The sequence below is a fragment of the Citromicrobium bathyomarinum genome, assembly GCA_001306305.2.
GTDB lineage: Bacteria > Pseudomonadota > Alphaproteobacteria > Sphingomonadales > Sphingomonadaceae > Alteriqipengyuania > Alteriqipengyuania bathyomarina.
Window position 1 is genome coordinate 786,646 of sequence record CP155577.1, and the last position, 55,914, is coordinate 842,559.

Annotated in this window: 54 protein-coding genes (2 of these 54 cut by a window edge); 19 read left to right on the forward strand and 35 right to left on the reverse strand. The window is 65.7% G+C overall.

The features are described 5' to 3' along the window. Positions 1-1,169, forward strand: the 3' portion of a protein-coding gene (locus VO57_004030) for a dicarboxylate/amino acid:cation symporter (protein ID XBL70520.1). 112 nt of this gene lie to the left of the window's left edge; 1,169 of the gene's 1,281 nt are visible here — the last part of the coding sequence; its start codon lies off the left edge, out of view; it ends in the stop codon at positions 1,167-1,169. A 6-nt stretch (positions 1,170-1,175) separates the two neighbouring features. Here the strand turns inward: VO57_004030 and VO57_004035 are convergent, their stop codons facing one another. The 3 genes from VO57_004035 to dapB are packed head-to-tail and all read right to left on the reverse strand — an operon-like array spanning position 1,176 to position 3,028. After that, positions 1,176-1,604: a hypothetical protein gene (locus VO57_004035; GenBank protein ID XBL70521.1), complete on the reverse strand. Its 429-nt coding sequence runs from the start codon at positions 1,602-1,604 to the stop codon at positions 1,176-1,178. Between the two features lie 35 nt (positions 1,605-1,639). Then, positions 1,640-2,293, reverse strand: coding sequence for an endonuclease III (nth, locus tag VO57_004040; GenBank protein XBL70522.1), 654 nt, complete (start codon positions 2,291-2,293; stop codon positions 1,640-1,642). A 6-nt stretch (positions 2,294-2,299) separates the two neighbouring features. Beyond that, entirely contained in the window at positions 2,300-3,028 is a 729-nt protein-coding gene (gene dapB / locus VO57_004045; GenBank protein ID XBL70523.1) for a 4-hydroxy-tetrahydrodipicolinate reductase, read from the reverse strand. A 33-nt stretch (positions 3,029-3,061) separates the two neighbouring features. Between dapB and VO57_004050 the strand changes: the two genes are divergently transcribed. Further along, positions 3,062-3,775 (forward strand): NAD-dependent deacylase, encoded by a 714-nt coding sequence (locus VO57_004050; protein XBL70524.1) that lies wholly within the window; start codon positions 3,062-3,064, stop codon positions 3,773-3,775. Here the strand turns inward: VO57_004050 and VO57_004055 are convergent. The 5 genes from VO57_004055 to mutM all read right to left on the reverse strand — a co-directional run bounded on the left by VO57_004055 (position 3,764) and on the right by mutM (position 8,191). After that, positions 3,764-4,537, reverse strand: coding sequence for a HesA/MoeB/ThiF family protein (locus VO57_004055; GenBank protein ID XBL70525.1), 774 nt, complete (start codon positions 4,535-4,537; stop codon positions 3,764-3,766). The two genes, VO57_004050 and VO57_004055, sit on opposite strands and share 12 nt — an antisense overlap. After that, entirely contained in the window at positions 4,534-4,959 is a 426-nt protein-coding gene (locus tag VO57_004060) for a DUF983 domain-containing protein (protein XBL70526.1), read from the reverse strand. The genes VO57_004055 and VO57_004060 overlap by 4 nt, the downstream gene beginning before the upstream one ends. A gap of 123 nt (positions 4,960-5,082) precedes the next feature. Continuing rightward, positions 5,083-6,537: a chromosomal replication initiator protein DnaA gene (dnaA, locus tag VO57_004065; GenBank protein XBL70527.1), complete on the reverse strand. Its 1,455-nt coding sequence runs from the start codon at positions 6,535-6,537 to the stop codon at positions 5,083-5,085. A gap of 442 nt (positions 6,538-6,979) precedes the next feature. Continuing rightward, positions 6,980-7,240: a 30S ribosomal protein S20 gene (gene rpsT / locus VO57_004070; protein ID XBL70528.1), complete on the reverse strand. Its 261-nt coding sequence runs from the start codon at positions 7,238-7,240 to the stop codon at positions 6,980-6,982. Between the two features lie 135 nt (positions 7,241-7,375). Next, positions 7,376-8,191, reverse strand: coding sequence for a bifunctional DNA-formamidopyrimidine glycosylase/DNA-(apurinic or apyrimidinic site) lyase (gene mutM, locus VO57_004075; protein ID XBL70529.1), 816 nt, complete (start codon positions 8,189-8,191; stop codon positions 7,376-7,378). A gap of 191 nt (positions 8,192-8,382) precedes the next feature. Here mutM and VO57_004080 point away from each other — a divergent pair, with 191 nt between their 5' ends. The 4 genes from VO57_004080 to dut are packed head-to-tail and all read left to right on the forward strand — an operon-like array spanning position 8,383 to position 12,526. Beyond that, positions 8,383-9,114: a class I SAM-dependent methyltransferase gene (locus VO57_004080; protein ID XBL70530.1), complete on the forward strand. Its 732-nt coding sequence runs from the start codon at positions 8,383-8,385 to the stop codon at positions 9,112-9,114. A gap of 4 nt (positions 9,115-9,118) precedes the next feature. After that, positions 9,119-10,678: a 2-polyprenylphenol 6-hydroxylase gene (ubiB, locus tag VO57_004085; GenBank protein ID XBL70531.1), complete on the forward strand. Its 1,560-nt coding sequence runs from the start codon at positions 9,119-9,121 to the stop codon at positions 10,676-10,678. After that, positions 10,678-12,075, forward strand: a complete 1,398-nt coding sequence (locus VO57_004090) for a bifunctional phosphopantothenoylcysteine decarboxylase/phosphopantothenate synthase (protein XBL70532.1) — start codon at positions 10,678-10,680, stop codon at positions 12,073-12,075. The genes ubiB and VO57_004090 overlap by 1 nt, the downstream gene beginning before the upstream one ends. After that, positions 12,068-12,526: a dUTP diphosphatase gene (gene dut, locus VO57_004095; GenBank protein ID XBL71391.1), complete on the forward strand. Its 459-nt coding sequence runs from the start codon at positions 12,068-12,070 to the stop codon at positions 12,524-12,526. Before VO57_004090 ends, dut begins: the two co-directional genes overlap by 8 nt. 57 nt (positions 12,527-12,583) lie before the next feature. On the opposite strand, the gene VO57_004100 is transcribed toward dut, so the two are convergent. The 4 genes from VO57_004100 to secB all read right to left on the reverse strand — a co-directional run bounded on the left by VO57_004100 (position 12,584) and on the right by secB (position 16,743). Further along, positions 12,584-13,231, reverse strand: a complete 648-nt coding sequence (locus tag VO57_004100) for a DUF4136 domain-containing protein (protein XBL70533.1) — start codon at positions 13,229-13,231, stop codon at positions 12,584-12,586. Between the two features lie 143 nt (positions 13,232-13,374). Continuing rightward, on the reverse strand, positions 13,375-14,391 hold the full coding sequence (gene trpS / locus VO57_004105; protein XBL70534.1) for a tryptophan--tRNA ligase: 1,017 nt from the start codon (positions 14,389-14,391) through the stop codon (positions 13,375-13,377). A gap of 181 nt (positions 14,392-14,572) precedes the next feature. Then, a complete protein-coding gene (gene murJ, locus VO57_004110) occupies positions 14,573-16,177 on the reverse strand; it encodes a murein biosynthesis integral membrane protein MurJ (protein ID XBL70535.1) in 1,605 nt (534 codons plus the stop codon). Between the two features lie 38 nt (positions 16,178-16,215). Further along, positions 16,216-16,743: a protein-export chaperone SecB gene (gene secB, locus VO57_004115; protein XBL70536.1), complete on the reverse strand. Its 528-nt coding sequence runs from the start codon at positions 16,741-16,743 to the stop codon at positions 16,216-16,218. Between the two features lie 257 nt (positions 16,744-17,000). On the opposite strand from secB, the gene VO57_004120 reads away from it, so the two are divergent. From VO57_004120 to VO57_004135, 4 genes are all read left to right on the forward strand, one after another. Next, the gene (locus tag VO57_004120) at positions 17,001-17,663 is read left to right on the forward strand and encodes a Tim44/TimA family putative adaptor protein (protein ID XBL70537.1); all 663 of its coding nucleotides are present in this window, start codon (positions 17,001-17,003) and stop codon (positions 17,661-17,663) included. A gap of 75 nt (positions 17,664-17,738) precedes the next feature. Continuing rightward, a complete protein-coding gene (locus VO57_004125; protein ID XBL70538.1) occupies positions 17,739-18,926 on the forward strand; it encodes a murein transglycosylase A in 1,188 nt (395 codons plus the stop codon). Continuing rightward, the gene (locus VO57_004130) at positions 18,923-19,480 is read left to right on the forward strand and encodes a Smr/MutS family protein (GenBank protein ID XBL70539.1); all 558 of its coding nucleotides are present in this window, start codon (positions 18,923-18,925) and stop codon (positions 19,478-19,480) included. Before VO57_004125 ends, VO57_004130 begins: the two co-directional genes overlap by 4 nt. Further along, on the forward strand, positions 19,480-20,070 hold the full coding sequence (locus VO57_004135; GenBank protein XBL70540.1) for a ferric reductase-like transmembrane domain-containing protein: 591 nt from the start codon (positions 19,480-19,482) through the stop codon (positions 20,068-20,070). Before VO57_004130 ends, VO57_004135 begins: the two co-directional genes overlap by 1 nt. On the opposite strand, the gene VO57_004140 is transcribed toward VO57_004135, so the two are convergent. The 7 genes from VO57_004140 to VO57_004170 all read right to left on the reverse strand — a co-directional run bounded on the left by VO57_004140 (position 20,060) and on the right by VO57_004170 (position 28,722). Further along, positions 20,060-20,578 (reverse strand): hypothetical protein, encoded by a 519-nt coding sequence (locus VO57_004140; protein ID XBL70541.1) that lies wholly within the window; start codon positions 20,576-20,578, stop codon positions 20,060-20,062. The genes VO57_004135 and VO57_004140 overlap by 11 nt on opposite strands. A 98-nt stretch (positions 20,579-20,676) precedes the next feature. Next, entirely contained in the window at positions 20,677-22,209 is a 1,533-nt protein-coding gene (locus VO57_004145) for a catalase (GenBank protein XBL70542.1), read from the reverse strand. 186 nt (positions 22,210-22,395) lie between these two features. Beyond that, complete coding sequence (gene katG / locus VO57_004150) at positions 22,396-24,612, reverse strand: catalase/peroxidase HPI (protein XBL70543.1); 2,217 nt, start codon at positions 24,610-24,612, stop codon at positions 22,396-22,398. A 194-nt stretch (positions 24,613-24,806) separates the two neighbouring features. Further along, entirely contained in the window at positions 24,807-25,475 is a 669-nt protein-coding gene (locus tag VO57_004155) for a hypothetical protein (GenBank protein ID XBL70544.1), read from the reverse strand. A gap of 107 nt (positions 25,476-25,582) precedes the next feature. Then, positions 25,583-27,172, reverse strand: a complete 1,590-nt coding sequence (gene ahpF, locus VO57_004160) for an alkyl hydroperoxide reductase subunit F (GenBank protein XBL70545.1) — start codon at positions 27,170-27,172, stop codon at positions 25,583-25,585. A gap of 193 nt (positions 27,173-27,365) precedes the next feature. Continuing rightward, positions 27,366-27,932, reverse strand: a complete 567-nt coding sequence (gene ahpC, locus VO57_004165) for an alkyl hydroperoxide reductase subunit C (GenBank protein ID XBL70546.1) — start codon at positions 27,930-27,932, stop codon at positions 27,366-27,368. Positions 27,933-28,116: 184 nt separating this feature from the next. Then, positions 28,117-28,722: a TetR/AcrR family transcriptional regulator gene (locus VO57_004170; GenBank protein ID XBL70547.1), complete on the reverse strand. Its 606-nt coding sequence runs from the start codon at positions 28,720-28,722 to the stop codon at positions 28,117-28,119. A 171-nt stretch (positions 28,723-28,893) separates the two neighbouring features. Between VO57_004170 and VO57_004175 the strand changes: the two genes are divergently transcribed. Then, complete coding sequence (locus tag VO57_004175) at positions 28,894-30,294, forward strand: amidohydrolase family protein (GenBank protein ID XBL70548.1); 1,401 nt, start codon at positions 28,894-28,896, stop codon at positions 30,292-30,294. A gap of 22 nt (positions 30,295-30,316) precedes the next feature. On the opposite strand, the gene VO57_004180 is transcribed toward VO57_004175, so the two are convergent. Further along, entirely contained in the window at positions 30,317-30,841 is a 525-nt protein-coding gene (locus VO57_004180; protein ID XBL70549.1) for a GNAT family N-acetyltransferase, read from the reverse strand. Positions 30,842-30,851: 10 nt separating this feature from the next. Further along, on the reverse strand, positions 30,852-31,955 hold the full coding sequence (gene aroC, locus VO57_004185) for a chorismate synthase (GenBank protein ID XBL70550.1): 1,104 nt from the start codon (positions 31,953-31,955) through the stop codon (positions 30,852-30,854). 490 nt (positions 31,956-32,445) lie between these two features. Here aroC and ruvA point away from each other — a divergent pair, with 490 nt between their 5' ends. Both ruvA and VO57_004195 read left to right on the forward strand, forming a co-directional pair. Further along, a complete protein-coding gene (ruvA, locus tag VO57_004190) occupies positions 32,446-33,045 on the forward strand; it encodes a Holliday junction branch migration protein RuvA (protein ID XBL70551.1) in 600 nt (199 codons plus the stop codon). 11 nt (positions 33,046-33,056) lie between these two features. Continuing rightward, complete coding sequence (locus VO57_004195; GenBank protein ID XBL70552.1) at positions 33,057-33,593, forward strand: DsrE family protein; 537 nt, start codon at positions 33,057-33,059, stop codon at positions 33,591-33,593. A 34-nt stretch (positions 33,594-33,627) separates the two neighbouring features. On the opposite strand, the gene VO57_004200 is transcribed toward VO57_004195, so the two are convergent. Beyond that, positions 33,628-33,963, reverse strand: a complete 336-nt coding sequence (locus tag VO57_004200) for a GIY-YIG nuclease family protein (protein XBL70553.1) — start codon at positions 33,961-33,963, stop codon at positions 33,628-33,630. Positions 33,964-34,025: 62 nt separating this feature from the next. Between VO57_004200 and ruvB the strand changes: the two genes are divergently transcribed. Together ruvB and VO57_004210 are read left to right on the forward strand one after the other, a co-directional pair. Next, complete coding sequence (ruvB, locus tag VO57_004205; GenBank protein ID XBL70554.1) at positions 34,026-35,054, forward strand: Holliday junction branch migration DNA helicase RuvB; 1,029 nt, start codon at positions 34,026-34,028, stop codon at positions 35,052-35,054. Between the two features lie 228 nt (positions 35,055-35,282). After that, a complete protein-coding gene (locus VO57_004210; GenBank protein ID XBL70555.1) occupies positions 35,283-36,596 on the forward strand; it encodes a hypothetical protein in 1,314 nt (437 codons plus the stop codon). Between the two features lie 170 nt (positions 36,597-36,766). Here VO57_004210 and acnA read toward each other — a convergent pair whose 3' ends face one another. Both acnA and VO57_004220 read right to left on the reverse strand, forming a co-directional pair. Then, a complete protein-coding gene (gene acnA / locus VO57_004215; protein ID XBL70556.1) occupies positions 36,767-39,442 on the reverse strand; it encodes an aconitate hydratase AcnA in 2,676 nt (891 codons plus the stop codon). Positions 39,443-39,590: 148 nt separating this feature from the next. Beyond that, positions 39,591-40,499, reverse strand: coding sequence for a DMT family transporter (locus VO57_004220; protein XBL70557.1), 909 nt, complete (start codon positions 40,497-40,499; stop codon positions 39,591-39,593). Between the two features lie 179 nt (positions 40,500-40,678). Between VO57_004220 and VO57_004225 the strand changes: the two genes are divergently transcribed. Next, on the forward strand, positions 40,679-42,085 hold the full coding sequence (locus tag VO57_004225) for a L,D-transpeptidase family protein (protein ID XBL70558.1): 1,407 nt from the start codon (positions 40,679-40,681) through the stop codon (positions 42,083-42,085). Between the two features lie 60 nt (positions 42,086-42,145). On the opposite strand, the gene VO57_004230 is transcribed toward VO57_004225, so the two are convergent. Beyond that, positions 42,146-42,886, reverse strand: a complete 741-nt coding sequence (locus VO57_004230) for a murein L,D-transpeptidase catalytic domain-containing protein (GenBank protein XBL70559.1) — start codon at positions 42,884-42,886, stop codon at positions 42,146-42,148. Positions 42,887-42,962: 76 nt separating this feature from the next. On the opposite strand from VO57_004230, the gene VO57_004235 reads away from it, so the two are divergent. Continuing rightward, on the forward strand, positions 42,963-43,445 hold the full coding sequence (locus VO57_004235) for a hypothetical protein (protein XBL70560.1): 483 nt from the start codon (positions 42,963-42,965) through the stop codon (positions 43,443-43,445). Between the two features lie 56 nt (positions 43,446-43,501). On the opposite strand, the gene VO57_004240 is transcribed toward VO57_004235, so the two are convergent. The 4 genes from VO57_004240 to VO57_004255 form a co-directional block, all read right to left on the reverse strand. Next, on the reverse strand, positions 43,502-43,696 hold the full coding sequence (locus VO57_004240; GenBank protein XBL70561.1) for a hypothetical protein: 195 nt from the start codon (positions 43,694-43,696) through the stop codon (positions 43,502-43,504). Between the two features lie 242 nt (positions 43,697-43,938). Continuing rightward, positions 43,939-44,853: a histone deacetylase gene (locus tag VO57_004245; protein ID XBL70562.1), complete on the reverse strand. Its 915-nt coding sequence runs from the start codon at positions 44,851-44,853 to the stop codon at positions 43,939-43,941. A 1-nt stretch (position 44,854) separates the two neighbouring features. Further along, positions 44,855-46,003, reverse strand: a complete 1,149-nt coding sequence (gene ispG, locus VO57_004250; GenBank protein ID XBL70563.1) for a flavodoxin-dependent (E)-4-hydroxy-3-methylbut-2-enyl-diphosphate synthase — start codon at positions 46,001-46,003, stop codon at positions 44,855-44,857. A gap of 65 nt (positions 46,004-46,068) precedes the next feature. After that, positions 46,069-47,379 carry a porin gene (locus VO57_004255; GenBank protein XBL70564.1) on the reverse strand — a complete coding sequence of 437 codons (1,311 nt, stop codon included), beginning with the start codon at positions 47,377-47,379 and terminating at the stop codon, positions 46,069-46,071. 143 nt (positions 47,380-47,522) lie between these two features. On the opposite strand from VO57_004255, the gene VO57_004260 reads away from it, so the two are divergent. After that, on the forward strand, positions 47,523-48,536 hold the full coding sequence (locus tag VO57_004260; protein XBL70565.1) for a zinc transporter ZntB: 1,014 nt from the start codon (positions 47,523-47,525) through the stop codon (positions 48,534-48,536). Positions 48,537-48,552: 16 nt separating this feature from the next. On the opposite strand, the gene VO57_004265 is transcribed toward VO57_004260, so the two are convergent. Further along, positions 48,553-50,334 carry a DUF885 domain-containing protein gene (locus VO57_004265; GenBank protein XBL70566.1) on the reverse strand — a complete coding sequence of 594 codons (1,782 nt, stop codon included), beginning with the start codon at positions 50,332-50,334 and terminating at the stop codon, positions 48,553-48,555. A gap of 111 nt (positions 50,335-50,445) precedes the next feature. Further along, entirely contained in the window at positions 50,446-50,958 is a 513-nt protein-coding gene (locus VO57_004270; GenBank protein ID XBL70567.1) for an N-acetyltransferase, read from the reverse strand. A gap of 91 nt (positions 50,959-51,049) precedes the next feature. Between VO57_004270 and VO57_004275 the strand changes: the two genes are divergently transcribed. Beyond that, positions 51,050-52,147: an isoaspartyl peptidase/L-asparaginase gene (locus VO57_004275; GenBank protein XBL70568.1), complete on the forward strand. Its 1,098-nt coding sequence runs from the start codon at positions 51,050-51,052 to the stop codon at positions 52,145-52,147. A 254-nt stretch (positions 52,148-52,401) separates the two neighbouring features. On the opposite strand, the gene VO57_004280 is transcribed toward VO57_004275, so the two are convergent. The 4 genes from VO57_004280 to VO57_004295 all read right to left on the reverse strand — a co-directional run. Beyond that, positions 52,402-53,295: a fatty acid desaturase family protein gene (locus VO57_004280; GenBank protein XBL70569.1), complete on the reverse strand. Its 894-nt coding sequence runs from the start codon at positions 53,293-53,295 to the stop codon at positions 52,402-52,404. A gap of 76 nt (positions 53,296-53,371) precedes the next feature. Beyond that, a complete protein-coding gene (locus VO57_004285) occupies positions 53,372-54,301 on the reverse strand; it encodes an RDD family protein (protein ID XBL70570.1) in 930 nt (309 codons plus the stop codon). Beyond that, positions 54,298-55,362 carry a stage II sporulation protein M gene (locus VO57_004290; GenBank protein XBL70571.1) on the reverse strand — a complete coding sequence of 355 codons (1,065 nt, stop codon included), beginning with the start codon at positions 55,360-55,362 and terminating at the stop codon, positions 54,298-54,300. Before VO57_004290 ends, VO57_004285 begins: the two co-directional genes overlap by 4 nt. Then, positions 55,359-55,914, reverse strand: the end of a protein-coding gene (locus tag VO57_004295) for a DUF58 domain-containing protein (GenBank protein XBL70572.1). Its footprint extends 767 nt past the window's final position; 556 of the gene's 1,323 nt are visible here — the last part of the coding sequence; the start codon falls outside the window, past its right edge; it ends in the stop codon at positions 55,359-55,361. The genes VO57_004290 and VO57_004295 overlap by 4 nt, the downstream gene beginning before the upstream one ends.

The window sequence follows — 55,914 nt, forward strand, 5'->3', positions numbered from 1 at the left end:
TCGGCGATGTCTTCATCGACTTCATCAAGATGCTGATCGTCCCGCTGATCTTCCTCAGCCTGGTGTCGGGGGTGACCGCGATTGGCGATCTCGGCAAGCTGGGCAGCGTCGGCTGGCGCGCAATCCTCCTGTTCGTGGTTACCGGTCAGATCGCGGTTTGGCTGGGCCTGGGGCTGGGGACCTTCTTCGCGCCCGGCATCGGCCTCGACACGAGCGGGATCGAGATGGGTGCGGTGCCCGAGCCTGCGCCCTTCGACTGGCGCGAAATGGTCCGCTCGATGATCCCGGTCAGTCCGGTGAAGGTGATGGCGGACGTCAACGTGCTGCCGCTGATCGTTTTCTCCCTGCTGGTCGGCATCGGCATCCTGCTCGCCAAGCGGGAAGAGGATAAGGAAAACCCCGAGGCGCCGGGCGCGACAAGAGGTGCGGTGGCGGCAGTCGCCGGTGCCTTCGATGCGGGCGCGGTGATCTTCCAGAAGATCACGATGGTGATCATGGAACTCACGCCTTTCGGCGTTTTCGCGCTGATCGCCTGGGTGGTCGGCACGCTCGGCCTTGATGCCGTCGCTGCGCTCGGCAAGCTGGTCGCGCTCAACTATGCCGGGTGCCTGCTGATCATTGCGATCATGTACGTCGCCATCCTGTTGCTGTCGCGCGTGTCGGTGATCGGCTTCTTTCGGGGAATGATCGATGCGATCGCAGTGGCCTATTCGACCGCTTCCTCCAGCGCGACGCTGCCGGTGACGCTGCGCTGCACCCAGCGCAACCTCGGTGTCAGCCGCCCCACTTCCAGCTTCATCGTCTCGCTCGGCTCGACCATCAATATGGACGGAACGGCGATGTACCTCGGTCTTGCGACGCTGTTCGGCGCGCAGATCTTCGGGGTCGATCTAAGCTGGGGCGATTACGGGATGATCGCCCTGCTCGCGACCGTGGGCTCGATCGGCGCGGCGGGGATCCCCGGCGGCGGGCTGGTGATGATGGGCGCGATCTTCACCGCCGTTGGCGTGCCGCTGGAAACCATTGCCTTCGTTGCGGGCGTCGACCGGATCATGGACATGATGCGCACCGCGACCAACGTCACCGGCGATGCCACGGTGACGGTGGCCACGGCGACCATGCTGGGCGAGATCGACAAGGCCGAGCTCGCCAGCGCGGACGACGTCTAGCGTGGGCTAGTTGTCCATCGTTGCCGGCGCATCGCTGACCGTGTCGGCATATTCGACCGGCACGAACTCGCCGAGGCCGCAGGCGGCACCGCGCGAGAGCTGGCCGCCGATATTGTTGAGCTCGAAGACGATCTCCCCGCTGCACAGGTTGCCGCCGCGCACATCGTAGGCGATGGCATCGCCGCGGCGCAGCGCGGGGCAGCCTTGCGACAGTGCGTTGCGATAGATCTTGCCGTCGTCGAGCTCGAAATCGATCACCCCGTCGCCGCGCACCTTGGTGTTACGTACGAGCGAGGCGGAAATGCAGCTCTTCGCCGCGCCGGTGACCTGCACCGCAGGCTTGACCTCGGCAGGCACAGTGTCCGGCTGGTCGACCGGCGCACAGGCGCACAGCGCGATCATTCCGGCAAGGGGGGCTGCTGCAAGTTTCATCATGGGGGTTCTCCGCTGCGACCTGTGCGCGGCGAGAATCAGCGCCGCGCCTTGGGCGGTTCTACCACCTTCTTGCGGAAGCTGCACAGATCGGAAACCTCGCAGCGCCAGCATTCGGGCGTGCGCGCCTTGCACACGTAGCGGCCGTGCAGGATCAGCCAGTGGTGTGCGTGAAGGCGAAATGGACCGGGGACGCGCTTTTCCAGCTTCGCCTCGACCGCCTCGGGCGTCTTGCCTTTGGCGAGGCCGGTGCGGTTGCCGACGCGGAAGATGTGCGTGTCGACCGCGAAGGTTTCCTGCCCGAAGGCGCAGTTGAGCACGACATTGGCGGTCTTACGGCCGACACCGGGCAGCGTGACGAGTTCCTCACGCGTCTGCGGCACCTCGCCGCCATGCTCGTCGACCAGCAGCCGTGCCATCGCGATCACGTTCTTCGCCTTGGAGTTGAACAGCCCGATCGTCTTGATGTGCTCCTTCAGCCCATCCTCGCCCAGATCAATCATCTGCTGCGGTGTCTTTACGTCCGCGAACAGCGCACGGGTCGCCTTGTTCACGCCCACATCGGTCGCCTGCGCGCTCAGCGTCACTGCGACCAGCAGCTGATACGGGTTGCCGTATTCAAGCTCGGTCTCGGGTGAGGGATTGCCCTCCGCCAGCCTGCTAAAGAATTCGAAGATCTGGTCCTTGGTCATGCCCGATCAGATTCCCAGCACGTCTTCCATCGAATAGCGCCCGGGCGGCTTGCCGATCAGCCAATCCGCGCCGGTCAGCGCGCCGCGGGCGAACAGCGTGCGGTCCTCGGCCACGTGGCTGAGCACGATTCGCTCGTTCTCGCCTGCCAGGATGACCGAGTGCTCGCCCGCGACCGTGCCGCCGCGCAGGCTTGCGAAGCCGATCGCGCCATCACCGCGTGCGCCGGTGTGCCCGTCGCGGCCGCGCTCGGAATTCTGCGCGAGGTCGATCCCGCGTCCGCTTGCCGCGGCTTCGCCCAGCAGCAGCGCGGTGCCAGACGGCGCGTCGACCTTTGCGCGGTGGTGCATCTCGACGATCTCGACATCCCAGCCCTGCGCCAGCGCCCCTGCCGCTTCGCGCACCAGCCGCGCGAGCATGGTCACGCCGAGCGAGGTATTGCCCGTCTGCAGCACCGCGACCGCGCGCGCGGCGTTGTCTATCGCGGTGTGGTGATGTTCTTCCAGCCCGGTGGTGCCGATCAGCAGCGGAACGCCTGCGCCGACGGCGGCGTGCAGATTGCTCTCGAGCGCCTGCGGAGCGGAGAAGTCGATCAGCACCTCGCTGCGATCGGCAAGGCCGGCGACATCCTCGCCCTTGTCGACCGCGCCTGCCAGCGTGTGTTCGCCGCTCTCGATAGCCGCAGCGATTGCCTGCCCCATGCGCCCGTCGCGCCCGATGATTCCGATTGCTGCCATTGCCCTCGCGCCTTGCCGGTGTTTGATGGGTGCATGGCAGACATTCGCAACATCGTCATCCTGACCGGCGCAGGAATTTCCGCAGAAAGCGGGATCGACACGTTCCGCGACGCGGGCGGGCTGTGGGAGAAGCACCGGATAGAGGACGTCGCCACGCCAGATGCCTTCGCGCGCAACCCGGCGCTGGTGCAGGGGTTCTACGATGCGCGGCGCGCGGCGCTCGACACGGTGGAGCCCAATGCGGCGCACCGGGCGCTTGCCCGGCTCGAGTCCGAATGGCCGGACGCCGAATCGCACAGCCTGCTGATCGTCACCCAGAACGTCGACGACCTGCACGAGCGCGCGGGCGCGAAGAGCGTGCTCCACATGCATGGCCGACTGCGCAGCGCGCTGTGCACGGCGTGCCGCGCGCGCATGGAGTGGCACGGTCCGCTGAGCGATGCGCCGCCCTGCGAGGCGTGCGGCGCGCCCGCGCTGCGGCCCGACATCGTGTGGTTCGGCGAGATGCCCTACGAGATGGAGCGGATTTATGCCGCGCTGGCCGGTGCGGACCTGTTCGTCTCGATCGGGACCAGCGGCGCGGTCTATCCTGCGGCAGGTTTCGTGCAGGAGGCTGCGGCCTACGGCGCGCGCACGCTGGAGCTCAATCTCGAACGCAGCGAAGGCTCGCACTGGTTCGACGAATCGCGTCAGGGCAGGGCGGGAGAACTCGTACCCGCGTGGGTGGACGAGCTGCTAGGCGGCTGAGCCGCACCCTTTGCACGCCGGATCTTTCGCAATCTGAAAACTGCGCATCGCGGGGCTGAGCCCCTCCATCAGATGCAGCGTACCCCATTGCGGATCGCCCAGCGCGCTCACCCCGCACAGCAGCACGCGGATCGCCTGCATTGCGGCGAAGCTGCCGACCCAGCCGACCATTGCGCCCAGCACGCCGTCTTCGGCGCAGGTGTCGCAATCCTCGGCATCGAAGGCATCGCCGACGAAGCAGCGGTAGCAGGCGTGTTCGGGCAGGTGACCGGCGAACGCGCCGACCTGGCCCTGGAAGCGGCCCACAGCGGCGGAGAGCAGCGGCACGCGCGCCGCAACACACGCGTCCGACACGGCGAGGCGGGTGGCGAAATTGTCCGTCCCGTCGAGCACCAGATCCGCATCCTCGATCAATGCGGCCGCATTGGCCGCATCGATCCGGTCGTCACGGACATCGGCGGTCAGGCCGTTGTCGAAATTGGCGAGCCAGCGGCGTGCGGCGACCGCCTTGGCATGGCCGATGTCGCGGGTGGTGTAGATCGTCTGGCGCTGGAGGTTGGACAGCTCGACATCGCCCGAATCGACCAGCGTGAAACGACCCACGCCTGCGCCCGCGAGATATTGCAGCGCCGGGCTGCCGATTCCGCCCAGGCCGATCAGCGCGACATGCATGTCCGCGAGCGCGGCCTGCCCCGCGCCGCCCACTTCGGGCAGCACGATGTGACGCGCGAAACGCTCCAGCCGTTCGGGTGCGATGGTCACGGTTTGTCGGAATCCTCGTCGCGCCGCTCCTGCACGAAGCTGCCGATGCCGAACCACCAGAGGAAGGCGATCACGCCGCCCTTTACCGGCTGGAGCATCGCCAGCAGCATCGCCACCGCGACCGGCAGGATGATCGCCAGCGTCAGGATCGGCGACATGTCGTAGGTCCCGATCATCGCGATCACGACCGGTGCGAGCAGATGCCCGACCACGAAGATGCCGATATAGGCGGGGAAGTCATCCGCCTGCTGGACCGACCAGTCCTGCGCGCAATGCGGGCAGGCATCGACCGGCTTGATCCACTTGCGAAACAGCCGCCCCTCGCCGCAGCGCGGGCAGGTGCTGCGCAAGCCCCGCAGCAGCGCGGCGCCGAGCGTGGCGGGCAAGTCGACTCGCTGTGGGCAAGGCTGGGGATCGGCCATGGACACGCTGTTGGCAGCCTGTGGCCGAGCTGTCGACAGACCTGTGGATGGGTCTGTCGACAATCGGTGTGCAAGCTGTCGATCGGCTGTGGGCTGAGTGTGGGCCGGCTGTGGGTGGTGCGATCAGCTTTCGAGCTGGCGCAGCAGGCTGCGAACGTCTCCGTCCATGTCCGCATCGCGGGTCCGCAGATCCTCGATCAGCTTGACCGCGTGGATCACGGTCGAATGGTCGCGCCCGCCGAACTTGCGCCCGATTTCGGGATAGCTGCGCGGGGTGAGCACCTTGGACAGGTACATCGCGACCTGACGCGGGCGAACCACGGCGCGGGTGCGGCGCTTGCTGCTCATCTCGCTGCGGTCGATGCGGTAGAACTGGCACACGGTGCGCTGAATCTCGTCGATCGTGATCCGGCGGCGGTTGGCCGACAGGATATCGGTCAGCTGTTCTTCGGCCAGCTGCAGCGAGACCGGCTGGCCGGTCAGCTGGGCATAGGCGATCAGCTTGTTGAGGCCACCGACCAGCTCGCGCACATTGCGGGTGATCGTGCGGGCGAGGAAGTCGACCACATCGTCGGGTACGCTGAGCGGCGCGAACCGGGTTAGCTTCGATTCGAGGATCGAGCGGCGCAGTTCCAGATCGGCGGGCTGGATGTCCGCGACCAGACCCATCGACAGGCGGCTGAGCAGGCGCGGTTCGACCGAGTCGAGCGCCTGCGGTGCGCGGTCGGCGGCGAAGACCAGTCGCTTGCCCTCCGACAGCAGGTGATCGATCGTATAGAGCAGCTCTTCCTGAGCGCTCGCCTTGCCGATGATGAACTGCAGATCGTCGACCAGCAGCAGGTCGAACCCGCGCAGGCGCGTCTTGAACTCGATCATCCGGTTCTGCTTCAGCGCTTGGACGAACTCGACCATGAAGCGCTCTGCCGAACAGTAGAAGATCCGCGCACGCGGGTGCTGGCTGAGGAACTGGTGGCCGATCGCGTGCAGCAGGTGCGTCTTGCCCTGACCGGTTGCGGCCTTGATGTAGAGCGGCGAGAACTGCGGCTTCTCGTTCGCGGCCATCCGCTGCGCGGCGTTGCGGGCGAGCACGTTGGCATCGCCGGTGACGAAGGCGGCGAAGGTCAGCGAGGCGTCGAGGCCGACGCTGCTGAAGCCAGGATCGCCGAAGCCGCCATCGGACACCACGCGCAGTTCGGGCCCGTCATTGGCCGGGCGACGCGAATCGCCCAGCGAGATGTCGGCCATCCGCTTGCGGCTGGGGTGCACCTCGATCGCGACGGTCTTGATCTCGGAACGCATGATCTTCCACGCGAGCGAGAGGCGGTCGGCGAAATGCTTGCGGACCCACTCGGCGGCGAATTCGGACGGCAGGTACAGCGCCAGCGTGCCGGTTTCGGAGTCGAACTCGCCCAGCTGGATCGGCTTGATCCACTGGCTGTGCAGCTGATGGCCCAGATCCTTGCGCAGGCCGGTGCTGATATCGTCCCAGTCCGCGGCCAGCGCCACGCGCTCCATATCTTCGCCTTCGCCTTTGGCCCGCTTGCGCGCGGCACCGTTCGTATCGGGAATACGTGCCATGACTTGCTAATAGACCTCCGCTTCCGGAAGCGCGTGTCGCCTCCGGGGTTCCCTGTTTACATTCGATGGATACAGCGCCCCCTTCACCGGAATCGCGTGTCATCGCGAGCAGTGTTGAGGCCCCCCACCGGCCATCTTCGATTTAGTCCCAGCCGCGGTGTCCCTCCCCGGCGGTGACGATCAATAGACAGGTCTGGGGGCCGATGGGCAAGCGCGAAATGGTAGCGAATTTGAAATAAAGAAATTGACAGTGGTGTGAGCCGCAGCCTTCCGTTTAAGGCGCTGTAAACGCTGTTTTTTCGCCCCGGATGACCCCTCGAATCGGCGGGATTCCTAGGCCGAATCGCGAAGCCTGTGCGTCGGTTTTAAGACAAAACCAAAAGGGGCCGTCGCACACGGCGACGACCCCGAAAACGCGGTCAGATTGTGGTCTGAAAGCAGCTTAGAGAGCGGCAACCCGCTTGGAAAGCCGGCTCATCTTGCGCGACGCGGTGTTCTTGTGGAGAACGCCGCGGGCAACGCCGCGCGCCAGCTCGGGCTGAGCAGCGCGAAGGGCGGTCTGTGCGGTTTCCTTGTCGCCGCCTTCGATGGCGCTTTCGACCTTCTTGAGGAAGGTGCGGATGCGGCTCATACGCGCACCGTTGATTTCGGCGCGACGCTCGTTGCGACGGATGCGTTTGCGGGCTTGCGGCGTATTGGCCATGGTCGTCCTTGTCTCTGGCCGCGAAGCGCGCAGCCAACTGCTTTTAAAATCAATGCCTGGAAGCGGCGATTGCTCGCCGGAAGGGCGCGCACATAGGGCGCGGTGTCCGGCTCGTCAAGGAAATTGGCCGAAAGCCTACCTCTGGCAGACCGGGCAATACCAGGTGCTGCGACCGCCCTGTTCGATCCGGGCGATATGCCCGCCATCCTCGCGTCGGCACGATTCGCCGGTGCGGCCATAGACGTCGAACCGGGTGGAGAAATAGCCCAGCTCGCCATCGGGCCGGGCATAATCGCGCAAGGTCGATCCGCCATCGCGAATCGATTGCTCCAGCACCTCGCGAATCGCCGTAACCAGCCGTTCCAGCGCCGCGAGCGAGACGCGGCCACCTGCACGCTTCGGGCTGATCCGGGCGCGCCACAGCGCCTCGCACACGTAGATATTGCCGAGCCCGGCAACGATTCTCTGGTCGAGCAGCAGCAGCTTGATCGCCTGCCTGCGGCCCGCCAACGCGGCGCGCAGATGGGCGGCGGTAAGATCGGGGCCGAGCGGTTCGGGCCCCATGGTGACGAAGCTGGGCCACGCATCGAGCGCAGCGGTGTCGACCAGATCGACCCAGCCGAATCGGCGTGGGTCGTTCAGCGCGAATCGATTCGATTCGGTTTCGATCAGCAGGTGATCGTGCCGGTCGGGCTGCTCGGGATCGATCCGCCAGCGCCCGCTCATCCCCAGATGGAAGATCAGCGTCTGGTCGCGGTCGGTATGGATCAGGCCGAACTTGGCGCGCCGCCCCAGTGAGGTCACCCGCGCGCCGACCAGCGCCTGCTCCAGCCCTTCGGGAAAGGGCCTGCGCATGTCGGGCCGTGCGGTGCGCGCGGCGGTGATGGTGCGGTTTTCCAGATGAAGGGCGAGCCCGCGCACGGTGGTCTCGACCTCGGGAAGTTCGGGCATTGGTTTTCCGGCGATTGGGAACGTGTTGGTGGTGGATATGGCGGTTCGCCGGAGGCGGTGCCAGCCCTCTCCCCCTCCCAACCACCCGACAGCATAATGCCATGGGTGGTTGGGAGGGGGAGAGGGCTGGTGCCGATCAAACCAAGCTAGCGAATAGACGCCACAAACCTTTCCCCCTAAGGCCCAACTCCATGAGCGATACCGTTTCCTTCGGCTACGAAGATGTCAGCCCCGATGAGAAGACCGCGCGCGTTGGCGGCGTCTTTTCCAGCGTCGCCGCCAAGTACGACGTGATGAACGATGCGATGTCGGGCGGGATGCACCGATTGTGGAAGGATCGCTTCGTGCGGCGGGTCAAACCGCAGCCGGGCGAGGCGATTCTCGACATGGCGGGCGGCACCGGCGACATCGCCTTCCGCATGGCCGATTGCGGCGCGGACGTGATCGTGTCCGACATCAACCAGGACATGCTCGACGTGGGCGTCGAACGGGCGATGGAGCGCGGGATCGACGGCCTCGTCTGGTCGTGCCAGAACGCCGAGGAGCTGACCTTCTCCGACCGCCAGTTCGATGCCTACACGATCGTGTTCGGCATTCGTAACGTGACCCACATCGACAAGGCGCTGGCCGAGGCGCACCGCGTGCTGAAGCATGGCGGGCGGTTCTACTGCATGGAGTTCTCCAGCACCGACTGGCCCGGCTTCAAGGAAGTTTACGACCTCTACTCGCACCGGCTGATGCCGCTGATGGGCAAGCTGATTGCCAATGACGAGGAGAGCTATCGCTACCTCGCCGAATCGATCCGCCGCTTCCCGCGCCCGCCCGAGTTCGAGGCGATGATCAAGGCGGCGGGCTTTACGCAGACCCGTGTCGAGACGATCCTCGGCGGGGCTGTGAACATTCATTCCGGCTGGAAAATCTGATCGCGTGACACGCCCGTCTCGCCATATCTGGCGCCTGCTGAAATGGGGGCGGACCGCCGCGCGTCACGGCGCGCTGCGCGGGATCGAGAGCGATCCCAACACGCCTGCGCCGGTCAAGCGTCTGGTCAGGCTCGCCCGGTTCGGCACCCGCCAGCCCGCGACTCCCGACTATGCAGGCGCGTTCCGCGCGATCGGCCCGGCGGCGATCAAGCTGGGCCAGTCGCTCGCCACACGGCCCGATCTGGTCGGGGACGAGGCGGCGCTCAACCTTCTGTCCTTGCAGGACAACCTGCCGCCGGTCCCGTTCGAGAGCCTGCGCCCGGTGATCGAATCGACCTTTGCCCAGCCGGTCGACGCGCTGTTTGCCGAGATCGACCCCAAGCCCGTCGGCGCGGCGTCGATCGCGCAGGTCCACCGCGCGATCACCACCGATGGACGGCAGGTCGCGGTCAAGATGCTGCGCCCCGGCATTCGCGAGCAGTTCGCGCGCGATATCGCGACCTACGAATGGGCCGCCGCGCATGTCGAGGCGATGGGGGGCGAGGCCGCGCGCCTGCGGCCTGCGCTGACCATCGCCAACTTCAAGCGCTGGACCAATACCGAGCTCGACCTGCGGCGCGAGGCTGCCGCCGCGAGCGAGCTGGCCGAGGCGATGAAGGGTTTTGCCGGCTATCGCATCCCCGCGGTCGACTGGGATCGCACCAACGGTCGCGTGATGACGATCGAATGGATCGATGGCATCAAGATGAGCGACCGCGAAGGGCTGGTCGCTGCTGGGCATGATCTGGAGCAGCTGGCCGAACGGCTGGTGCTCGCCTTCCTCACGCAGGCGATCAGCTACGGCTATTTCCATGCCGACATGCACCAGGGGAACCTGTTCGTGGAGCCCGACGGCACGATCGCGGCGATCGATTTCGGGATCATGGGCCGGATCGACCGGCGCGCACGGCAGTGGCTGGCGGAGATCCTCTACGGCCTGACCACGGGCAATTACCGCCGGGTCGCGGAAATCCATTTCGAGGCGCAATATGTGCCCAGCCACCACTCGGTCGGCGAATTCGCCACGGCGCTTCGCGCGGTGGGTGAGCCGATGCGCGGCAAGCCGGTGAGCGAGCTGTCGGTCGGCCAGATGCTCGACGGGTTGTTCGCGATCACCCGCGATTTCGACATGCAGACGCAGCCGCACCTGCTGCTGCTGCAAAAGACGATGGTGATGGTCGAAGGCATCGCCACCCAGCTCAATCCCAAGATCAACATGTGGGACGTCTCCGCGCCCTTCGTGCGCAGCTGGATTCGCGACGAGCTGGGCCCCGAGGCCGCGATTGCCGAGCGTCTGCGCGAGGATTTCGACACCCTGCAGCGCATCCCGGGGCTGGTCCGCCGGCTCGAGGAGAAATACCCGCCCAAGGGCGGCGCGCCCGAGCCCGCTCCGCTGCCCGAGATCGAGCTGATGTGGGACCGGCGCGTGCGTGAAAGCGGCCCCGGCTGGCTTGGCCAGGCGGCGCTGGTGCTGGGCGGCGCGGGCCTGATGGCGGGCCTGTTCGCTTTGGGGGTGATCGGCTGATGGCGGCGCTGAGCGGCATCAAGGTGCTGCTGGTGATCGGCGGCGGGATCGCGGCCTACAAGTCGTGCGAGCTGATCCGCCTGATCCGCAAGAACGGCGGCAGCGTCACCTGCGTGCTGACCGAGGGGGGATCGCACTTCGTCACTCCGATGACGCTAGCCGCGCTCAGCGAAAATCCCGTCCACACCACGTTGTGGGATCTCAGGAACGAGGTCGAGATGGGCCACATCCAGCTCAGCCGTGAGGCGGATCTGGTGGTGGTGTGCCCTGCGACCGCGAACATGCTGGCCAAGATGGCGGCGGGTATTGCGGACGATCTGGCGACCACCCTGCTGCTCGCGACGGACAAGCCGGTGATGGCGGTGCCCGCGATGAACGTGCGCATGTGGAGCCACGCCGCAGTGCAGGCCAATGTCGCGCGGCTGCGAGAGGCGGGCGTGATCGTGCTCGATCCGGACGAAGGGCCGATGGCCTGCGGCGAATACGGCGCAGGCCGCCTGCCCGAACCGCCCGCGATCTGGAATGCGATCGCCAGCTGGGCGGGGCAGGATACCGGCACCGAGACGCGCGAGCGCGAGTCGCAGGGCGGCCTCGGTGGACTGATCGCATCGCTGATTCCGCGCGGGGGGCGGAAGGCGGCGCCGCAGCCGGACACGCTGCTGGCAGAGAAGGGCGGCGCGGCTGCGGCTGCGCCCGAAGAGGATCGCGGCGCTCTCTACCATTTCGACGGGGCACCGCTGGCGGGCCGCCACGTGCTGGTGACAGCCGGGCCGACGCATGAGCCGATCGATCCGGTGCGCTACATCGCCAACCGTTCCAGCGGGAAGCAGGGCTTCGCGATTGCCGCCGCTGCCGCAGCGGCAGGCGCGCGGGTCACGCTGGTCGCGGGGCCGGTGGAGCTGGCGACGCCGCCTGGCGTCATGCGCGTCGAGGTGCAGACCGCGCGCGATATGGCGGCTGCGGTGCGCGAAAGCCTGCCCGCCGATATCGCGATCATGGCCGCCGCCGTCGCCGACTGGCGCACGCGCGATGTGGCTGAGAGCAAGATGAAGAAGCGGGGCGACGCTCCGCCCGCGCTCGAGCTGGCGGAAAACCCCGACATCCTCGCCACGCTGGGCGCTTCGGACGCCCGCCCCGGCCTGCTGATCGGCTTCGCTGCGGAGACCGACGATGTGGTCGAGAACGCGCAGGCCAAGCGCGCGCGCAAGAAGGCCGACTGGATCATCGCCAATGATGTGTCCGGCGGCGTGGGGCAAAGCGTGATGGGCGGGGCGCACAACACCATCCATCTCGTCACCGAAGAAGGCGTCGAGGACTGGCCGCAGATGCCCAAGGAAGAGGTCGCCATGCGGCTGGTCGAACGGATCGCGCTGGCGCTGGAGAATGATGATGACTGATACGGTCGGCGTGGCGATTCTGCGCCTGCCGCATGGCAAAGGCCTGTCGCTGCCCGTCTACGCCACAGATGGCGCGGCGGGGATGGACGTGTGCGCGGCGGAGGATGTCGACCTCGCCCCCGGCGCGCGCCATGCCGTCGCCACGGGCTTAGCGGTGGCGATTCCGCAGGGGTACGAGATTCAGGTTCGCCCACGCTCCGGCCTCGCATTCAAGCACGGCATCTCCGTACCCAATGCGCCCGGCACGATCGATTCGGACTATCGCGGCGAGCTCAAGGTGCTGCTGATCAACCACGGCGACGAGAGCTTCGCGATCCGCCGCGGCGACCGCGTGGCGCAGCTGGTGCTCGCCCCCGTCACCCGAGCGGCCTTTACCGAGGTGGACGATCTGGATGACACCGCGCGCGGCAGCGGCGGTTTCGGCTCGACCGGCGGCCACGCCACGCTCTGATACGAAAAAGGCGGACCATCCGGCCCGCCCTTTCCTGTTTCGCATTCCGGCCCGGTCTTACCGCTCTTCCGGCTTGATCGAGATACGCACGGTTTCGCCCGAATTGCCGGGGAAGCCGGTGAACATCGCGTCGACCAGATTGGGAACCAGATATTGCAGGTTGTCGCTGGGCGATACGGCCTTGGCTGTGCCTTCGAACAGACGCTGGCCGGTCCGCCGGTCGTCGATGTCGAGGTCGATCTCGCTGGTATAGACGGTGTAGCTGTCGATCCGGCTGCTGCTGGAGAGCCACGGGTCGTAGTAGCCGTAACCCCAGTAGCCGCGCGGGACGAAGGCCCCGGCACGGTAACGATACCAGGGATCGTAGAAGGGATCGCGGAAGCCGGTCCCGGTCGAGCGGACCCGTTCGCGCCCGTTATCGACATCGTAGTCGAACCGCACGATCAGGTCGGCATTGGCAGGCGTGCCGGGGACGTAGCCCAGTCGCGCCATCTCACCGCTTACCAGCTCGGCATACTGGCCGAACTCGATCCCGCCAGCGAGCGAGGGATCGTCCGCGACCACCGCGAAGGTCTGGCCCTGCGGCGCAGGCAACTGCGCCTGGAAGCGGGAGACATCGGCCTGGAAGCCGGTCGCACAAGCGGTCAGCCCGGCGCCGAGAATGCCCAGCGCGCCGACGGCAGCGAGAAAACGTGTTTTGATCATGGCAAGTGCCCCTGGGTGAGGGGAGGCGCTCCGTGGGGATGCCCCCCGCATGACATTACGATTCACGTCCTAGACAGGTTCCCCTGAACGCTGCTTTAACCTCTTGAAGTCCTTAACTTTCCTCGACTTAGCGGGATCTGCGATCAGCCACGGACCAGTCCGAGCGCTTGGTAGGTCGCAGCCAGCGTGGGCGCAGCGCGGTCGCGCGCCCTGGCTGCGCCGCGTGCAAGGATTGCGTCGAGCGCCTCGCGATCTTCGAGCAGCTGGTTGAACCGTGCCGAGATCGGCCGCAGCGTTTCGATCAGCACCTCGCCCAGCGCAGGCTTGAACGCGCCGAAGCCCTGCCCGCCATGTTCGGCCAGCACGTCATCCACGCTCCGGTCGGTCAGCGCGGCGTAGATCGTCACGAGGTTGAGCGCTTCTGCGCGGCCTTCGAGCCCGTCGCGCTCGGAAGGCAGCGGCTCGGGATCGGTCTTGGCCTTCTTGACCTTCTTCATCACCTCGTCCGGATCGTCGGACAGGTTGATCCGGCTCATGTCCGAAGGGTCGGATTTGGACATCTTCTTGCTGCCGTCGCGCAGGCTCATGATCCGCGCCGCATCGGGCGGAGTGATCGGTTCGGGCAGGGTGAACAGCGGGGCGTCTTCGGTGCAGAAGTCGTTGTTGAACTTCTGCGCGATGTCGCGTGCCAGCTCCAGATGCTGCTTCTGATCGTCGCCCACGGGCACGTGGGTCGCCTGGTGGACCAGCACGTCGGCGGCCTGCAGCACCGGGTAGGTGAACAGCGCGACCGATGCGCCTTCGCGGTTCTTGCCCGCCTTGTCTTTCCACTGCGTCATCCGGTTCAGCCAGCCCATCCGCGCGGTGCCGTTGAGCAGCCATTGCAGCTCTGCGTGCTGGGGCACCTGCGCCTGGTTGAACAGGATCGAGCGATCGGGATCGATCCCGCAGGCGACCAGCGCGGCGGCCATTTCCAGCGTGGCGCGGCGCAGTTCGGCGGGTTCGTGCGCCATCGAGATCGCGTGCAGATCGGCGAGGAAGAACAGGCACTCGCTGTCCGCATCCATCTCGTCCTGCATCCGCACCCAGTTGCGGATCGCACCGAGATAATTGCCGAGGTGAAGGTTGCCGGTGGGCTGGATGCCGGAAACGACGCGCATGATGATAGCTCTTTCGAAAATCGAACGGATAATGGCTTGGTGCCGGGTTGGCCCCCGGCGGTCAGATCAAAGCTGACCCAGCCATCGCCAGGCCGCCCGCCCGCGCGTTGCAAAGCGGCGCGGTGCAGTGTTCACTGGCTGAGCAATCCGGTCCATGGCGGCGAGCCTTATCACACGCAGTCTATTCGGCAACATCGTCCGGCCCGTCGCTTGCAGGCACCGGGGTCTTGCGGGTCAGCGTGGTGATGCGCTGGCGGTCGATCGCGCCGATCGCAAAGGCGATCCCGAAATAGACAGCGCCCGCGCAGACGACGAGCGCGGCGAGCGCGCCTGCCCGCGCGAACAGGCCCGCATCGTACCACCCGGTCAGCAGGTCGCGCGTGAACCACAGGGCAGCGCCCATCGCCGCGGCGGCAACCAGCTGGCGCGCAATCCGCCCGACCAGCTTCAACGGGATGCGGTAATAGTCGCGCTTGACCAGCACCACATAGAGATAGCCGACATTGATCCAAGCGCCGATCACGCTGGCAAAGGCGACCCCGACCACACCGAACCGGCCGATCGTCGCGACGTTCATCGCCGCGAACACGACCAGCGAGATGAACGCGGCGTAGACCGGCGTGCGCGTGTCCGACCGGGCGTAGAAATTGGGCACCAGCACCTTCACCAGCACATAGGCGGGCAGGCCGAGGACCAGCGCGGCCAGCACATTGCCCGTCAGTGCCGCCTGTTCGACGCTGAAGCGGCCGCCCTGGAAGATCATCGTGACAAAGGGCTCGGCACAGATCGCAAGGGCAACGGCCGCGGGGATCGTCAGCAGCATGGCGAGCTCGATCGCATCGGACTGGATGCGATCGGTCCCTGCCCGGTTCTTCGCGCCGACGAATTTGGAGAGCGTGGGCAGGATCGCGGTCGACAGGGCGATGCCGATGATCCCCAGCGGCAGCTGGTTCAGCCGGTCGGCGTAATTCATGTAGCTGATCGAGCCACTGTCGAGCTGGTTGAGGAAGTAGAGCTGGACCAGCGTGTTGATCTGGTACGCGCCGCCACCGATCGCGGCGGGAAACGCGATGATCGACAGGCGCTTCACCTCGGGCGTGATACGCGGCCACAGCAGCTTGGGCCGGAAGCCCTCCACCCGGGTCCAGTAATAGAGCCAGGCGAGCTGGATCGCACCGCCCACCGTCACCGCCCAGGCCTGGGTGTAGCCCACCTGACGCGTGGTCCAGCCCCATTGCGAGATGGCATGATCGCCGATCAGCAGGTTCGCGATCAGCACCAGGTTGAGGATGATCGGAAAGCTTGCCCCGGGCGCGAAGCGGCTGACCGAATTGAGCATTCCGGTGAACAGCGTCACCATGCTGACCAGCGCGATGTAGGGGAACATGATCCGCGCGAAGTCGACTTCCATCGCGAAGTCGGCGGGCGAGGAATCGCCATCGCCGAGCAGGCGAATGACCAGCGGCATCGCCAGCATCATGACCGCGCAGACCGCGATCAGCACCGGCAGGAACACGCTCAGTACGTCATTGGAGAAGCTGCGCGCTTCCTCGATCCCGCCGTCTCCATGCAACCGCTTGGAGAACATCGGCACGAAGGCGGCCGAAAATGCGCCTTCCGCAAACATGCGGCGGAAGACGTTGGGGATGATGAACGCCTGAAACCAGGCGTCGGTGACGGCATTGGCACCGAGCACGCGGGAGAAGATCATCTCCCGCGCGAGCCCGGCAAAGCGACTGACCAGCGTCAGCCCGCCGATCGTCCCGACATTCCTGAGCAGGCTCATCCGCCCGCCTCCCTACTGGCCTCCCTGCCGGGCGGTGGTCAGGCGTTGCCGCCCGGTGCCGCGCCGCCCGCAGCGGCGTCTTCCGCCTGCCGTTCCTGAAGGCGCTGCAGGTACAGCCCGTTGAAGTCGATCGGATCGACCATCAGCGGCTGGAAGCCCAGATCGCGGGTCGCATCGGCAACCACACGGCGGGCGAAGGGAAACAGGATGCGCGGCGCTTCTGCGAACAGGAACATGTGCATCTGGTCTTCGGGCATGTTGCGCACGCCGACGAGGCCGGCATAGACCAGCTCAATCACGTAAAGCTGCCCGTTTTCGCAATTGGCGGTCGCGTTGATCTTCAGTTCGACTTCGCTGATCTCGTCGTTCACCGGGTTCGCGCCGATGTTGAACTGCAGGTCGATCTGCGGCGCGTCCTGCCACTGGAAGCTGGCCGGAGAGTTCGGATTCTCGACCGAGAGATCCTTGATATACTGCGTGATGAAGCCCGCGGTCGGGCGGTTGTCCGCGCCATTGCCGGTGGACGGGGTGTTGAGATCGGTCAGAACGTCGCCTTCGTCGGCCATGGAAGAGCACTCTTTCGAAAGGTTGGGATACCCGGGCGGCAGCTTGACCTTGCGCCCGCGTGGTCGGTGACACGCCGCCTAGCAGCCGCTTTCCCGCCCCGCAACGGGCACGAACCGCCGCAGCGGGATACTTAGGCAGCCGTTGTGCATTTGATATCGCGCCCTATGTGTGGGATTGAAGGCCCATTACACGAATACAGGGCTCGGTCGGCTTTGCGGTCGGCCACAAAGGCCCGCAGGATCAGGTACCCCATTCAGTGATCTACGAAATCGTCATTCTCGCCATGATCGCAGTCTTTCTGGGGCTGCGGCTCTATTCCGTCCTCGGCCGCCGGGCCGAGCATGAGGAAGAGCCCGTGCCGCATCGTTTCGATGCGAAGGACAAGGCGGGGCTGGCAGCCGCACCGCAGACCACGCAGGCTCCGCCGCGCGCGGTGACCGAACAGGAAGCCAAGCCCGACGTGCTGCCGGTGGTGGAGCGCGGCGTGCAGTCGATCATCGCGGCGGATCGCGGGTTCGACATCACCAGCTTCCTCGAAGGGGCGAAGGGTGCCTATGGCATGATCCTGGAAGCCTACTGGAAGGGCGACAAGGAAACCCTGCGCGATCTGTGCGACGAGTCGGTCTATCAGGGCTTCGCCCAGGCGATCGACGCGCGCGAGGAAGCGGGCGAAACGCTCGACAACCGGCTGATCCGGATCGAGGACGCGACCATTCGCGATGCCGAACTGGAGCGCAAGGAAGCGCGGATCACCGTGCGCTTCGTCGCCGATATCGCCGCCGTCACCCACGACCGCGATGGCAACATGGTGGCCGGATCGCTCGACGATGCGATCGAGAGCCGCGACATCTGGACGTTTGCTCGCCGAGTCGACTCGCGCACGCCGGACTGGCAGCTGGTCGAAACCGACGAAGGCTGAGGCTAAGGCTGAGACTTGGGGGCCCGGGGCGCACGCGCGGCCCGGCCCGATCCATAACGCCGGGGGGAGAGCGCGATGTTCAAGTGGATATGGCCGCTCGCGGCGCTGGTCGCTCTCTCAAGCTGCGTCGGCCCGGGTTCCGACAAGCCGCCTTTCCCGCCGATCGACAAGCCCGCGCCACCCGCTTTCGAGAGCGCGGTGGCTGCCGGAGTCGCGCCGGGGCCTGCGTTCCGTTCGCTCCGCCTCGACGCAGCCGATGCCTCCGCCGCGCTCACCGCATTCCGCTCCAGCTGCAACTGGCCGTCCGAGAAGGCCGACGCTAGCGGCCTGACCCGGCCCGAAGATTGGCTGCCGGTCTGCACCGCCGCGCTGCGGTGGGATGGCGACGCGCTGACCTTCTTCGAAACCTTCTTCGAAACCGCCCGGATCGGCGATGGCGCGGCCTTTGCAACCGGCTATTTCGAGCCAGAGATCCTCGGTAGCCGCACGCGCCGCGCAGGGTACGACGTACCCGTTTATCGCCTGCCCGAAGATCTGGTGCGCGCATGGCCCGCCGACATGCCCGAAAGCGAGCGCGAGGGGCGCCCGCCGCTCGGCCGTTACGACGATACGGGCGCTTTCGTCCCCTATTACAGCCGCGCAGAGATAGAGGATGGCGCGCTCGCCGGGCGCGGCCTCGAAATCGCGTGGGCGGCCGACCCGGTCGAGATGTTCTTCCTCCAGATCCAGGGCTCTGGCCTGCTGCGCCTGCCCGACGGCAGCCGGATGCGGATCGGTTATGCGGGGCAGAACGGGCGCGGCTATACCGGGATCGGCGGGCTGATGCGCGAGCGCGGGCTGCTGGGCGACGGGCCGGGCCAGTACCCCGGATCGATGCAGGGCATCGTCCAGTACATCCGCGACAACCCGGAGGAAGGCCGCGCGCTGATGCGCGAGAACGAGAGCTGGATCTTCTTCCGTGAGCTCGACACCTCCGGCCCGCTCGGCTCGCTCGGCGTGCCGGTCACGCGGCAGAACAGCGTCGCGGTCGATCCCCGCTTCGTCCCTTACGGCGCGCCCGTGGTGCTGGAGATGGACCGTCCGGTCGCCTCCGGCATGTGGGTGGCGCAGGATACCGGCGGCGCGATCAAGGGGCCCAACCGGTTCGACACCTTCTGGGGCAATGGCGGCGACGCACGCGAGATTGCCGGCGGGATGAGCGCGCGCGGCACCGCGCTGGTGCTCCTGCCCAAGGGGACCGTCGCACGCCAGACCGGGCGATGAGACACGCGCCGCGCGGATTGTCTGTCGAAGAGGCCGCCGCTTGGGCGGCGCTGGCCGCGACGGTCGATCCGATCCGCCGCACTCCAGCAGTCCGCGCAGTACCCGTTCCCCCAGCCCCTTCGCCTGCCCCGCTGCCCAAACAGTCGGCTAGGCCGCCAAAGGCGATCGCGCCCGCGCCGTCCGCAAGGCGTTCCGGCCGCAACCCACCCGGTAATCTCGATTCCCATTGGGACCGCCGCCTGAAGGCAGGCGAGATCGCGCCCGATGTGAGCCTCGACCTTCACGGCCACGGGCTGGAGCGGGCCTATGACCGGTTGATGGACGGGATGGCGCAGGCGCGCAGCATGGACGCGCGCACCGTGCTCGTGGTCACCGGCAAGCCGCGCGGTGGGGACGCCGCCGACCGGGGCGAGCGGCGCGGCGCGATCCGCGCCAAGATCCTCGACTGGCTTGCTGCGAGCGAACATGGGGGCTCGATCGCTGCCGTGCGCTCCGCACACCGCCGCCACGGGGGCGAGGGCGCGCTGTATATTGTTCTGAGGAGAGGTCGCTGATGGCGCTGCTGCGCTCTCGGCCGTTTCTATGGCTGATCCTCGCTCTGCCCGGCGTGTGGATGCTTGGGCGCTGGTGGTTCACGCCGGACCTTTACGGCTACGGCCACATCATCGGCGATAGCGGGGACTGGGCGGCGTGGCTGCTGATGGTCACGCTCGCGGTGACGCCGCTGCGGCTGGCACTGCGCCGCAACCGGTTCGTGCAGTATCTGATGCGCAAGCGGCGCGATCTCGGCGTGGCGAGCTTCGCCTATGCCGCCGGGCACACGATCATCTACCTGTGGCGCAAGAGCGATCCGGCGATTATCTGGGATGAGGCATCGACGCCTTACGTCCTCGCCGGGTGGGCGGCTCTCGCGCTGTTCATACCGCTGGCGATCACGTCCAACGATGTGTCGATGCGGATGCTCAAGCGCTCATGGAAGACGCTGCACCGGCTGGTCTATCCCGCTGCGGTGCTGGTGTTCGTGCACTGGGCGCTGTCCGCCTTCGATCCGACCACCGCCTATATCAACATCGCGATATTGGCGGCGATCGAGATCGTCAGGGTGGCGCTGCAATGGCGCCAGCGCAGGCGGGTTAAAGCGTGACGTACTGGCGGAAGCGCGCGACTTCCGATTCGTCGACATATTTGCCGATTTCGCGATCGAACACGCCCATGTCGGCATAGGGGCGGTATTCCTCGAACTCGTGGACCATCTTGTCGGTCATGCCGGGAACGAGGCGGATTTCCTCTTCGCTCGCGGAGTTGAGGTTGATCGGCACGAACACGTTGACCAGCACGGCCTTGGCTTCGTCCTCGCTCAGCGTTTCCTTCAGCTTGGCGTCGAGATCGGTGACGCTGGCATAGGGCTGGCCGGCGACGATCGCGGCGGCGAGTTCGGGCGAAACGCCGTCGACGGCGGCGAGTTCGCTCTCGGTCGCGTCGTTGGCGTTGAGCACGGTGGAGGCGGCGTCGGGCGACTCGACCGCATCTGCGTCGGGCGTCGCGGTATCGGTCGCGGCGGTTTCATCGGTGGTCGCTTCGGGAGCTTCCGAGCAGGCGGCGAGCGCCAGTGCGGATGCGGCGACGGGGGCGAGGAACTTCAGTGTGCGCATGATATGCCTTCCTTTTTGCGAAGGGCTCGCATTAACAGGCTTGGCAGCCATGTCGATGGGCGATTTTGCGCTCGCCCACCGACATCGACCATCAGGGGCTATTGTGCACCCTGACGCTGTTTGATCCATTCCGCGCTCGCCATTCCGGGCGCGGTGGACTTGCCGCCGATCATTTCGCGCACTGTGTCCTCGATCCGCTGGCCGATCGTCTTGTCGACGTTCTTCCAGTATTCGAAAGCACGCACGAGCACCTTCTCGCTGACGCCGTCGGCGAGGTGGCCGGAGACATTGGAGACGAAGCGATCGCGCTGTTCGTCGTCCATCACATCGTTCACCAATGCGCGGGCCTGCGACCAGTCGTCGTCATCCTCGCGCAAGGTATAGGCCTGCCGCACCATGTCGCCGTCGGAATACCAGGTCGCCTCGCCGCCGACCTGCGGCTGCGCGGCGGGGCCGCCGTAGGAGTTCGGCGCGTAGACCGGGTCGACCGCGTTCTGCGTCCGCATGTGCCCCGCGCGGCTATAGGAATGCACATCGGCATTCTTCGCCGCGTTGACCGGGATCTGCTTATAGTTGACGCCGAGCCGGGCGCGGTGGGCATCCGAATAGGAGAAGCCGCGCGCCAACAGCATCTTGTCGGGCGACAGGCCGATGCCGGGCACCATGTTGTTCGGCTCGAACGCGAGCTGTTCGATCTGCGTGTCCCAGTCGACCGGGTTTTCGTTGAGCGTTAGCGTGCCGACCTCGATCAGCGGATAATCGGCGTGCGGCCAGGTCTTGGTCAGGTCGAACGGGTTGATGCGGTAGGTCTTGGCATCCTCGAACGGCATGATCTGCCATTTGAGCGTCCAGCTCGGGAAATTGCCCTCGGCAATCGCGTCGAACAGGTCGCGGCGGTGGTAGTCGCTATCCTCGCCCGCCTTCTTGACCGCCTCGTCCTGCGTCAGGTGGGCGTTGCCGCTCTCGTCGCCGACATTGGTGTGGAAGTGGAACTTGACCCAGAACTTCTCGCCGCCCTCGTTGATCAGCATGTAGGTGTGGCTGGAATAGCCGTTCATCTCGCGCCAGTTCTTCGGAACGCCGCGGTCGCCCATCAGGTAGGTGACCTGGTGCGCGCTTTCGGGCGACAGCGTCCAGAAATCCCACATCATGTCGTGATCGCGCAGGCCGTTGTCCGCGCGGCGCTTCTGGCTGCGGATGAAGTGCTGGAATTTCAGCGGGTCGCGGATGAAGAAGATCGGCGTGTTGTTGCCGACCATGTCGAAATTGCCATCCTCGGTGTAGAATTTGACCGAGAAGCCGCGCGGATCGCGCCAGGTATCCGGGCTGCCGCGCTCGCCCGCCACGGTCGAGAAGCGCATCGCGACCTCGCACTCGGCGCCCGGCTGGAAGATCTTGGCCTTGGTGTATTTCGAGACGTCGGCCGTCGTCTTCCACGTGCCGAACGCGCCCGATCCCTTCGCGTGCGGCTGGCGCTCAGGGATCCGCTCGCGATTGAAGTTGGCCATCTGCTCGATCAGGTAGTGATCGTTGAGCACGATCGGGCCATCGGGGCTGATCGTCAGCGAATGCTCGTCGCTCTGGACGGGGATACCGGCATCGGTGGTGGTGGGGGGAACGGTCTTGGCCATGGCGCGCAGCTTTCCTTTTGGAGTAACAGGTAGATAGCGCGCGGCGCGCGGTCCTGTTCCGCTATTGCTGCGGCAAAGAAACGATCACCGTTTTCGCTTTTCCCTCACACGCAAAAGGCCCCCGGCGTTGCTGCCGGGGGCCTTCCTTGTCTGCGGCGCTATGCCGTGCCGGTCAGTGGTACGCCATCAGTGGTACTGGGCGTAGGTCAGATCGAACCGGTCTGCGTCCATCACCTTGGTCCACGCGGCGACGAAGTCCTTCACGAACTTCTCCTCGTTCCCGTTCTCGGCATAGACCTCTGCCACCGCGCGCAGCTGCGAGTTGGAGCCGAACACCAGATCGGTGCGCGTCGCGTGCCACTTCTCCTCGCCCGAGGCGCGGTCGGTCCCGACGAACTCCTCGTCGCCGCTCTCGTCGATCGTCGCCCACTTCGTGCCCATGTCGAGCAGGTTGACGAAGAAGTCGTTGGTCAGCTGGCCCGGCCGATCGGTCAGCACGCCGATATCATAGCCGTGCTTGGCATGCTTGCTCACTGCGCCCAGCGCGCGCATCCCGCCGACCAGCACGGTCATCTCGGGGATCGAGAGGCCGAGCAGGCTCGCCCGGTCGATCAGCAGGTCCTCGGTCTTCACGCTCGCCTTGGTCTTGAGGTAGTTGCGGAAGCCGTCGGCGAAGGGCTCCATCGGCTCGAAGCTCTCCGCATCGGTCTGCTCCTCGCTGGCATCTCCGCGCCCGGTGGTGACGGGAACCTTGATGTCGAACCCGGCATCCTTCGCCGCCTTCTCGACCGCCGCCGAACCGGCAATCACGATCGCATCGGCCATCGAGATGTCGTCGCGCAGCTCGTCCAGCTTGGCGAGGACTTTGCCGAGTTCCTCGGGATCGTTGACCGCCCAGCTCTTCATCGGCTCCATCCGGATGTGCGCGCCGTTGGCGCCGCCACGATGGTCGCTCCTTCGGTATGTGCTGGCGGAGGCCCACGCCGCCTTCACGAGTTCGCGCACGCTGAGGCCGCTGCGCAGCACCTTGTCCTTGAAGATGTCGACCGCGGTGTCGGACGCCACGCGACCCGTGGGAACCGGGTCCTGCCAGATCAGGTCTTCCGACGGCACATCCGGGCCGAGATAGCGGACCTTGGGCCCCATATCGCGGTGGCACAGCTTGAACCATGCGCGGGCGAAGGCATCGTCGAGCGCGGCCTGATCGTCGCGGAAGCGTTCCGAAATCTTGCGATAATCCGGGTCCATCTTCAGCGCCATGTCGGCGGTAGTCATCATGGTCGGCACCTTCTTCGAAGGATCGCGCGCGTCGGGCGCCATGTCTTCGGGATCGGGATCGACCGGCTGCCACTGCTGCGCACCCGCCGGGCTCTTCACCAGCTCATACTCGTACTTGAATAGCAGGCGGAAATAGTCGCCGCCCCACTGCGTCGGGTTGGGCGTCCACGCGCCTTCCAGGCCCGAGGTGGTGATGTGCCCCTTCTCGATCTGCTCGGCATCCGTCGCCCAGCCGAAGCCCATCAGCTGCAGCGCCTCGCTTTCGGGCGATCCGCTCAGCTGGTCGGCGGGCACCGCGCCGTGGCACTTGCCGAAGGCGTGGCCGCCCGCAGTGAGCGCGACGGTTTCCTCGTCGTTCATCGCCATCCGGCTGAAGGTCTCGCGCATGTCGCGTGCCGATTGCAGCGGGTCGGGATTGCCGCCGGGGCCTTCGGGATTGACGTAGATCAGCCCCATCTGGATCGCGGCGAGCGGGTTTTCGAGCGCCTTGCCCTCATCGGGGATGATGCGCGTCTCGACGCCTTCGTCGACCCACTCTTCTTCCGAACCCCAGTAGATGTCGTTCTCCGGCTCGTAGACGTCCTTGCGGCCGCCGCCGAAGCCGAACACCGGCCCGCCCATGCTCTCGATCGCGACATTACCGGTCAGGATGAACAGGTCGGCCCAGCTGATGTGCTTCCCGTATTTCTGCTTGATTGGCCACAGCAGACGGCGCGCCTTGTCGAGGTTGCCGTTGTCGGGCCAGGAATTGAGCGGGGCGAAGCGCTGCTGGCCGCTCGACGCGCCGCCGCGCCCGTCGCCGGTGCGATAGGTGCCCGCCGCGTGCCATGCCATGCGGATGAAGAACGGGCCGTAGTGGCCGTAATCCGCCGGCCACCAGGGCTGGCTGTCGGTCATCAGCGCGTGCAGGTCCGCCTTGAGCGCGTTGTAATCGAGCGCGTTGAAGGCCTCGCAATAATCGAAATCCTCGCCCATCGGATCGGGCGACTGCCCGCCTTGCGTCAGGATCTGGAGGTCGAGCGAGTCAGGCCACCAGTCCTTGTTGGTGCGCCCCAGCAGCGCGCGCACGCCGCCATCGCCATGAAACGGGCATCCACCGCCCATCGAACCAGTCTTCGCGTCCATCATCCACTCCTTCTCTCGGGGCGACTCGCGTCGCCGATGAGGAGAGAATGCGCTCGATCCTGTGATTGGTCCAATCGATTAATTGGCTTTGACTAATCACCCTGAGCGATGGTGCGACTCGTGCAAGCCCAAATGCAAAGCGCCGCCATCCGGCTTGCGAATGGCGGCGCTCATGCGTTCGGTGTGGTCTGGACTCAGCTCGCGGGTGCGACGTCCTGCGGCTCATCAAGCACATCGGACTGCGCAGGGTCGCCTGCCGCGGGATCGACCGAGTCCACCGTCGCGCCCGCTGCCAGCACCCGGTCGATCACGCCCGCCTGCTGCACCTTGTTGAGCGCATCGACGAAGGCGGCATCCCACATCTCCTCGAATCCGCTGTTCGAGAATTTCGCCAGAGTGCCCGAGCCCTCTGTCGTCAGCGTTTCCACCACCTTTGCGCTCTCGCGATCATAGAACTGCCATTCGACCTTGATATCGATCGTGCCTTTGAAGCCGTTGACCGAGGAGCAGATGTTGATCGCGGTCGGCGCCATCACCGCGCCCAGCAGGATGTCGCCCTTGTCGTCCGATTCCGCGGCAAACAGATCGTCCGAGTCGGAGACTACCGCGACTTCGCTGGTGCCCAGCGTGTCGGAAACCAGCCGGTCGTAACGCTCGAAATCCTGCGTCTTCTTTTCCTTGGGCAGCTCGATATTGCTCGGAAAGACGCACAGCGTGCCGCCCTTCACGCGCGCTTCGATCGGTGCGGTCTCGGTGTCGAGCACGACCTTGGCGAGTTGCAGCGATTTGCCTTCGGCGTGAGCCGAGGCGGGCACGGCCAATGCCACCAGCGCGCCCGCGAGCGCGCACTGACTGAACTTCATATTCGGATTTTCCCCCTGAACGATCCCGTCCGCGCCGAAGCCGGACGGGATCGAAAATACATCTGCCCGGAAAATCCGACAAGCAAAATGCGTTGCAGGGGAGGGACTTACGCCGCTTGCGCGATCTCGTCCGCCGGTTCGGTGCGGATCAGGTAGTCGAACGCGGTCAGGCCCGCCTTCGCGCCCTGGCCCATCGCGACCACGATCTGCTTGTAAGGCACGGTCGTCGCATCGCCCGCGCCGAAGATACCGGCCAGGTTTGTCGCGCCGCGTTCGTCGGTCACGATCTCGCCGTGCTTCGACAGTTCGAGCCCGGAGTCATTGAGCCATTCGGTGTTGGGGACGAGGCCGATCTGCACGAACACGCCGGCGAGGTCGATCGTGCGTTCTTCGCCGCTGTCGCGGTCCTTCACGATCAGGCCGTTCACGCGGGCACCGTCGCCGGTGATCTCGGTCGTCTGGCCGTTGGTGACGATCTCGACATTGTCGAGGCTCTCGAGCTTGCTCACCAGCACCGCATCGGCGCGCAGCTGGGTGTCGAATTCGATCAGGGTCACATGGTCGACGATCTTGGCGAGGTCGATCGCGGCTTCGACTCCCGAATTGCCGCCGCCGATCACCGCGATCCGCTTGCCCTTAAACAGTGGGCCGTCGCAGTGCGGGCAATAGGCCACGCCCTTGTTGCGGTATTCCTGCTCGCCCGGCACGCCGAGGTTGCGCCAGCGGGCGCCGGTGGCGAGGATGATCGCACGCGCGGTCAGCTCACCGCCATTGGCGAAGCGCACCTTGTGCATGCCGCCCTCCTGCGTGGCCGGGATCAACTCTTCGGCCTGCACCAGGTCGATCTTGTCGATCTCGTTTTCCTTCACCTGCTCGTCGAGGTCGGCGGAAAGCTTGGGCCCTTCGGTATAGGCGGTGCCGGGCAGGTTCTCGATTCCGAGCGTGTCCTGCAGCTGCCCGCCGAAGCGTTCGGCAGCTATACCGGTGCGGAAACCCTTGCGCGCTGTGTAGACCGAGGTCGCGACCCCGGCAGGCCCGCCGCCGATCACCAGCACTTCGTAGGGCTCGCGCTCGTTGAGCTTGGCCGCCGCCTTCGCGCCCGCACCGGTATCGAGCCGTTCGAGGATCTGCGGCAGTTCGATCTTGCCGTTGTAGAAGCTTTCGCCGTTGAGGAAGGTCGCGGGCACGGCCATGATGTCGCGCGCCTCGACCTCATCCTTGTACGCGCCGCCTTCGATCAGCGTGGCGGTGATGCGGCTGTTCTCCAGCGCCATCAGCGTGAGCGCCTGCACCACGTCGGGGCAGTTGTGGCACGAGAGCGAGAAGAACATCTCGAACTCCAGATCGGTCTCGATCCGGCGGATATCCTCCAGCACATCGGCATCGACCTTGGGCGGATGGCCACCGGCCCACAGCAGTGCGAGCACCAGGGAGGTGAACTCGTGGCCCATCGGCAACCCGGCAAAGCGTACCCACTTTTCGGCGTCGTTGCCGCGGCGGATGATGAAGCTGGGACGGCGTTCGTGATCGCCGTCGAAATCCACGCTGACCAGATCGTGCAGCGCGGCGATCTCTTCGAGCAGCTCGCGCGTTTTGGCCGACGTTTCGTCGTCACCCAGCGATGCGACAAGCTCCACCGGCTCGCGCAGGTTTTGCAGGTACTGCTTCAGCTGGTCGGTCATCTGGGCGTCGAGCATGGGAAAGGACTCCATCCAAAAATGCGTCATTGCAAGCCGCTGGTAGCGGCGTGGCAATCCATCATCGAACGGGTCCATTTGCGGACCGGTTCGAACATGGATCGCTTTGTCGTTATCACCCCTCGCGATGACGAGGAGGGTTGGGGGAGGGGAAGTGGAGGCCCGGCGCGTGCCGAGCCTCCGATAGTATCGCTTAGATCTTGCCGACAAGGTCGAGCGAGGGGGCCAGCGTTTCGCTGCCTTCTTCCCACGCCGCCGGGCAGACCTGGCCGGGGTTTTCGCGCACGTACTGCGCCGCCTTGATCTTGCGGGCGAGTTCGTTGGCATTGCGGCCCACGCCTTCGCAGGTCTGTTCCATGATCTGGATCACACCGTCGGGATCGACCACGAAGGTCGCACGGTCGGCTAGGCCCATTTCCTCACGCAGCACGTCGAAGTTCTTCGACAGCGTGTGCAGCTGGTCGCCGAGGAACGGGAACTTCAGCTTGCCGATCTTGTCGGAGGTGTCGTGCCATGCCTTGTGGCTGAAATGCGTGTCGGTGCTGACGGCATAGACTTCCACGCCCATCTTCTGGAGCATGTCGTACTGTTCGCCGAGGTTTTCCAGCTCGGTCGGGCACACGAAGGTGAAGTCCGCCGGGTAGAAGAAGAAGATCGCCCACTTGCCCTTCACGTCCTCGTCGGTGACTTCGAAGAAGTCCTTGCCGGCCTGGAATGCGGTGGCTTTGAACGGTTTGATCTGGCTTCCGATGATACCCATGAATGTCTCCTCTGGGGGGTTGAAACTCGACGCCTAGATAGGGACTGCTGCAACGCACAAAAGCGATTTGTGGCGATGGCCGCAATCGGAATTATCGATCAAATTTGCGGAACTTTTCGAGGGTCCCGATAAGCAGCGGGTCGGACGCATCGTGCCGCGATTTTCCCTCCCCGCGCGGCCAGCGTTACGCCAGAGCTTTCAACAGGATGCGCGACAACAGCATCTCCCGATCCGGTCCCGAAATCTCTTTCAGCGCCAGCGGCCCGTCGAGCCGCCCCGAAATGATGAGGTCGGCCAGCCCGTGGACCATCGCCCAGGATGCGGCGACCTGCGTCATGGCAGACGGGTGGGCCGAAGGATCGCGGCCCAATACCTCGCACACACCATCGAGCAGTTTTCCGAAGGCGGCTTTCGCTGCGGTGTCGAAATGGGCATCGCCCCTGTCGGGCTTCTCGGACGAGAACATCAGCCTAAAAAGGTCCGGATTGGCCTCGGCAAAATCGAGATAGCCCAGGCCGATCGCAATAAGCTGCTCCTTCGGGGCGCTCCCGGCGTCGGACTGGCGCGCTTTCTGCGCCTCCACCAGCCGCTCGTATCCGGTCGCGGCGAGCGCGGTCAGCAATCCTCTGGCGCTTTTGAAATGATAGGCGGGGGCACCATGGCTGACACCTGCACGCTTCGCCACCGCCCGTAGGGAAAACGCCTCGATCCCGTTCAGGACCAGCTCTCGCTCTGCCGCCTGCAACAGCTCGGCAGCCAGATTTCCATGATGATAGGTCTTGTCCGTCATCTCGCCCAACCAGCAATGTCTGCCGTTCGACCCCCACTAGCGAAGCAACTTGACAGCGTCTAGATAGGTCGCGATAAGCAATCTAGACAGTGACAAGACGGATTTTCAAAACCGCTGTCAGGACCGGCCCAGCTCGAACCGCCGAACCTGCAGCCAAGGAGGACTTCGACGATGTTGAGATGCCTGGCCTTCCTCGCGATGATCGCGCTCGCGACCGCCCCGCTGGCCGCGTCGCCGCCCGCCCCGGCAGCCGCCGGCGAGACGCTCGTGATCGAAAATGTCACCGTGATCCCGATGACCAAGGAGGGCGGCGTGCTGCCCAACCGCACCGTGGTTATCGAAGGAGGCCGGATCGTCTCCATCGCAGATGCTGCAGACGCAGGCGATCCCCCGGATGCGAACCGGATCGACGGGACGGGAAAATGGCTGGTCCCGGGTTTCAGCGACATGCATGTGCATATCGGGAACGAGCGCATGCTGCGCCTGCTGGCGCGCAGTCCGGTGCCCGAAGACGGCGCAGCCAACATGCAGGACGCCTTCACGCCTTACATCGTCAACGGCGTGCTTCAGGTGTTCGACCTGGCCGCCATGCCCGAGACCGTGGGGCAGCGGATCGCGATCGAGAGCGGCCGTGTCCTTGGCCCGCACGTGGCCATGGCGACCATGATCGACAGCAACGATCCGGTCCTGCCCTTCGGAATTACGCATAGTGCCGGCTCGCCCGCGCAGGGTCGGCAGGCGGTCAAAGACGCAGCAGCAGACGGGTTCGACTTCGTGAAGGTGTATGGCCATCTCGACCTGCCGACCTTTACCGCCATCGTGGAGGAGGCACGCGCGCGGAACATCCGGGTCGTCGGCCATATCCCGCAGCGGGGCGAGGGGATCACCGAGGCCTTCTTCCAGCCCGGTTACGACCTGGTCGTCCATGCAGAGGAATTCGCGCAGCAAACCCGCTCGCCCGACGTCGCGGTAATTCCATCCTACGTGGAGATGGCCCGCAAAAACGGCACCGCGCTCGTCACAACGCTCACCGCCAACGACCGGATCGCGCAAATCGCGCGCGACCCGGGCTCGCTCGCATCGCGCGAAGACCTGTATGTGCTGCCGCCGCAGTTCTACGATCTTTCCGTCAATTCCAATCCCTACGCTGCCCAGTCGAGCGAGGGATATATCGCCTACGCGCAGAGCATCGTGGACTTCAACGGCTCGCTGGTCCGCGCCTTCGCACAGGCTGGTATCCCCGTGCTGACGGGAACCGATGCCGGAATCCCCGGCGTGGCGCCCGGCTTCTCGCTGCACGACGAGTTCGAGGCGCTGGCGCAGGCGGGGCTGGACAATCGTCTGATCCTGGAAGGCTCCACCAGGCTTGCTGCGGAGTTTCTGGGTGTCGAGGGTGACCGCGGCACGGTTGCCGTGGGCAAACGGGCCGATCTGGTGCTGCTCGATGCCGATCCGCTCGAGGATATCGCGAACACGCGGGAGATCGCAGCGGTGATCCGCGATGGCCGCTATCTGGATCGCGAAGACCTCGACGCCCTTTTGGCCGACCTGATTGCGCGAAACCGGAAATAGCGACCCTGCGGCAGCGCGCGCCCTATCCCGCAGCCAGATCGTCCCGCCGCATCCAGCGCGCGTCCGCGCCGTAGGATGCAAGCTTCGCCGCGATTGCGGGCGAGTGGCCTTCGCGAAAGCCGAGCCGGTGCCAGAAGCTGTGTGCGCCTTCCACGGCGACCAGCTCCGCCTCGCAAAGCCCGCTGGCCCGCGCAGCGTCGAAAGCGCAGCCGACCAGTCGCTCGCCCAGCCGAAGACCGCGCGCACCCGGCGCTACGGCGAGGTCGTGGATATAGAGCACGTCGCCTGCCCCCGCAGGGCTGTTGAGAGTGCCGATCGCGGGTGGGTTCGCCCGCTCCCACCCATGGGCGATCAGATACCCGGCCATCGCGCCCGCCCGGCGAGCGGTGAAGCAAAAGGACGGCGAGAGAGCCAGACGCGCGGCGAACACCGCGGCATCTTCCTGAAGCGACGCGGGATAGGCCTGCGCCTGGATCGCGAGCGCTTCGGCAATGTCGCCGGGCTCCATCGGCGCGATCTGCACCTGCGCCCCATCGCCGCCGCTCACCGAGCGATCCCTACCCGCACTGCGCCCGGTGCAGCATCGCCTGGTCCGCCAGCACGCAGGCCATCATCGCCTCGACCACGGGCACGCCGCGGATGCCGACGCAGGGGTCGTGGCGGCCCTTGGTGCTGATCTGGGTCGCCTCGGATTTGCCTGACGCATCGGGGCGGGTGATCGTGTCGACCGGGGTGAGAATCGAGCTGGTTGGCTTGAACGCTACCCTGCAGGTGACCGGCTGGCCGGTGGCGATGCCGCCTGCGATGCCGCCTGCATGGTTGGCGGTGAACTCGGGCGCGTCTCCGCTTGCCGAAGGCCGCATCGGGTCGGCGTTCTGTTCGCCCGAGAGGCGCGCGGCGTCGAAGCCGTCGCCGATCTCCACGCCCTTGACCGCGTTGATGCTCATCATCGCCGCCGCCAGCTCGCTGTCGAGCTTGGCGTAGAGCGGCGCGCCCCAGCCTGCGGGCACGCCGGTGGCCACGCACTCGACCACCGCGCCGAGCGAGGAGCCTGCCTTGCGCGCGTCATAGACCAGTTTTTCCCAGCGCGTCGCGGCGTCGGCGTCGGGGCACCAGAAGGGGTTTTGCCCGATCTGGTCGGCGTCGAATTTGGCCGGGTCGATCCGGTCGCCACCGATCTCTGCCACGTAAGCGAGGATGCTCACCTGCGGCACGACCAGCCGCGCGACCGCACCCGCCGCCACGCGCATCGCGGTCTCCCGCGCGCTCGAGCGCCCGCCGCCGCGATAGTCGCGGAAGCCGTACTTGGCATCATAGGTGTAGTCGGCGTGGCCGGGGCGATAGGCCTGCGCGACGTTGGAATAGTCCTTCGAGCGCTGATCGACATTCTCGATCATCAGCGAAATCGGCGTGCCGGTCGTGCGCTGTTTTCCGTCTTGGCCCTCAAACACGCCCGAGAGGATGCGCACCGCATCGGGCTCGCGCCGCTGGGTGGTGAACTTGCTCTGCCCCGGCTTGCGCCTGTCGAGCCACGGCTGGATGTCGTCCTCGGTGAGCGCGATGCCCGGCGGGCACCCGTCGACCACCGCGCCGATCGCCGGGCCGTGGCTTTCTCCCCAGGTGGTGAAGCGGAAGACCCGCCCGAATGTGTTCCAGCTCATTTCGGAATGTCTTGCCCACGTTGTCGACCGTTGGATTTGGTGACTACCATTGCAAGAATGCCCCCAACACTAAGCAAGCTTCCAACCGTCCCCCACGAATGCGGCAGCCCAGCGAACGCTTCTGCGGTCCACAACGCGACCGCGGCGCCCATCAAGAAGCCCGCAATCAAATACCCAAGCTGACTGCCCGTCATCGAAATCGCCTCCTGCCTTTCATCCGTGCCGAATGTGCAGGCCCCTGTCCACGTTCGACAGGTGCTCGCAGATTTTCCTACTTCGAAAGTCTGGGATAGGGTTAAGGTCGCTCTTTGCCATCGTCGGTTCAGCGGTATCATTCGCGAGTGATCGCCTCATGCGATTAAACGTCACTTACTGATCGAGAGGATTTCCTCCCCTGGACACTGTGTCAGGTGTGTCAGGCCCACCTCCGGATCGGCAAAACCTGCGCACTGCGCTGGCAATGCGGGTCGGAGTCGGGCAAGAACAAACCATGATTGCCAAGCTCACAGGAACGCTCGACGCGACCGGCCCCGACTGGGCGGTGATCGATGTGGGCGGGGTGGGCTACCTCGTCCACTGCTCGACCCGCACGCTCGACGCGCTGGGATCGGAAGGCGGCGAGGCGCGGCTGTTCACCGATCTGCAGGTGAGCGAGAACGACATGCGCCTGCTCGGTTTCGCCGAAGCGGCGGAGCGCGACTGGTTCCGCCTGCTCACATCGGTGCAGGGCGTGGGCAGCAAGGTCGCGCTGGCGATCCTCTCCGTGTTGTCGGCGGGCGAGGTGCAGGCGGCGTGCGCGAGCGGCGACGCGGCGATGGTCGCGCGGGCGAACGGCGTGGGGCCAAAGCTGGCGGGCCGGATCGTCAACGAGTTGCAGGACAAGGCAGGCGCGCTGCCCGTGGCCCCGGGCGGGGTGGCGGTGGCCGCTCCCAAGGGCGGGGCGAGCGCGGACGCGGTCTCCGCGCTGGAGAACCTGGGCTTCAAGCCCGCGATTGCGGCGAAGGCAGTGGCCGAGGCGATGGGCGAACTGGGCGAAGGCGCGAGCGAAGGCGAGCTGATCCGCGTGGCGCTGAAGAAGGCGGCGGGGTGATGGAGGTGGGTATGAGAGTGACACTGATGGCGGTTGTGGCGCTGGCGGTCGGCACCCCTGCGGCGGCGCAGGAGGTGTCTTACGGGCCGGTGTTCACCGAGTTCGGCCCTGTGGCGGAGGTGCCCGATGCCGACTTCGTCATTCCCGAGGACGCGAGCTTCCACGTCGCGTTCGACGTGTCGCGCGCAGCCGAGGAGGGCAAGCTCAACCGCGGGTTCGAAAGCGCTGCGCGGCTCATCAACATGAACGCGCGCGCCGGGGTCGAGCCGATGGAGAACCGCGCGGCGGTGGTCGTCCACGGCGCTGCGGTGCTCGACCTGCTGACCGACGCCGCTTGGGTAGCCCGCCATCGCGGCGAGGCGAACCCCTCGGGCGCGATGGTCCGCGCAATGATCGACCAGGGCGTGCGCTTCATCGTCTGCGGCCAGAGCGCGGCCGGGCAGGGCGTGGCGAAGTCCGAACTGATCCCCGGCGTGGAACTCGCCCTCTCCGCCATGACCGCCCACGCGCTGCTCCAGCAGCAGGGCTACACGGTGAACCCGTTTTGAGCTTCACTAACTCTCCTGTCACCCTGAACTTGTTTCAGGGTCCAGCCTGCGGCTCGTCCGGAAGAATCGGCTCGAAACCCAAGCCAACCGCGAGATCGCGCCAGTCCGGGTTCTCGCGGGTTATCAGGTTGAGCTTCCAGTCGCGGTGCCAGTTCTTCAGCTGCTTCTCGCGCTTGATCGCCGACTCCATCGTACCGAACAGTTCGAAGTGGACCAGCCGATGCACGGCGTAGCGTTTGGTGAACCCCTCTCCCGTGTCCTCGCGGTGCTGCCAGAGCCGGGCAATCAGATCCGAGGTGACGCCGATGTAGAGCGTGCCGAAGGGCTTGCTCGCGAGGATGTAGACGCAGGGTTGCTTCTCGGTCGGCATAAGGCGGAGATTGCCGCTGGCTGGATGCTGAAACAAGTTCAGCATGACGTTATGGGGGCGGTGTGATCGACCAACCCCTCCACACCCCCGAACGCCTGCCGGACGACCCAGACGCGGCGCTGCGGCCCAAGACGCTCACCGAGTTCATCGGGCAGGAGGCTGCGCGCGAGAACCTCGGCGTGTTCATCGCCGCCGCTAAACGCCGCGGCGAGGCGATGGATCATACGCTGTTCTTCGGGCCGCCGGGACTGGGTAAGACCACGCTGGCGCAGATCGTCGCGCGCGAGCTGGGGGCGGGGTTCCGCTCCACCAGCGGGCCGGTGATCGCCAAGGCGGGCGACCTCGCCGCGCTGCTGACCAATCTCGAACCGCACGATGTGCTGTTCATCGACGAGATCCACCGGCTCAATCCGGTGGTCGAGGAGGTGCTCTACCCCGCAATGGAGGACCGTGCGCTCGACCTGATGATCGGCGAGGGGCCCTCGGCGCGTTCTGTGCGGATCGACCTGCCGCCCTTCACGCTGATCGGCGCGACCACGCGGCAGGGCCTGCTGACCACTCCCTTGCGCGATCGCTTCGGCATTCCGGTGCGATTGAACTTCTACACGCACGAGGAACTGGAGCGGGTGGTAACGCGCGGCGCGAACAAGCTGGGCCTCAAGATCGAGCCCGATGGCGCGCGCGAGATCGCGCGGCGCTCTCGCGGGACGCCGCGCGTGGCGGGCCGCCTGCTCCGCCGCGTGCGCGACTTCGCCAGTGTCGACAACGCGCCGAGCATCACCGCGCAGGTTGCGGACAGCGCGCTGACCAAGCTGGAGGTCGATTCGCTGGGGCTGGACGCGATGGATCGCCGCTACCTCACCATGATTGCGGAGACCTATGGCGGCGGGCCAGTGGGGATCGAGACGCTGGCGGCGGGCCTCGCCGAACCGCGCGATACGCTGGAGGATGTGGTCGAGCCGTTCCTGATCCAGCTGGGGCTGGTGGCCCGCACCGCGCGCGGGCGCTGCCTCAACGCAGGCGGCTGGCAGCATCTGGGCCTGGCTGTGCCCACAAGTGATTCGCCCGACCTGTTCGCGGGGAAATCGTGAGTCGCACGTAACCACTCTTCATACTGCGGTGCCAGCATGGGACAGGTGGGTGCGCCGATCGGCGATGCCTTTGATATTGGACCGGTAAAACCGCATTTTCGTGGTTAATTGCATTGCGGTCAGCATGCCCGGTAAGGCCTATTGCATACAGGCGCACTTTCACTCCGCCCGTCGGAACCGCCGATGGCAACGGTTTATAAAGCGCTCCAATTTAAAGAGCCTGGCATTATGTCGATGAAGATCGCCCTCGCAAAACTCTCCGCAGCCGCTGCGGGCACCGCCGTTATTGCCGGCGGCGCGCTCCATGTGGCCGAGGAGCAGGTCGCCACGACCGATTACAAGTCGGTCAAGGACACTCCGGCGCTTCGCTACGTCAAGGAAGACCGGGTCGTCGAACGGCAGGTGCCGCGCACCACGTTGCGCAAGCGGCGGGTCGTGCGGCGCACCGTCGAGTGCGTGCCGGCGAGCATGGCAGGCGGCACGGGCGTCGGCGCGGGCGAGCAGATCATCTATGATGCGCGCGGCGGCTCTTCCTATGACGACCCGGATCTTGCCGCTGCGGCGGATGCCTGCGCGGAATATGGCGATGGTGCCTCGCGCACGGTGGTAGCGGTTGCGCCTGCGGCGCTGCCGGTCGGCGGCGGCTTCGTCGGTGGCGGCGGTGGCCAGGGCGGCGGTGTCGCGGTCGCCGGTGGCGGCGGCGGTGGCGGTTTCGGGGGCGGCTTCTTCGGCGGTTTCTTCGGGGGCGGCGGTAGCGGCGGCGGCACTATTTCCGTCAGCACGACCACTGGCGGATCGACCTCGACTTCGGGCGGATCGACCTCGACCTCGGGCGGGTCGACTTCGACCTCCGGTGGATCGACCTCGACCTCCACGGGTGGGCTGACGTCCACCACGAGCAGCTCCTCGACCACTGGCGGCGTTTCCACCTCGACCGGAGGTGTCTCGACGTCGACTGGCGGCGTTAGTACCTCGAGCGGTGTCAGTACCTCGACCGGCGGTGTCAGCACCTCCTCGTCGACCTCGTCGTCCACGTCCGGGAATCCCTCCAGTTCGACCAGCTCGAGCTCTTCAGGTGACGTCTCCAGTTCGTCGTCTGGTGACGTCTCCAGTTCGTCGTCTGGTGATGTGTCGAGCTCGTCCTCGGGCGATGTTTCCAGTTCATCCTCGGGTGACGTTTCCAGCTCGTCGTCGACATCCGGCGACGTTTCGAGTTCGTCTTCCACCTCGGGCGACGTCAGCAGTTCGTCCTCCACTTCGGGTGACGTTTCGAGCTCATCCTCGACTTCGGGTGACGTCTCTAGCTCCTCGTCGACCTCTGGCGACGTCTCCAGTTCGTCCTCGTCCTCGGGCGATGTCAGCACAAGTTCGGGTAATTCGAGCAGCGGTCACCCGCCCAGCTCCTCTGGCTGGAGCAGCACCAGCGGTACCAGCGGCAGCAGCGGCCATCCCGTTCCGGCGCCGCCTGTCGGCCTGCTGTTCGGTGCGGCCGCGCTGGCGGTCATCACCCGCCGCAAGTGGGCTTCCAAGAATAACGACTGACCGGCGCCGCGGCGTCTTGTCGGCAAACGAACGGGGCGGCGCAGTCTTGCGCCGTGACCTGGGCGGGGGCAGCTTGCCAGGAGCGGCCTCCGCCCTTTGATTTGCGCAGCACATGCGAAAAGGCCCGACCAAATTTGGCCGGGCCTTTCGTTTGCCGTTGAGCCTGATGCTTACTGGCTGGCGAGTTTGCGGATCACGTACTGGAGGATGCCGCCATTGCGGTAGTAGTCCAGCTCGTTCTCGGTATCGATGCGGCACTTCGCGGTGAAGCTGAAGGTGCTGCCATCTTCGCGGGTAACGTCGACCGTCACGTCCTGCGCCGGCTTGAGATCCGCGAGACCGCGAATGGTGAAGCTGTCGGTGGCCTTGAGGCCCAGCGTCTCGCGGGTGTCGCCATCCTTGAACTGCAGCGGCAGCACGCCCATCCCGACGAGGTTGGAGCGGTGAATACGCTCGTAGCTCTCGACGATCACGGCGCGCACGCCGAGCAGGATGGTGCCCTTGGCCGCCCAGTCGCGGCTGGAGCCGGTGCCGTATTCCTTGCCCCCGATCACAACCAGCGGCGTGCCGTCTTCCTTGTGACGCATCGCTGCGTCGTAGATCGGCATCTGCTCGCCCTTGTAGGTGGTGAAGCCACCCTCGACGCCCGGGACCATTTCGTTCTTGATACGGATATTTGCGAAGGTGCCGCGCATCATCACGTCGTGGTTGCCGCGGCGGCTGCCGTAGGAATTGAAGTCCGCCTTCGAAACCTGGTGGCTCTTCAGATACTCGCCTGCGGGGCTGTCCTCCTTGATCGAACCGGCCGGGCTGATGTGGTCGGTGGTGACCGAATCGCCGAGGATGGCGAGCGGCTTGGCATCGTTGATGTCCGCCACCGGCTCGGGGTCCATCTTCATCCCGTCGAAGAACGGCGGGCTGGCGACGTAGGTGCTGGTCGGGTTCCACTTGTAGGTGTCGCTCGGCTCCACCGTGATCGCGCGCCAGTGCTCGTCACCTTCGTACACGTTGGCGTAGCGGTCGACGAACATGTCGCGGCTCACATTGGCTGCGCGCAGATCGGCGACTTCCTGGTTGGTCGGCCAGATGTCCGCCAGCATCACCGGCTTGCCGTGCTGGTCTTCACCCAGCGGCGTGTCGATAATGTCCTGCGTCACCGTGCCCTTGATCGCGTAGGCGACCACCAGCGGCGGCGAGGCGAGGAAGTTGGCGCGCACATCGGGTGACACGCGGCCTTCGAAGTTGCGGTTGCCCGACAGGACCGAGGCGGCGACGATGTCGTTCGAATTGATCGCCTTGCTGATCGCGGGGGCGAGCGGACCGGAGTTGCCGATACAGGTGGTGCAGCCGTAGCCGACCAGATCGAAGCCCATCGCGTCCAGATCATCCTGCAGGCCCGATTTCACGAGGTAGTCCGTGACGACCTGCGATCCGGGGGCGAGCGAAGTCTTGACCCACGGCTTGGGCTTGAGACCCTTTTCGCGCGCCTTCTTGGCAACCAGACCGGCCGCGATCAGAACGTCCGGGTTGGAGGTGTTGGTGCAGCTCGTGATGGCCGCGATCACCACATCGCCGTCGCCCACATCGTGGTGCGTGTTCTCGACATCGACGCGGTGCGGTTCGGACTTGCCGTAGACGTCCTTGAGGTCGCGGTTGAACAGCTCGTCCACTTCGGGAAGCGCAACCTTGTCCTGCGGACGCTTGGGTCCGGCAAGGCTCGGCACGACCTTTGAGAGGTCGAGTTCGATCGTGCTGGAGAACACCGGCTCGACATCGGGATGGACCCACAGGCCCTGTTCCTTGGCATAGGCTTCGGCGAGCGCGATCTCATGCTCGTCGCGGCCCGTGAGGCGCAGGTATTCGAGCGTCTTGTCGTCGATGCCGAAGAAGCCGCAGGTCGCGCCGTATTCGGGCGACATGTTGGACAGCGTCGCACGGTCCGCGAGGCTGAGCGATTCGAGGCCCGGGCCGTAATATTCGACGAACTTGCCGACCACGCCGTGCGCGCGCAGCATCTGCGTGGCGGTGAGCACGAGGTCGGTCGCGGTGACGCCTTCGGCGAGCTTGCCGGTGAACCTGAAGCCGACCACTTCGGGGATCAGCATCGAAATCGGCTGGCCGAGCATCGCGGCTTCGGCCTCGATCCCGCCAACGCCCCAGCCGAGCACGCCCAGGCCGTTGACCATCGTGGTGTGGCTGTCGGTGCCGACACAGGTGTCGGGGTAGGCGACCATCTGGCCGTCGGGCCCTTCGCTCGCCCAGGTGCAGCGCGCGATATATTCGAGGTTCACCTGGTGGCAGATGCCGGTGCCCGGAGGCACGGCGGAGAAATTCTCGAAGCTCTTGGAGCCCCACTTGAGGAAGTCGTACCGCTCCGCATTGCGGGCGTATTCGAGTTCCATGTTGGCTTCCATCGCCTTGGGATGGCCGAATTCGTCGACCATGACCGAGTGGTCGATGACGAGGTTCACCGGAACCTGCGGGTTGATCTTCTGCGTGTCGCCGCCCAGCGCCTTGATCGCGTCGCGCATCGCGGCGAGGTCGACCACGCAGGGCACGCCGGTGAAGTCCTGCAGGAGCACGCGCGCGGGGCGGTACTGGATTTCGCCGCCGGTGACCGGATTGTTCACCCGGTCCGCAATTTCCTTCGCATTGTCGACCGAGACCGTGTGCCCGCCGTCTTCGAAACGCAGCATGTTCTCCAGCAGCACCTTGAGGCTGAAGGGCAGACGGGAAACATCGCCCAGCTGCTCCGCCGCCTTGGCGAGCGAGTAGTAAGCGTAATCCTTGCCTTCGACGGTGAGAGTGCTGCGGGTACCGAGAGTGTCCTTGCCGACCTGGGTCATAGCGTGGGCGGTCCTTTCATGTTGCTTCTGGTGGCGGCCTGTCTTGCGACTAACGGGCGGGACGCCGGTATGTGCCGGGAATATGTGCCGCGCGCTTGGCCCGTACGGGTGCGAAAATCAAGCGTCCCCGCGAAAGAGGGCTGCCGGCTCAGGGTGCCGTAGTCTCCGCTCCGCCCGCCGGACGGGCAGGCGCGCGGCCCCTGGTGACGGCGATATAGGTGCCGATCACGATCATCACCACGCCAGCGAGCGTGCCTGCACTTACTCTTTCGCCGAAAAACAGCCAGCCGAACAGCGCGGCCCAGCAGAAGCCGGAATATTCGACCGGCAACAATGCCTGCGCCTCTGCCCGGGCGTAGGCCCAGGCGATCGTCATCGCCCCACCCACGGTGAGCAGTCCGGCGGCGAGCAGGCTCGGCTGGACGGATACGGGCGGGGCAAGCAGCAGCCAAGGGGCGGCAAGACCCAGCACCAACGTCGATACGCCCCCATGAAACGCGGCGACTTCCAGCGGCCCGGCGCGCTGCGATTGCTGGCGGATGATGATGAAGTTGAGCGCGTAGAGCACCGTCGAGATCAGGATCGCGCCAAGGCCGACCAGCGCTTCCTCATCCAGCCTGCCGCGCCCGAACTGCCCGCCCACGATCACCAGCGCGCCGGCAAAACTGATCAGCGAGGCCAGCACCGCCCGGCGGGTGACTTTCTCGCCGAGCAGGATTGCCGCAAGGTACAGCGCGATCAGCGGGGCGATGAAGGAAATCGCGATGGTCTCGGCGATCGGCAGCCTGGTCAGTGCGAAGAAGAAGGTCAGCCCCATGAAGGCGGAACAGACCCCGCGCAGCACGTGCAGCCGCACGGTGCCTGCGTCCGGCCAGTTTGTGCGTCGGGCGAGCCATAAGGGCATCGCGATGGCGGTGGACAGGCCTGCGCGTATCAGCGCGGCGGAATAGGCCCCGATCGCGAGCGATGCGTCCTTCATGAACGCATCCATCAGCGAAAGCATCGCCACACCTGCAAGCGCGACCGCGAATGGGGCAAGGGTGGCGGACCGGGACATTGCTCTTGCCCTATCCCAAGCTCTGCCAAGCGTCACCGATGTGCCGCAGATCGTGCGTAAATTCAGGTTGGATAAATGCTGGCAGCTTGATGATTGCGCATAAATTCGCGAGGCTTCTGCCCGAAAAGATCCGTCGCTATATAAGGCGACGCGCTCGATAACAGGGTCTATCCTACGACATGAAAACGCTTGCCACTTCGCTGTTTGTCCTTGCCACCGCCACGCTTGCCGGGCCGACCGCGCTGGCCGCGCAAAACGCGCCGACCAACCTGTTGCCCGGCGCGCAGGATGAGGATGACAAGGCTGACGCGGATGCCGACGACGCGGTGACCTCCAGCCCCGTGGCCCCTTCTACCGCAACCGGTCCGGTCGAGATGACCAGCGAGCCGGTGGTCCAGAAATTCGACCCGGTGGTGCAGCAGTGGAATGTGGCGCAGGCAGAGGCGCTTGTCGCCGCGATCGAGGGGATCGGCACGCATGGCCTGATCCCGTCGGATTACGATCTTCCCGGCCTGCGTGCGGCGATCGCCGCCGGCCCGGGCGCGATGCTGGATGAAGAGGCCAGCCGCCGGTTCGTGTGGCTGGTGGAGGACATGCGCGACGGGCGTACGCCAATGGACCACCGCACCCAGTGGTTCGTGATGGACCCGGATGCGGACCGCTATCGCAGCGGCGCGGTGCTCAAGCAGGCGCTTGAGTCCGGCGATATCATGGGCGCGATCGAGGGCGTGGCTCCGCTGCACCCCGATTATGAAGCCCTGCTCGGCGAGCTGGCCAAGGCCAAGCCCGGCAGCAAGCGGTACAAGCTGATCCAGGCCAACATGGATCGCTGGCGCTGGCTGCCGCGCGATCTGGGCCATCAATACCTGATTACCAACGTGCCCGAATATCAGCTGCGCCTGACGGTGAACGACAAGATCATGCGCACCTATCGCACGATTGTGGGCAAGCCGGGGCGCACCGCGACCCCGCAGCTGGCCGAGAGCGTCGAGGGCGTGATCCTCAACCCGAACTGGACCGTACCGCAGTCGATCGTGAAGGGCGAAGGCCTGGGTGAGCGTGTGCTCGGCAATCCTTCCTGGGCCGCCTCGAAAGGCTACAAGGCGACGCGCGGCGCAAACGGCTATATCAGCGTGGTGCAGGGCCCCGGGCCGGGCAATGCGCTGGGCCGGATGAAGCTCGACATGCCCAACCGGCACGCGATCTTCTTCCACGATACGCCTTCGCGCGGGCTGTTCAGCCAGGCCGACCGTGCGCTCAGCCACGGCTGCATCCGAACCGAACGGGCGACCGAACTGGCGCTGACGCTGGCCATCCTGCAAGCGGGCCTGACCGCGGACGAGGGTGTCGAGAAGCTGGCCTCTGGCGAGTACACCCGGGTCGAATTCAACAGCAAGATGCCCGCATACATCACCTATTTCACGATGGGCACGACGATCGACGGCGAGATGGCGACCTTCAAGGATATCTACGACCGCGACGCGCCAGTGCTTGCCGCGTTCGAGGCTCCGCGCAAGGCGAACCGCAGCCGCGTGACCGACGAGGAAATCATCGAGATCGTCAACGATCCGCGCGATATTGCGTGATACTTGAGAGGGGCGGTCAGCCGCCCCTCGACACCTTCGGACCGGCGAGCGGGCTAGCCGCTAGTAAACGCCCGGGTTGGTCTGCTCGAACGTCTCCTGCCGCGGCTGGCGCAGGATGTGATAGCCGTTTTCGGGCTCGCCAACGATAGCCTGCGGCGGATAGGCCTGCGTGCCGTCCTCCTGCAGACCCAGCGCCTCGGCGTAGAGCAGCCGCCCGCCGGACAGGTTGAGCAGGGCGATCTTAAACTGCTCTTCGCCCAGCGCGAAGCAGCCGTTGGAGCGGCCCAGCCGCCCCCAGCGCTCGACATGCTCGGGCTCGGCATAGCTGGCCCGGTGCATCACGATATAGCGCTGCAGCGCGTGGTTGTTGGTCGGATCGAGCCCGCCCAGCCGCACCGACGTGCCGAACTTGCCGGTGTACCATTCCCACGTGACATAGGCCCCGCGACTGGTCGCGTTGGAGCCTTCGACATTGGAGAATGTGTTGAGCCAGCCGTCATGCTCCGGGTCGGAGCCGGTGCCGTGGCTGACATGGAAGCTCTTCACTTCCTGCCGGTCCAGATTGACGAAGTGGAAGCGGCGATGGGCCGAATGGAGCCCGAAATCGGCGATGCCTACGATATCCTTGCGCCAGATCACGTCGCCTGCCTTGTCCAGCTCGCGCTTGGCGATCTCGAAAAGCTGGCGGTCGCGCGCATTTCCGGCCATTGGTTGGGCGAACACACGGCTCGGCAGGGTCACACCAGCGCCCAGCGCGATGCCGGCGCCAAGCCCGGTCTTGATCAGATCGCGACGTTGCATATCGACTATGTGCTATAACCGAGCTTAATGCTTGCTTGAAGCCGTTTCGCGGTTTCGCCCTTGAGGAGGTGCCAGGATGCGACAAGTCGCGCTGTGGGGGACGATTGCTGCGGCAATCTGGGCCGCGATGCCAGTGGGGCTGGAGGCGCAGTCGAGTGTATCGGACCCCGCCTTCCTGGAGGATCCGACCGAGATCCTGAGCCAGCGCGATGCGGATCGTCTGCTTTCGCCGGGTGGGATCACGCTGCAATGGATCGGATGGGACGATCGCGGGCCGGTTTCCATCGCCCCGGACGAGCGCGGGGTGTGGCACGTCTCGGGCCACCAGACTGGTAGCGACGGTGGCGAACTCGAGGTCGATGGCACCATCCTCGAGATCGGCGAAGGATACTTCACCTTACGCGGAACGATTGCGATCACCGACACTCCCGATACGGGGCGCGAATGCCGCGCGGACAAGACCTGGCATTTCGCGATCACGCAAAACCGCCGCTATTACCGGCTACGCGAATTCGAGTGGTGTGATCGCCTGACCGACTACGTCGATATCTATTTCTGAAGTGAGATGGTGTGCGGGTGTGGGCCCGGCGGTGCCCGGCCCACACCGTCAGAATGTCAGTACTCGGGGCTATAGGTGCGGAAGCAATAGTTGATGCACTGATTGAGGACCGTCTGGTTACCGTCCGCATATTCGATGCAGTTTGCCACGCACTCTTCGAACTCGGGCGACTCTGCCATTGCCGGAACGCTCGCGCTCGACATGCCAAGGATCAGCCCGACTGCCGCGATCCTGAAGGTGAGGTTGCGCATGCTTTCACTCCTTTCGATGTGATGCCCCCCTGATGGAGCGAGGGCATGCTATCGCGCCATCGGCGTTCAGCGTAATCCGTAAGGCCCCCTAGAGGCTGAACCGTTGCGTCAGTGCGGTGCATCGAAAGTATTGAAAAATATGCTGAACCTCGGGCCGCGTCGATCGCGGCAATGCGTCGACGCGCTTAACCAAGTCTTCCGGAAAGCAGAAGGCGGTGCCGCAACTCGCGCGGCTTGATCTGTCAGGAAGCGCGCGTGAACGCCGCATTCTCCCGCGCCATTGCGATCATCGAACGCGCATGTCTCTCCGCCACCACGCGCGGATCCGTACCATAGCCACCGCCCAGCGCGCTCGCGATCGGCAGATCGCGCCCGCGCACGGTTTCGACCACGTAGCGATCGCGGCGCTCAAGCCCCTCGTCGGTCAGCGCGAGCCGGCCCAGCTTGTCGTTCTCGTGCGGGTCGACCCCTGCCTGGTAGAGCACGATATCGGGCGCGAATTCATCCAGTACGTGCGGCAGGTGCGTATCCAGAACATCGAGATAGTCCGCATCGCTCGTCCCATCGGGCAGCGCGACATCGAGGCTGGAGCGGGCCTTGCGAACCGGGAAGTTCTTCTCCGCATGGAGCGAGAGAGTGAACACATCCTCGCGCCCCGCAGTCAGCGCGGCGGTGCCGTCGCCCTGATGGACATCGCAATCGACGATCAGCACGCGGCGCGCGTCGCCTTGCGCGATGAGACGGTTGGCGCACACCGCCAGATCGTTGAACACGCAAAAACCCGCACCGGTATCGTAGAGCGCGTGGTGGCTCCCCGCCGCGCTGTTGGCGGCGTAGCCATGCCGCATCGCGAGCCGCGCGGCGAGCCAGGTGCCGCCATTGGTATGCGCCACCCGCTGCGCGATATGCGGCGTGACCGGAAAGCCGATCCGCCGTTCCTTCTCGTACGGAACCTGCGCGGTGAACACCTGCTCGACATAGTCGGGGCAGTGGACCGCCTCCAGCCATTCGCGCGGGCACGGATCGGGCGCGTGCTCGGTAATCGGATGGCCGCTCTCGCGCAGCGCGACCATTACCAGCTGATACTTGTCGAACCGGAAGCTGCCGCGCGTCAGCGCGGGCGCCATGTAGTCGACGTGATGAACGACGTGGAGCAAGCTACTCCGCGGCTTCTACCGCCGGGGCGGCATGCGGGTCGAAGGCGACATCCTCGCCCGCCTCGATCCGGGCGGCTTTCTCTTCCACCAGCCGCACGATGTGGTCGAGCATGCTCTCGTCTTCCACATGGTGGTCGGTCACGCCCGACAGATAGACCATGTGCTTGCCCTTGCCGCCGCCGGTGATCCCGATGTCGGTCTCGCGCGCCTCACCCGGGCCGTTGACCACGCAGCCGAGGACCGAGAGGCTCATCGGCGTTTTGATGTGTTCGAGCCGCTTCTCCAGCGCCTCGACCGTGCGGATCACGTCGAAACCCTGCCGCGAGCAGCTGGGGCAGGAGACCACGCGCACACCGCGGGTGCGCAGGCCGAGGGCCTTGAGCATCTCGTAGCCGACGCGCACTTCCTGCTCGGGCTCGGCCGAGAGGCTCACGCGGATCGTGTCGCCGATGCCGGCCCAGAGCAGGCTACCCATGCCGATCGAGGATTTCACCGTTCCACCGATCAGTCCTCCCGCCTCGGTAATGCCGAGGTGCAGCGGGCAGTCCACCGCTTCTGCCAGCCCATGATAGGCGGCAACCGCGAGGAACACGTCGGAGGCCTTAACCGCCACTTTGTATTCGTGGAAATCGTGATCCTGGAGCAGCTTGATATGGTCGAGCGCGCTTTCGATCAGCGCTTCGGGGCAGGGCTCGCCATACTTCTCGAGCAGGTCCTTCTCGAGCGATCCTGCGTTCACGCCGATGCGGATCGCGCAGCCATTGGCCTTGGCGGCGCGAACGACCTCGGCCACCCGCTCGCTGCTACCGATATTGCCCGGGTTGATCCGCAGGCACGCCGCGCCCTTGTCCGCCGCTTCGAGCGCGCGCTTGTAGTGGAAGTGGATGTCCGCGACGATCGGGACATTCGCGGCGCGGGTGATCTTGTCGAAATGCCGTGTCGCCTCTTCGGTCGGGCAGGACACGCGGATAATGTCCGCTCCCGCGTCCTCGCACCGGCGAATCTGGTCGAGCGTCGCGCCGACATCTTCGGTCGGCGTGTTGGTCATGGTCTGCACGCTGATCGGCGCATCGCCGCCAACCGGCACATTGCCGACCATGATCTGCCGCGACTGGCGGCGTTCGATATCTCTCCAGGGGCGAACGGACATGAGGCCTGTATAGGCACTCATGTCCGCCGGGAAAAGCCGAATGGCCCCTTTGATGCGTCAGCGCGTCAGAAACGCGCGCCGAGCGATACCGCGAGGATATCCGCGTTCCCCGAGCTGTCGGAGCGGATCGTGGTCGCGATTTCCGCCGGAGTGCCTTCGAAAAAGGCGTCCGTCCGGTCGAGCGGCGCGTCGTTCACGAACACGTGCGAATAGCCGAGGTTCGCGGAGAACCGGTCGCTCATATCATAGGTCAGGCCAACCGAAGCCCACACCCGGTCGGCATCCGGCACGCGGGCGGAGCGGTACGCGTCGGTGATCGGCGATTCGTCGAAGGCCGTACCGGCGCGCAGCGTCAGCTTGTCGGAGACGTCATATTCGCCGCCGAGCGACATCGACCAGCTGTCCTTGTAGTTCTGTTCGGAAATCTGCGGCGGCACGCCGCCTTCGGGATAGATCGCGATCTCCTTGAAATCACTCCAGTCGTAATAGCGCCAGGTGCCGAAGACGCGCCACGGCGTATCCGTGCCGAGCTGGATGCTGAGGGTGGCGATGTCGGGCAGGGTCAGCGGCGCGGTCGCGTCGACCGTCGCATTATTGCCCGCCAGCGGGCCGAGCAGGCCGGAAAGCTCGAACGTGCCTTCCAGATTCTGCTTCACCTGCGAGCGATAGTGCGCGCCGATCCTGACGGGGGCGAGATCGACCATGATGCCCGCATTCCAGCCGATCGATATGTCGTCACCCTTCACCCGGGCGAAACCGTCCGGTGCGGTGGGGGACAGATTGGGCACCGCATTGGTCAGCTCGACGTCGATATACTGCACGTCGATGCCCGCGCCGACGGAGACATTGTCGCCGATCTTTACCGCGAGGCTGGGCTGCACATTCAGCGTGAAGACGTCGGCGCGCAGCGTGTCGTAGCGACCGAAGAAATCGTCGTCATACTCGGCGATCAGACCGAACGGCGCGTTGACCGCAAGGCCGGCCCACACGTTGTCGCTCAGCTGCGCGCTGATCGCGCCCGAGGGAACCAGGAGTGGCTGGGGGAAGGGGTTGCCGCCATTGCTACCGCCGGTCGGAACCGAGACGGGCAGGCCGGGCACGCCGCGCGTGCTGCCCTGATCTTCCTGCGAGGCGGTGAGGAACAGGAACTGCGAGGCTGCTTCGACCTGCACGCCGTCCAGCTTGGTCATCGATGCGGGGTTGAAATAGATCGAGGCGGGGCCGTCGGCGGCCACAGCCGCGCCGGACAGCGCGCGCCCGGTTTCCTTGGCGGACTGTTCCTGAATGAGAAATGCGCCTGCGAATGCCGGATTGGCGGAGCACAGGATGGCGAGGGCGGGGAGGGCGCGAAGGCCGTAAGTGAGGGGTTTTGTCATGCCGCGCCTGTTGCCCCGTTTGGAATGCGGATCAAGGGAATTGGCGCAGTTATCGATAAAATTGAACGTTTTGGCATTGGGCTGTGCCCGCGCGATCCTGCCGGGCGTAGGAATCGGGTCGGATCTGGGGCACAGGATGCAGCATGAGTGAAGCGACAGACACCGAACCCGGCACGCCATTGCTGTTCGCGCGGGTGCTGGACGGTACGGGCGGCGGCCGCGCGATCGACTGGGCGGGCATCCAGGAGTGGGAGCCGGCGCGGCAGGATGCAGGGCCGGGCGATCAGGTGCTGTGGATGCACCTGTGCCGCAACACGCCGGGCGTCTACGAATGGTTGCAGGAGCGGATCGGCATTCCCGAGCCGACCGCCGAACTCCTCACCAGCGACGACACCCGGCCGCGCGCTTTTCGCGAAGGGAACACGCTGGTCGCCACGCTGCGGGGCATCAACTTCAATCCCGGGGCAGAGCCTGAGGACATGATTTCCATGCAGGTGTGGAGCGACGGGGTCAGGTTGATCACGCTGCGCCGCCATCCCTTACAGACTCCCCGCGAAATTCTCGCGCAGATCGATCGCGGGGCGGGACCCGGCGATGTCGGCGCGATCGTGACCGCGCTGACCGAGTCGATGGTCACCCGGATGAACGCCTCGATCGTCGACATGAACGAGCAGATCGATGCGCTCGAAGACATGGATATGGACGACGATCCGGAGGCCATGCTGGGCCGGATCGCGACCATCAGGCGCAATTGCCTGGGGCTGAAAAGGCACATGGGGCCCCAGCACGTTGCCTTCGAACTTATCAGTCGCGAAGCGCCGCCGTGGTTCGAGGAGCACGACCGGCGCGAGATTGCCGAGACGATCGACCGGCTGCGCCGCTATCTCGACGATATCGACGTCAGCAAGGAAAGCGCGGTGGTGCTGATGGACGAGCTGCGCACCCGCGCGCTCGCCAGCAATGAACGCGCAACCTACATGCTCACGATCGTGGCGGGCATCTTCCTTCCGCTCGGTTTTCTTACCGGGCTGCTCGGCATCAATGTCGGCGGGATGCCGGGCGTGAACGACGGCCATGCCTTCTGGTGGGTGACCGGCATTTGCCTGGCGATCATCGCGGTGCTGATGGCGATCTTCAAACGATTGAAGTGGCTGTGAAGATCGCCCTCCAGCCCTAGGAGGCCTGCTTGTGCGCGGGGATGAATTCCTCGCGCACCGCCTTGGCGATCAGTTCCAGCGGAATGATCCCTTGGGCGAGCAGGAAGTCGTTGAATTCCTTCTCGTCGAACGCCTCGCCCAGCGCCAGCTCGGTCTCGACGCGCAGGTCGATCAGCTTGCGGTAGCCGTAGTAGTAGGCGCCCGCCTGCCCGGGCATGCGGAACTGGTAGCGATCGAGCTCCTGTTTGGTCATGCCGGGCGAGAACAGCGCTTCCTCGCGCAGCACGTATTCGGCTTCGTCGCGGCTCATCAGGCCGAGGTTGAGCGCGGGGTCGAGGAAGGCGCGCGCCGCGCGCAGCAGGCGGAACTGCTGGGCGATGAACTGGCCTTCGATCGGCTCGTGCGGCATCATCTCGGCTTCGGCATAAAGCGCCCAGCCTTCCACGTTCACGCTGTTGAAGGCGTAAAGCATCCGGGCAAGCGACACGCCCTGTTCGACCAGCGCGGCGAACTGCATCTCGTGCCCGGGCCGGGCTTCGTGCGCGCTCAACGTCCAGGCGGCGGCGGGGAAGTTGAAATCGTCGTATGCGTCGTCCGCGCTGGCGGTCGGATTTCCGACGGTGAGCACGAAGGTGCCCTGTTCGCCGGTGTTCCCGATCAGGCGCGGCGGGCGCATGTGCGGGGCGGGCTGGGCGGCACTTTCCGCCTCGCTCGCGACGCGCATCTGCAACTCGGTGTTCGGAATGCTGACGATGTCGTTCTCGCGCGCCTTGGCTTCGAGTTCGCGGTTCACGCCGCGATAGAAGTCCTCGATCTCGTCGTTGGGGATGGTCTGCTGCTTCAGGCGCTTCATCACCCCGGCCATGTCCGTCTCGGGCCAGCCGTTCTTCTCCGCGATCTGCGGCGCGAGCGCCTCCATCTGCGCGCGGATCTCGTAGAAGCCGCGGCGCGCCTGGCTCATCGCCTCGCGCGGGTCCATGTCGATCCCGACATCGCGCAGGTTCAGCGCGTAGAGTTCCTCGGGCAGGCGGGCGGTGTCGCGCGCTTGCGGCAGCACGGTTTCGCGGGTCCACTCGCCGTAATCGGTGAACTGCGTTTCCATCGCATCGAGCGCTTTGTCCGCCCCGTCGATGTCATACTTGTCGAACAGCTCGCGGATCCCGGCGACGAAGGTCGGGATCTTGGCGATCGATTCTTCGACCTCGACCCGGTACGGCCCGATCTTTCCATCGCCCCGGCTCGCTTCGAAGTGGGCCTTGGCCTGCTCGGTATAGGGCTCGTAGCCATCCTCAACGCCGGTATACTTGCGCAGCAGTTCGAGGGCGGAGTCGTGGCGGCTCTCGGCCGTCTGGTCGGACAGGATCGAACCGATCGCATAGAAGATGCCCTGCGGCAGCTCGGCCCATTCGAGCATGTATTTGTCGTTCAGCTCGCTCTCGGTGATCTCGAGGTCGAGATTGTCGATCAGGATCGCGAGGTCCTGCTTGACGAAGGGATTGCTTTCCCGCGCCATTGCGGCGGTGAATTCGGCCTTCAGTTTCTTCGCTCCGGCGACGTAGCGCTCGTCCGCGTCGAGCGAATAGTCGAAGGTCTGCCCGTCGTACTGATCGTACCCGGCGGACGAGGCGCCTTCGGGAGAGAACTGCGCTTCGAAGTCGATCAGTTTCTGCGTGTAGGCATTGCTGGTCTCGACCCAGTCGGGCTGGGCGGGCGCGCTCTGCGTGGTTTCGGCCTGGGCGAAAGCGGGTGCGGCGGGCAGCAGCGCGACGAGCGCGATGGCGGCGGCGAAGGTCTTCATGGTCAGGTATTCCCCCTGGATATTCTGCGGGCGAGGCGTGCGCCTGCGGGCCGGGATTGGCAAGGGTGGGCTCGACGAACGACAGGCCGGGGCGGACAGCCGAACGGGCCGCTAAAGCCTGAGTTCGTAGAGAAATTCATCATCGCGGTGATTGCCGACCCAGAAGTCTATGTCCGCGATCTTGGCGAAGCCATACCGCTGGTAGAACCGCTGAGCGCCGAAATTCTCGCTCCACACCGATAGCTGGACCGCATCGTGGCCGCGCTCCCGCGCCTCGGCCATCGCCCAGTCCATCAGCGCGGCACCGATGCCCTGCCCGGTCAGCTTCGGCTGGGTGTAGAGCTGGCCGAGCGCGATCGGGTTCGCCGCGTCCGAATACCCCGCATACCCGCTGGGCGCGCGCAGCTTGACGTAACCCAGCAGCCGTTCGCCATCATCGGCGAGGCGGTGGATATGGCAATCATCGGCGATCTCGCCGGCAACGGCGTTTTCCGCATAGGCCTGCTCTAGGAAGGCGGCGAGATCTTCGGGCTTGTAGAGATGCTCGAAAGCCGCGCAGAAACTCTCCCGCCCCAGCGTGGCGAGTGCGGGTGCATCTTTGGGCATGGCGGGGCGCAGGATCATGGCACCGGCCTAGCGCGCGCCACCACGCAGGGGAAGCTGGACCGGGCGGGGCAAGCGCGGCATTGTCTCGCCCGCATCAGGAGAGATTTTCATGCGCGCCATCATCGCACTCGCACTCGCAAGCTTTCTGACCGCTCCGGCGCTGGCGCAGGAGGACTACGAGCCGGGCGAGCCGCGCTGGTCCTTCGCGATCCACGGCGGCGCGGGCACGATCGAGCGGGTCAATATGACCCCGGAGCAGGAGGCGCAGTATCGCGCCGCGCTGGATGCCGCGCTCGAAGCAGGTTCGGCGATCCTGCGCGATGGCGGCAGCGCGATGGATGCGGTGACCGCCGCGATCACCCTCATGGAAGACGACCCCAAGTTCAACGCCGGACGCGGTGCGGTGTTCACGTGGGATGGCACGATCGAGCACGACGCCGCGCTGATGGACGGGCGCGACCGCTCCGCTGGCGCGGTCACCGGCATCGGCACGGTGCGCCACCCGATCCTGCTCGCGCAGGAAGTAATGCGCGACGGGCGGCATGTCTTCCTGAGCGGTGCCGGGGCGGAGACCTTCGCCGACGGCACCGATCTGGTACGGGTGCCCAATGAATGGTTCCGGACCGAGAGCCGGCTGCGGTCGCTCGAACGGCTGAAAGCTGAAAAGCTTTCCGCAATCGATGTCGATTACAAATATGGCACGGTCGGCGCGGTCGCGCTCGACCTCGAAGGCAACATGGCGGCGGGCACCTCAACCGGCGGGCTGACCGGGAAGCGCTGGGGCCGGATCGGCGATGCGCCGGTGATCGGCGCGGGCACCTATGCCGACAACCGCAGCTGCGCGGTCTCCGCCACCGGCGCGGGCGAGTACTTCATCCGGGTGGGCGTGGCGCAGGAAATCTGCACGCGGCTGCGGCTTGCCTGGAACGACCTGCTCGAAGAAGCGGAAGAGAGCGTGCCGCGCGACGAACTCGGCTTTCCCGAATATGCCGTGCACGCGAGCGAGCTGTGGCTGGACGAAGACGATGTCCGGCAGGTGGCGGACGAGGTGCTGGCCGAGGTGAAAGACCTGGGCGGCAACGGCGGGGTGATCGTGGTGTCGCCTTTCGGCCCCGCCGTCTTCAGCTTCAACACGCCGGGCATGTATCGCGCCCGCGAAACCAGCAAGGGCGTCAAGGAAGTCGCGATCTTCGGCGAGGGCGAGTGATCGCAGCCGCATGACGCAGGGTGACACGTGTCACCCATGTGTCACCCTGAGAAAGTTCATATCTCTCAAGATCTTGGGGTACTCCGGGTGACGCTTTGCGGATTCTGGGCCGCGCGGGTGAGAGAGAGGACGACAACGGGAAAGAGCCGTCGGCATGCTAGCTCGAGCGGCGCGTGTAGGACAGTCCGGCGGTCCCCCTCCCCACTTGTCCCTGTGGGAAAAGCGGGGAGGTTCTGCGTTGTCGGGGAGAGAGTTCAGGCCGCCCGCGTCGCGCGGCGCAACACGTCGCCGAAGCCGTAGGCGATGCAGTCGTGCTCGCGGTAATAGCCGCGCTCCTTGAGCAGGTGGTGCAACCGCGCGAGGCGATATGGCGGCACGCCCGCGAAAATGTGATGCTCCAGATGGTAGTTCACATTGCACGGGCTGAGCAGCAGCGCCTCCCACCAGCGCGGGATCGTGGTGCCCGTGTTGATCCGCGCATCTATCGCATCGCGGTCCTTCGCGACGCCATGCTCGGAAATCTGCCGCAGCCTCATGGTCAGCGGGTAGACGAAGATCCGCGCCGCCCACCACATCAGGTACGCCCACGGCGCACCCACCGCGAGCAGCGCCATGAACAGCAGCGTGTGGAACAGCACCGACGGACCGGTCTGGCTCCACTTGAAGTTTTTGATCTCGCCAAGAAGGTCGCGAAACCCGGTCTGGCCGGTGATGTCGCGGATCAGCTTGCGCTTCAGCGAGGCGCGCGTGACCGGGTAGGATTTGACCATCCACTTGTCCGGATCGTCGGGCGTGCCGGCGAACTTGTGATGGTCGAGGTGGTAGCGGCGATAGAGATCGAGCGGGACATGCGCCGCCGCACCGCTGATCCACTTGCCTACAAGGACATTCAGCTTCGGCGTGCGGAAGAACGCGCCGTGCGCGCAGTCGTGGGTGATGATCCCGAAGGCCTGTATGCGTCCGCCCAGAATGATGATCGCGGCAAGGATCGTCAGCGGGTTGGGCCAGAGGATCGCGACCGCGAAGGCGGCCACGGCGAGGCCCGCCTGAAACAGCACGGTCGCCGCCGCGCGCGCATCCGATTTGGCGCTGAGCGCGGCGACTTCATCGCGTGTGATGTAATCGTTGATCGCGGGGGCGTGTCGCATAAGTCTCTCCGATCACAGACAATACCGGATCGGCGCGAGTCGGGCAATCAGCCGGGGGAGATCAGCGAAGGGCCTATCAGCGCAGGGGTGGCCCGCCCCGGTCGACCTCGGCGTGCTTGTCCGCCTTGCGCTTGCCGAAGCGCATGTCGGCCTCCAGCTTGGCGCGCAGCGCGGTGTAGAAGGATTCGAGGAAGGCACGCTCGTCCCCCGATCCTGCCTGCCAGCCGATCTTGCGCACGATCGCGGCGTGCACCGCGGCCAGCGTCTCGTCATCGCCATCGCGCAGCACGCGTTCGAGCGATTGCAGCTCGTACTCGCCGTAGACCTCCAGCTCTTCCGGGCCGAAGCGATAGGCCGCCTCGGCCGCAGGCTCGCTCTCCTGCCGCAGCGACAGCGCCTCGACCAGCTTGCGGCGCGGTGCCTCGACCACCCAGGTCCCCGCGACCACGTCGCCCGCGCGCAGCGCGTCGCGGTTGAAGAAGGGGAACAGCATGAACACCGCGAACCACAGCGACCCGACCAGCCATGCGGGGCCGGAGCCTGCCTCGCCCGCGGTGCTGAAGAAGGTCAGCGGCAGGAAGATCTCGATCTGGCGCAGCAGGTTGCGCGCGATGATCGCTTCGGCAGTCAGCCGCTCGCCCGACTGGCCCTGCGGCCGCGCGGCGACCCTGATGCCCACCGCCCGCTTGCCCAGCGTGGCACCGCGCGGGCCCATCTCGAAGAAGATGAAATAGCCGTTGAACGCCAGGAACAGCACGATGAAGAACACGACCACCAGGAACTCGCCCGCGCCCGTGCCCAGCGCGTCCAGCTGGTCGAGATTGATCCCGACCAGCAGCAGCGCCAGCGCGATCAGGAACAGGCTGACGAACATGATCACATAGTCGAGGATCAGCGCGATCAGGCGCGAGCCGCGCGTGGCGAGTGTCACGCTCAGCGGCACGCCTTCGGGCGTGACGATCTGCCGCTGCCGCTTGGCATCGAGGGATTTGCTAGCGGTACTCATGGCGCGCTCGCTCCCTTGCGCTCGCGGCCGACCAGCACGAACAGCGCTGTCCACGCGATCGCCATGAACGCGCCGATGATCGCGCGCGCCTCCGGCCCGGCGAGCTGGCGCGGGAAGGCTTCGAGGATCGCGGCGAAGATCAGCATGAACACGCAGCCCAGCATCACCAGCGCTGCGCGGCGGCCTGCCTCCGCCGTCGCGGAGAGGATGCTGGCATCGCCGGGAAAGGCCATCCGCCGCCCGACATGCACGCCCGCCGCGCCCGCCAGAAGGATCGCGGTCAGCTCGGTGGTGCCATGCACGCTCAGCCAGGCAAGGAAGTCGGGCAGCAGGCCGACCGAGTTGTACAGCCACGCCATCGCGCCCAGCAGCGCCATGTTGTAGATCAGCAGCAGCAGCGTGGGCACGCCGAAGGCGAAGCCCAGCGCGAAGGCGAGGATGCACACGCTCGCATTGTTGTAGAACAGCTGCGCGGCGAAGGCGGAGAGGCCGCCCGCGCCATCGGCAATCGCCAGCGTTTCGGCCAGCTGCGCGCGGCTGGCACCGGGAACGCGGGCGTCCGCCATCGAGCCGGGGACCAGCGCGAAATACCATTCGACATTGCGCGCAACCAGCAGCCAGCCTGCCGCAACCCCGGCGGCCATGGCTGCGAAGGCGAGCAGGATGTCGAGCCAGATCGCCCGCACCGCGCGGCTCCAGCCACCCCGGAAGAATCCGCCGAGCCAGCGCAGCAGGCCGCTGCGCGGGCCATAGACCTGATACCAGGCGCGCTGGACCAGATCCTCCAGGAAGCGCAGCGTCGCCGCGTCGAGCGAGGTTTCGCGCGCGACAGCCAGGCTCGATGCGGCCTGCCGGTAGAGTACAGGCAGGTCCATGATATCCTCGTCCGACAGGCGGAAGGCGAAGCCGCGTTCCAGCCGCCGGACGATCTGTTCGAGCCGCCGCCAGTCGCCCTCCCGCTCCAGCCTGAAACGGTCGGAACGGAGCGCTGCCGCCTCGATATCGGGCTGTTCGGGCAGGGGCTGCGCGGCGAAGGGGTTGCGGATGGTGGGGGCCTTCATCCTGCGATCGCCTCCTGCGTGCGCAGCGACAGATAGCGGTCGATCACCGCGAAGCCGAGCTTGTCGTAAGGTGCCTCGATCACGTCCACGCCCATCCGCCGTAGCCGGGTGAGCACCAGCTGGCGCTGGCGCGAAAGCGCGTCGGCGGTGACCGCGCGTGCGACGTCGTCGACGCTGTCGGGCGCGGCATTGGTGAACTGCGCAAGCTCGCGATCTTCCAGCGTGACGAACACCACCGCGTGGCGCTGGCTCAGCCGCCCGAGGCTCTCGATCATCAGCTCCGCCGCAGTGGTGTCGCTGAAGTCGGAGAACAGCACGACCAGCGACCGGCGCTTGAGCCGGGCGGAAAGGGTGGCGAGCGCGAGGGTGTAGTTCGCCTCCTCCCCCTGGCGATAGTCGAGCCCCGCCGCCGCCTGCTGCAACCGCGCAAAGGCGCGCGTCTCGCCAACGAAGGGGCTGGCGAGCACGGGGCGCCGGGCAAAGCCGAACAGCATCGCGCGATCGCCGCCCTTGAGCGCGACATAGGCGGCGGTCAGCCCCGCGCTGATCGCC

What these genes read in the sequence shown, in the direction of transcription:
- trpS (XBL70534.1), bottom strand. Translation starts at nt 14,391, where the DNA reads ATGCGCGTCGTTTCCGGCATCCAGCCCACCGGCAACCTTCACCTCGGC.
- VO57_004230 (XBL70559.1), bottom strand. Translation starts at nt 42,886, where the DNA reads ATGCAACGTCGCGATCTGATCAAGACCGGGCTTGGCGCCGGCATCGCG.
- ahpF (XBL70545.1), bottom strand. Translation starts at nt 27,172, where the DNA reads ATGCTCGACGCCCAGATGACCGACCAGCTGAAGCAGTACCTGCAAAAC.
- aroC (XBL70550.1), bottom strand. Translation starts at nt 31,955, where the DNA reads ATGAGCTGGAACACATTCGGGCGGGTCTTCCGCTTCACCACCTGGGGA.
- VO57_004080 (XBL70530.1), top strand. Translation starts at nt 8,383, where the DNA reads ATGAGCGATACCGTTTCCTTCGGCTACGAAGATGTCAGCCCCGATGAG.
- katG (XBL70543.1), bottom strand. Translation starts at nt 24,612, where the DNA reads ATGGACGCGAAGACTGGTTCGATGGGCGGTGGATGCCCGTTTCATGGC.
- VO57_004270 (XBL70567.1), bottom strand. Translation starts at nt 50,958, where the DNA reads ATGATCCTGCGCCCCGCCATGCCCAAAGATGCACCCGCACTCGCCACG.
- ahpC (XBL70546.1), bottom strand. Translation starts at nt 27,932, where the DNA reads ATGGGTATCATCGGAAGCCAGATCAAACCGTTCAAAGCCACCGCATTC.
- VO57_004240 (XBL70561.1), bottom strand. Translation starts at nt 43,696, where the DNA reads ATGCGCAACCTCACCTTCAGGATCGCGGCAGTCGGGCTGATCCTTGGC.
- VO57_004280 (XBL70569.1), bottom strand. Translation starts at nt 53,295, where the DNA reads ATGCGACACGCCCCCGCGATCAACGATTACATCACACGCGATGAAGTC.
- ispG (XBL70563.1), bottom strand. Translation starts at nt 46,003, where the DNA reads ATGTCCGTTCGCCCCTGGAGAGATATCGAACGCCGCCAGTCGCGGCAG.
- VO57_004285 (XBL70570.1), bottom strand. Translation starts at nt 54,301, where the DNA reads ATGAGTACCGCTAGCAAATCCCTCGATGCCAAGCGGCAGCGGCAGATC.
- VO57_004140 (XBL70541.1), bottom strand. Translation starts at nt 20,578, where the DNA reads ATGCGCACACTGAAGTTCCTCGCCCCCGTCGCCGCATCCGCACTGGCG.
- dut (XBL71391.1), top strand. Translation starts at nt 12,068, where the DNA reads ATGACTGATACGGTCGGCGTGGCGATTCTGCGCCTGCCGCATGGCAAA.
- VO57_004195 (XBL70552.1), top strand. Translation starts at nt 33,057, where the DNA reads ATGAGAGTGACACTGATGGCGGTTGTGGCGCTGGCGGTCGGCACCCCT.
- VO57_004220 (XBL70557.1), bottom strand. Translation starts at nt 40,499, where the DNA reads ATGTCCCGGTCCGCCACCCTTGCCCCATTCGCGGTCGCGCTTGCAGGT.
- VO57_004145 (XBL70542.1), bottom strand. Translation starts at nt 22,209, where the DNA reads ATGGCCAAGACCGTTCCCCCCACCACCACCGATGCCGGTATCCCCGTC.
- VO57_004170 (XBL70547.1), bottom strand. Translation starts at nt 28,722, where the DNA reads ATGACGGACAAGACCTATCATCATGGAAATCTGGCTGCCGAGCTGTTG.
- VO57_004050 (XBL70524.1), top strand. Translation starts at nt 3,062, where the DNA reads ATGGCAGACATTCGCAACATCGTCATCCTGACCGGCGCAGGAATTTCC.
- VO57_004060 (XBL70526.1), bottom strand. Translation starts at nt 4,959, where the DNA reads ATGGCCGATCCCCAGCCTTGCCCACAGCGAGTCGACTTGCCCGCCACG.
- VO57_004130 (XBL70539.1), top strand. Translation starts at nt 18,923, where the DNA reads ATGAGACACGCGCCGCGCGGATTGTCTGTCGAAGAGGCCGCCGCTTGG.
- VO57_004255 (XBL70564.1), bottom strand. Translation starts at nt 47,379, where the DNA reads ATGACAAAACCCCTCACTTACGGCCTTCGCGCCCTCCCCGCCCTCGCC.
- VO57_004235 (XBL70560.1), top strand. Translation starts at nt 42,963, where the DNA reads ATGCGACAAGTCGCGCTGTGGGGGACGATTGCTGCGGCAATCTGGGCC.
- VO57_004225 (XBL70558.1), top strand. Translation starts at nt 40,679, where the DNA reads ATGAAAACGCTTGCCACTTCGCTGTTTGTCCTTGCCACCGCCACGCTT.
- VO57_004090 (XBL70532.1), top strand. Translation starts at nt 10,678, where the DNA reads ATGGCGGCGCTGAGCGGCATCAAGGTGCTGCTGGTGATCGGCGGCGGG.
- murJ (XBL70535.1), bottom strand. Translation starts at nt 16,177, where the DNA reads ATGAGCCTGCTCAGGAATGTCGGGACGATCGGCGGGCTGACGCTGGTC.
- dnaA (XBL70527.1), bottom strand. Translation starts at nt 6,537, where the DNA reads ATGGCACGTATTCCCGATACGAACGGTGCCGCGCGCAAGCGGGCCAAA.
- VO57_004155 (XBL70544.1), bottom strand. Translation starts at nt 25,475, where the DNA reads ATGAAGTTCAGTCAGTGCGCGCTCGCGGGCGCGCTGGTGGCATTGGCC.
- VO57_004135 (XBL70540.1), top strand. Translation starts at nt 19,480, where the DNA reads ATGGCGCTGCTGCGCTCTCGGCCGTTTCTATGGCTGATCCTCGCTCTG.
- acnA (XBL70556.1), bottom strand. Translation starts at nt 39,442, where the DNA reads ATGACCCAGGTCGGCAAGGACACTCTCGGTACCCGCAGCACTCTCACC.
- rpsT (XBL70528.1), bottom strand. Translation starts at nt 7,240, where the DNA reads ATGGCCAATACGCCGCAAGCCCGCAAACGCATCCGTCGCAACGAGCGT.
- VO57_004265 (XBL70566.1), bottom strand. Translation starts at nt 50,334, where the DNA reads ATGAAGACCTTCGCCGCCGCCATCGCGCTCGTCGCGCTGCTGCCCGCC.
- ruvA (XBL70551.1), top strand. Translation starts at nt 32,446, where the DNA reads ATGATTGCCAAGCTCACAGGAACGCTCGACGCGACCGGCCCCGACTGG.
- VO57_004100 (XBL70533.1), bottom strand. Translation starts at nt 13,231, where the DNA reads ATGATCAAAACACGTTTTCTCGCTGCCGTCGGCGCGCTGGGCATTCTC.
- VO57_004290 (XBL70571.1), bottom strand. Translation starts at nt 55,362, where the DNA reads ATGAAGGCCCCCACCATCCGCAACCCCTTCGCCGCGCAGCCCCTGCCC.
- secB (XBL70536.1), bottom strand. Translation starts at nt 16,743, where the DNA reads ATGGCCGACGAAGGCGACGTTCTGACCGATCTCAACACCCCGTCCACC.
- nth (XBL70522.1), bottom strand. Translation starts at nt 2,293, where the DNA reads ATGACCAAGGACCAGATCTTCGAATTCTTTAGCAGGCTGGCGGAGGGC.
- VO57_004260 (XBL70565.1), top strand. Translation starts at nt 47,523, where the DNA reads ATGAGTGAAGCGACAGACACCGAACCCGGCACGCCATTGCTGTTCGCG.
- VO57_004035 (XBL70521.1), bottom strand. Translation starts at nt 1,604, where the DNA reads ATGATGAAACTTGCAGCAGCCCCCCTTGCCGGAATGATCGCGCTGTGC.
- VO57_004210 (XBL70555.1), top strand. Translation starts at nt 35,283, where the DNA reads ATGTCGATGAAGATCGCCCTCGCAAAACTCTCCGCAGCCGCTGCGGGC.
- VO57_004200 (XBL70553.1), bottom strand. Translation starts at nt 33,963, where the DNA reads ATGCCGACCGAGAAGCAACCCTGCGTCTACATCCTCGCGAGCAAGCCC.
- VO57_004275 (XBL70568.1), top strand. Translation starts at nt 51,050, where the DNA reads ATGCGCGCCATCATCGCACTCGCACTCGCAAGCTTTCTGACCGCTCCG.
- VO57_004175 (XBL70548.1), top strand. Translation starts at nt 28,894, where the DNA reads ATGTTGAGATGCCTGGCCTTCCTCGCGATGATCGCGCTCGCGACCGCC.
- mutM (XBL70529.1), bottom strand. Translation starts at nt 8,191, where the DNA reads ATGCCCGAACTTCCCGAGGTCGAGACCACCGTGCGCGGGCTCGCCCTT.
- VO57_004125 (XBL70538.1), top strand. Translation starts at nt 17,739, where the DNA reads ATGTTCAAGTGGATATGGCCGCTCGCGGCGCTGGTCGCTCTCTCAAGC.
- dapB (XBL70523.1), bottom strand. Translation starts at nt 3,028, where the DNA reads ATGGCAGCAATCGGAATCATCGGGCGCGACGGGCGCATGGGGCAGGCA.